The organism is Streptomyces sp. NPDC048473, from assembly GCF_043200155.1.
Taxonomy (GTDB): Bacteria; Actinomycetota; Actinomycetes; order Streptomycetales; family Streptomycetaceae; genus Streptomyces.
Genome location: NZ_JBICXE010000049.1, coordinates 1 through 43944 on the forward strand (window position 1 = coordinate 1; position 43944 = coordinate 43944).

Below are 43944 nucleotides of genomic sequence, written 5' to 3' on the forward strand. Positions count from 1 at the left end.
AAGCGGAAGTACAGCCACACACAGTGCGAGATCACCTCGACCGGGTACCGGTGCCCCCTGTACGACGGCGACGCACTCCCCACGGACGATCCCCCTCCAGCAGATCAACCCGAAGATCATCCCATCCGGTCAGCCAACGTGACAGCGCCCTTCAGTGTGCAGACGCTGCCGTCAGAGATTGCCGTCACCGCAGCTTGCAGAGGGCTTGCGGACCGGCAGGAGGCCAGGTCCAAGTGGTGCTGTCTCGCCGGAGGTTGGGTAGTGCGCGCTCGTGACGCTCTGCGCAAAGAGCTCCGGTGGATCTGTACGCGGGGCGATGCTCCATGACGTCAGGGCCACCATGCCCCGCCCATCTGGTCCGGCGCGCTCAGGTAATGCTTTCCGAGTGCCCGTCGGGGAAGGTGCACGTGGGGCCGCGGTAGGGGCCGCCCTGGTTGACCGTTCCGCCCTGGGCCGTGCACTCTTCGGCCGAGATCGCCGGATACGTCGTCGCTGCCCGAGCGGTGGCGGCGCCGACGGCACTCACGCCGGCGAGGGTTGCTGTGGCGAGGGCGAGGCCTAGGAGTCGTCGTATACGCATGACTTTCTCCCCTCTAGTGTTCCTGGTTCGGCGCTTCGGGATGACCGCGCTTATGTGATGACCGCGCTTATGTCAGGGGCGCCCTATTACTCAGAATGGGTGACGGCGAGCGGACCCGCGAGTCGTGGCAGGCAGACGCCGCAACCCCTCCGACGCTGGACGGGGCGAAGACAGAGGTACCGGCTGGCTGCGCCACGCTGCTGACGGCGGCCGGTGTCGCGCCGAGGGCCATCATGGAGACCCTCGGACACAGTCAGATCAGCATCACGATGGACCTCTATACGCACGTCGTCCACGACACCCAGCGGGAGGCGATCAGCCACATGGACCGCCTGCTCAAGCGTCGCCTTCCGGGCGCCTGGGAGGCGACTGCCGTCAAACGGTGCCGTCAAAAGGGCCCAAACCATGATCGGTCCGGGCCTTTTTGCCTGGTGCCCCCGGCAGGATTCGAACCTGCGACACCCGCTTTAGGGCCTGTCCGACGGGTCGCGTCACCGACCCCGCACCCGACAGTACTGTCACCCGAATGGCGCAACATGACGTGCCACCCGCACGGGTGAAGATCAAGCTGAATAGTGCCCCAACCGGGGCAATCCGTGAAAGGGGAACCGAATGCGCATTCGACGAATCCTCGCCGCCGTCATCGCCACGGCAGCCCTCGCCGGACTCGGCCTCACAGGCGCCGCCACCGCCACCGCCGCCACCGCACAGGGTGCCCCATCCTACGTCACCCCTTCTGAGTGCAAGCAGGGCGGCGGAACGCCCGCGATCAATGAGGCGGGCAACTACTGCAAGGGCGGTACGCACGACGGGGAGCAGATCGACTAAATCCCACAAGGCGCCCCGCAGCCACGCGCCGCGGGGCGCTCCCGCGCGAGCGTAGCCGGGAGAGTCGCAGGGACTGTGCCGACCCGCCGGGCACGCTAGGGCGTGTCTGATGGGTTGGTGGTGACCGCCCAGGTCGTAGGTCGTTCTCAGCCGCGTGGGGCGGGGTGACTTGAGTGAGGCGGAGTGGGCTCGGTTGGAACCGCACCAGCCGAAGAATTCCGGACGGGGCGGGCGGTGGAAGTGTCACCGCAGAGTGATCAACGGGATTCTGTTCCGGCTGCGCGCGGGAATTCCTCAGCCGGGCGTCTCCGAGGACCTGGCCATGGGCACTCCGGTTGCGCTGACGGGCCTGGTCGCCTCGGCGTGGGAGAACGAGTTCAACGGGCAAAAGCGGCACAAAACTGGCCGGCCCATCTCCCACCAGTCCGGTGCCGGCGCCGTCAGCTGGTACGACTTCGCGATTCAGTTCACAGACGCTCAACGGCGACGGACGTCCGCAACAACCGTAAGAACGTGGCCAAGGCGCTCATGACAACAACGATCGCACTGTTGCGCGCCCCGAGCCGGTTCGCGGCGATCGATGTCCGGACCCCCTGCGGGAGTTCGCCTTCAATACCAATCGCCGCAAGGAGGCCCCGCCCGAGGTGTCCACGATCCTGCGGTGGGTGGAGCGCAACACCGAATCCACGGCGGCCTGGGAGGACGCACAGAAGGTGGACGACGTGCTGCACGCGCTTGCCACCAAGCTCGATGGCTCGACCGCGGCGGCCTCCTCGATCAAGCGCAATCGCAGGATCTTGAACGTTGCCATGGAACACGCCGTGAAACACGGCACCTTGCGCTCGAACCCCCTGCCCAAAGGGCGAGGCACCACCCCCAAGACGTCGTCGGCGGCAGACAAACGGTCGCTGATCAACCCTGTCCACGCGGCAAACCTCCTGGGGTGGATCTGGCACCGTCCTCGCGGTGGTCGGCGATTGCACGCCTTCTTTGCGACGCTTTACTACACCGGGCCGCGTCCCGAGGAGGCCGTGGCCATGAGAGTTCTCGATGCACGGCTGCCTGCGGAGAACGAGGAGGACCAGTGGGGCGAGCTGGTGTTCCACACCGCACAGCCCAAGCCTGGTGATCTCCTCTTCCCGGGGGAGAACGGCGACACCTCTCCGGCTCGGTATTCCGGCGAGCTTGGCGTACGGCGGGGCCTGGAGATCCTGCCCCCGGAGGAATTCGCCTCGCCGCTCGGCAAGCGCGTGTACGACCTTCGGCACACCTGCCTCACGACGTGGCTAAACGCGGGCGTCCCGCCGGCACGAGTCGCTGAGTGGGCGGGCAACAGCGTTTTCGTCCTCCTCGCCACCTACGCCCGCTGCATTTCCGGTCAGCTCAAGGATCACCAGAAGCGGATTGAGGCTGGGGGAGATCTCCCCGGCATGGCGGCGAGCTCTGAGCCATGCGCGAAACTTCAAAGGGGGCTCAGCCCTGGTGAGGCGATCGGCCCGCCCCGCGGCTGATTGACCACGAAGATCCGCCTCCCCTGCGACGTACGCCGGCAGGGAGGCGGTCACGACGGCGGGTTGGCTGCCATCCGGCAGGCACCGTTCGCGGCGCCGCCCGGCACGCCGGCCCCGGTCAGGGCACTCACGCAACCTTGCAGGTCGGCGTGCACACCTTGGGTGCACGCCGTTCTGACGGTGTCCGAGACTTCGACGCCCGTCTGCTGGACCATGTTCGTGCAGGCTGGGATGTCCGCGTGGGCGGCGGGGGCGGCAAAAACGCCGCCCAGTGCGAGGGCCAGACCGGTGAGGACTCCGGCTGTACGGGCCGACGTGCGCATGGGAGCCACCTGCTCTCCAGGGTTGGTCGGGGATTTGCGGATTCAAGGCGCCGAGCAGTGGATGCGGCCGGTGTACGTGTGGTCCTGGGCCCCCGCTCCCGTCGGCTCGGCAGGACCGCCCCTTCTCCGTTCGACGCTAGAACAGTCCTCCACCGTGCGCACTCCGGCCCGGTGGCGGGACACCTCGACCCTGAGCCCACCGGGAAAACTTCGACACGTATTCGACAGAGCCACCCGCAGAAACCCGGTGCCAGCCGGACAGCGCCGGACCGTCCCTGCCGTGACCTGGGGTCGGTCCGGCGCTTACGCGTTCGTTACGTCGCCCTCGCTACCGTGCTGTGACCTGCAAAAAAGGCCCTCCCGAGGGAGGGCCTGATGTCGTGCGGACTGTGTGCCCCCGGCAGGACTCGAACCTGCGGCCAAGCGCTTAGAAGGCGCCTGCTCTATCCACTGAGCTACGGGGGCCGGGTGGTGGCCTCGGCCGTGACGGTCGAACTGGTGACACTCCACGCCGTGTTCCGCTCCTGAGCAGACACCTAGCGTCAGCTTGCCGTGCGGCCGATCAGGCGCTGGGCATGAGGGTTGCGGTGGGGCCGCCGGCCGTGAGTCGGCCGGTGTCCAGGAGGTGCACCGTGTCGGTGTAGGCGGCGATCAGGTGGAGTTCGTGGGAGACCATGACGATGGTCAGGCCGCGGTCGGTGCGCAGGCGGGCCAGGAGGTCCATGACGGTGGCCGCGGTCTCGGGGTCGAGGGCCGAGGTGATCTCGTCGCAGAGCAGGTACCCGGGATCGGTGGCGAGGGCTCGGGCGATGGAGACGCGCTGACGCTGGCCGCCCGAGAGCTCGCCGGGGTTCCGCACCCCACCCAATGAATGCCAAAGGCACGGATCTGATCGAGGACGGGAACCGGAGCGTCAGTTGCCGCGCCACTCATGTGCGCGCGTCTCGCCTCGCCGTCGCGATGGCGAACGGACCGCAGGAGGCCCTGTGCATCGTGGACACGCCGGCCGTCTCCGGGCGGCTGTTGGGTCGTACCTGCTCCCGACGGTGCGCGGCGAGCTGCTCGTCCGGCTCGGCCGAACCGCCGAGGCACGGGCCGAGCTGGAACTCACCGCCCGGCTGTGCCGCAACCTCCGCGAGCGGTCGGTCCTGCTGCGCAAGGCCGCCGGGCTGCCGGGCCGGCGTGACGGCCGGCGCTCACCGCTACCGCCCCGGCGTGCTGCCGCGCACGACCGGCTCCACGGGAAGCAGCAGCCCGCTCGCCGGGGCGGCGGGGTCCTCGACGGCGCTGATCAGCCGGTCGACGAGGACGTGGGCGATGGCGGCCAGGGGCAGGCGCACGCTGGTGAGGGCGGGCTGGAGCAGCGTGCAGAGCGGGATGTCGTTGAAGCCGGTGACGGCGACGTCGCCGCCGACGGTTAGGCCTGCGGCGCGTACGGCCTGGTAGGCGGTCAGGGCGAGCCAGTCGCTTGCGCAGACCAGGGCGGTCGGGCGGTCGGGGCCGGTGAGCAGGCGCTGGACGGCGTGGGAGAGCGCGGCCGGGTCGTCGTGAGGGACGCCGACCTCGAAGGCGCCGTCGGGGGCGGCGGCCGCGGCCTGCAGGAAGCCGGCCCTGCGGTCGGCGAGCCAGGGCAGGGACGCGGCGGAGTTGAGGTAGCAGATCCTGCGGTGGCCCTGGTCGAGCAGGAGTTTGACCAGTGCGGCAGTGACGGCGGTGGAGTCGATGTCCACCCAGTTCTGCGGGCGGCCGGGGGCGGTGCGGCCGAAGACGGCGAACGGGAAGCCGGCCTCGGTGAGCACGTCGACGCGGGGGTCGTCGTGGACGACGTCGGAGAGGACGAACCCGTCGACCTGGCGGGCCGCGATCACGCCGTTGAAGGACTTGGCGACCGCTCCGGCGCCCTGCTGGGGGTCGGAGCGGAACACCAGAATGCGGTGGCCGACGGCGTCGGCGGCGGTCACCAGTGCCTGGAGGAAGCCCCCCATCAGGGGGTTGGGGTCGGCGGGGTTGTCGGCGGGGGCGGGATAGCCGATGACCTTGCGGGTGCCGGTGCGCAGGCTGCGGGCGGACTGGTCGGGCTGGTAACCGAGTTCGCTGATGGCGGCGGTGACCCGGGCGAGGGTGGTGGCGCGCAGCCGGTGGGGTGCGTTGAGGGCGTTCGAGACGGTCTGGCGGGAGACTCCGGCCGCGCGTGCGACGTCCTCGATGGTCACCTGTCGGGCAGTCATCGTTCCTCTGTGGGCGGTGGTCGGTGGTCGGCGGGCGGTGGTCGGCGGGCTGGGGGGCGGCGGGTGGCTGCCCCCAACCCTGGTTGTCAGTGCTCCCGGGTCAGGGTGAGCAGGCCACCGGTCGGCACGGTCACCGGGTTCACCCCGGCGAGGAGGTCGAGCACGGTATCGGACAGGATCTCACCACGGCAGTCCTGGACGCGGGCGAGGGCCTGTTCAGGTCGGGTGGCGGTCAGGAGCACCACGGGGTCGCCGTCCGCGTTGGCGACGAGCATGGTCTGTGGGCCGTCCGCGGCGTGCCGGTCCGGGAGGGCGACGGGCAGCGGCGCGTAGCGTGCGACCACGGTGGTGTGGTGGTCGCGGGCGCGGACCATGGGGTAGCCGAGGTCCGGTCGCACGGGTTCCAGGACGCCGAGTTGGAGGACGTCGGCGTACCGGCGGAAGACGCCGAGCCAGAAGCGCAGGGTGGCGAGCTGGCCGGGGCTCTGGGCGGCGAGGTCGACGGAGATTTGCGGCACCGAGAACAGAGCGTTGACGAGGTGGACGGCGACGGACTCGGGCGTCTCGGCGGAGTTCCACATGATCATGTCGGCATGGACGGCGAGCGGGCCCGCGGTGAGCCGGCAGTCGACGGTGCGCTGGCGGTTCTCGGCGGGGCTGAGCGGGCAGTCGGTGGCGCGGACCATGGTGGCGTACGGCCACAGCCCGGGGCTGACGTACGGCTGGCGGAGCTCGACGATCACGTTCGGCCGGGTGCGGCGCAGGCGGGCGTCGAGGTCGGCGAGCAGCTGGAGCACGCCCTCGTGGACGGCGGTGCGGTCGGCGCCGGCCGGGGCGGGCGGGGGGTCGGTGACGGCGAAGCGGTCGATGAAGTCGAGCTTCAGACCGTCCATGTCCCACCGCTCGACGGCGTGGGAGACCTTCTCGACCAGGTAGGCGCGGACCTCGGGGTGGCGGGGGTCGAGCACAGCCGCGTCCAGGTGGGGCTCCTCGCGCAGGGTCATGCCCTTGAAGCGGTCCCAGGCGTCGTTGTGCCGGCCGATGAACGGCAGTGCGTACCACAGGAGGTAGGCGAGGCCGAGCCGGTGGACCTCGGCGACGTGGGCCTCAGGGTCGGGGAAGGCCGCCGGGTTGGGTTCCCAGTCGCCGCAGTGGCCGTAGCCGCGGGCGCGGTCGGTGGTCTGCCAGCCGTCGTCGACGATGATGCTCTCGCAGCCGACGGCCGCGGCCAGGGCAGCCTGGCGTTCGACGGCGTCGGTGTCGACGTTCTGGTGGAGGCTGTACCAGGTGGAGTAGGCGGGCATCCGGGCGGCGGGGGCGATGCCGGGGTGGTGCAGGCCCTCGCCCCACCAGGCGGTGACGGCTTGCAGGGTGGCGGCAAAGTGGCGGCCGCTGAGGTCGATCCGCAACCGCAGCGGCGGCCCGTCCGGGGTGAGGTCCTGTTCGACGGAGAAGGCGAACTCACCGCTCTCCTCCGCCACGCCGGCGCCGACGCGCACGGGTGCGGAGGTCTCGCCGGCGGCGGCGGTGCACAGGGCGCGGTCGTCGGTGCCGACCAGGCTGGCGACGGGGGCGCCCAGGGCGAGCGAGACGGTCCGGGGGGCAATCCAGGACGGCGGCAGCCAGCGGGAGGCGTTGGTGTCCGGGGTCCAGTAGGCGGTGGCCCCGACGCAGGGGACCCGCCATTCGGCGCGGACGGTGGCCGCGGCCGCCGCCGTGACCTCGATCAGGGCCACGCCGTCGCCGACCGGGCTGACGGCGGCCTCCAGCCGGTCGCAGCCGAGTCCGGTGAGGTGGACGGTGAACGGGGCGCCGGTGGAGTGGAGCAGGCCGGTGGCGAGCTGCCGGTGGCCGACGGCGTCGGGGGTGGCCCCGGCCGGCGGGTTCGGGCGCCGGGCCGGGGCGGGCAGCTGCGGGGCGGTGTCCGGCTCGGTTGGCGCCTGCGGGCTCTCGGCGCGCACGCCGACGGGACGTGGTTCGGTGGTCACGGTGGTCACTCCTTGGTGGCCCCGGCCAGCAGGCCGGAGATGAACTGGCGTTGCAGGACGAGGAAGAGGGCCATCACGGGGATGGCGGCGATGGCGCCGGCGAGAAGGACCTGCGCGTAGTCGGTGGTCGACAGCCCTTGCAGGGTGGCGGTGGCCACGGGCAGCGTGTACATCTCGGGGCTGCGCAGCGCGATCAGCGGCCAGACGAACTGGTTCCAGCCGCCGAGGAAGACGAACAGCGCGAGCGCCGCGATGACCGGCCGGTTGACCGGGATGACGATCCGCCACAGCACCCGCAGTTCGCCGGCGCCGTCGACACGGGCCGCGTCCAGGAGTTCGTCGGGCATGGAGCGCAGTGCCTGGCGCATCAGGAAGATGCCGAACGGGGTGACCAGGCCGGGCAGGATGACGGACTGGTAGGAGTCGATCAGGCCCAGTTCCATCATCATCTGGAAGATCGGGATCAGCATCACCGTGTCGGGGATGACCAGGGTGCTGAGCAGCAGGACGAAGAACAGGTTGCGCCCGCGGAAGTCGAACTTGGCGAAGGCGTAACCGGCCAGGACCGAGACGGCGACCGCGCCGACCGTCTGGACGCCCGCCACCAGCACGGTGTTGAGCAGGACGCGGGTGAGTCCGATGGACTCCTCGAGCCCGCGGAGGTTGTCCGTGAGGTGGCCGCCCGGCAGCAGCTTCGGCGGCCAGGAGAACACGTCCTTGTCGTCCTGGGTGGCGGCGATGGCGAGCCAGTAGAACGGGCCGACGCAGAGCCCGAAGGCGCCAGCGAGCAGCAGGGTGAGCAGGGGGCTGCGGGGCTTCACCGGCGCTCTCCCATCAGGCGGACCTGCAGGATGCCGAGCGCGGACACGATCAGCGCGAGCGCGTAGGCGATGGCCGAGGCGTAGCCGAAGTCGAAGTACTTGAAGCCGTTGTTGTAGAGGTACATGGTGACCGTCAAGGTGGCGTTGTCGGGGCCGCCGCCGGTGAGGACGTACGGCTCGTCGAAGAGCTGCAGGGTGCCGATGGTGGAGAGCACCACGGTGAGGAGCAGGATCGGCCGCAGCTGGGGAAGGGTGATGGAGGCGAAGCGGCGGATCGGGCCGGCGCCGTCGACCATCGCGGCCTCGTACAGCTCGGTGGGAATGCCCTGCAGGGCGGCGAGGTACATCACCGCGTTGTAGCCGGTGTAGTGCCAGGTGAGGACGAGGACGACGCCCACACGGGCCCAGAAGGGGCTGCCGAGCCAGTTCACCCGGTCGATGCCGAACAAGGAGAGGACCCAGTTCAGCAGTCCGGCGTCGCGGTTGAGGATCACGGAGAACATCACGCCGGCGGCGACCAGGCCGGTCAGCGAGGGGACGAAGACGCCGAGTCGCCAGAGCGGGCGCAGCCAGACCTTGGTGGAGTTGAGGCCGAGGGCGACGAGCAGGGCGAGGCCGAGCATCAGCGGTACCTGGACGACCAGGATCAGCGCGGTGTTCTTCAGCGCGGTCCAGAACAGCGGGTCGTCCAGCAGGCGCTGGTAGTTGGCGAGTCCGGTGAAGCGCCGGTCGTCGCCGTTGCCGGTGGTGAGGCTGATCCAGAGCGAGTCGGCGATGGGGTACGCCTTGAAGATCGCGAAGCCCAGGACGGCGGGCATGATCAGCAGGTAGGGGACGGAGTCGCGGGTCAGCAGCCGGCGTCGGCCCGGGCGGGTGAGACCGGTGCGCGTGGGGGTGCCGCGGCCGGCCGGGGTGGCGGTGGCGGGAGCGCGTTCGGGCGGGGCGAGGGACATGGTGGTCAGGCCGCCTGCTGCCGACCGGTCTGCTGGGCGAGCTGTTTGGCGGCGTCCTTGAGGGCGTCGGCCGGGTCGGCGTCCTTGAGCAGCACCTGGCTCTGGGCGTCGCTGGCGAGCTTGAGGGCGCGTGTGTAGTCGCCGGTGAAGTTGGTGGCGTCGGATCCGGAGCCGAGCGAGTCGACGAAGGACTTCAGCACACGCTGGCCGCCGTAGAAGGGGTGGGGTGCGCTGAACCTCGGATCGGTGTACGCCGCGCCGAGGGCGGGGAAGACGCCGCCGGAGGTGAACATCCTGTTGATCTCGGCGGGCCTGGTGAGCGCGTACTCGATGAATCGCCAGGCGGCCCGGCGGCGCTTGCTGGAGGCGGAGACGGCCAGGTAGGTGGAGTTGACGATGGTGCTGCGCCCGCCCCCGGGAACGGCGGCGGGCGGCTGCATGACGCGCCACTTGCCGCTCTGGCCGGGGAACTTGGTGGCCAGGTACTCGACTGCCCAGGCGGGGTACGGGACGGTGGCGAGCTTCCCCTCGCCGACCAGGCGCTTCCAGGTGCCCTGGCCGGCAGTGTCGGCGAGCAGGCCGCCGTCGTTGAGCCGCTTGATGACGGTGAGGGCCTGGACGGCGGCCGGGGAGGCGAGCGTGACCTTGCCATCGTGGTCGAAGTAGAAGGCGCCTTGGAGCTGCATCAGGTTCTGGAAGAAGTCCATGTCCTGGGTGGTGCCGGGCTTGTCGAGCCCGAGCAGTTGGGCGCCGGTCGCGGAGAGGATCTTCGGTCCGGCGGCGATCAGGTCGTCCCAGCTGCTGATGCCGGCGGGGTCGACACCGGCCTTCTCGAAGTAGTCCTGCCGGTAGAACAGCCCGAGCGGGTTGACCTCCCACGGGAGGGCGTGGGCGGCCTTGTCCTTGCCTATGACGGTCGGCCACAGGCCCTGGGCGAAGGCGTCCTTGTACTGGTCGGCGCCGAGCTTGGACAGGTCGGCGAGGCCGTAGGGGAACTTCTCCAGGTAGCCGGGCAGGTAGTCGACACCGATGTGCAGGACGTCGGCGAGGCCCTTGCCGCCCGAGGCGAGGCCGACGGTGATCTTGTCCCAGATGGCCGGGTTGCCAACGTCCTGGATGTCGACCTTGATGTCGGGGTTGTCCCGCTCGAAAGAGGGGACGACGCCGCGCAGGGCCTCGGCGGCGGTGGTCCAGCTCCAGACGGTGATCTGACCGCTGTCGCCGTCGCCCCCGGCGGCGACGCCGCCCGATCCGCTGCCGCCGCAGCCGGCCAGGCCGAGTCCGGCGGCGGAGGTGGTGACGAGCTGGAGCAGCCGGCGGCGGCTCAGTTGGTGGGACATGTCGACTCCTGGGGGTGGGGTGTGCGGTGAGTGAGGGTGTGTAGTGCCTCGGCGAGACGGTCCGCCGCGGCCCCCGGGGTGGAGGCGTGGGGCGACAGTCGGATCCACTCGTCGCGGCGGGTGGTGATCAGGCCGGCCGCTTCGAGGGTGCGGTGGACGGTGGCGGGGCTGTGCCCGGGCAGGCGGAAGGTGCCGATGCCGGCGCGCTCGTGGGGGCCGAGTCCGTCCAGCAGTACGTCGGCGCCGGCCCGCCGTGCGCGGTCGAGCAGGTCGGCGAGGGTGGCGCGGATACGGGCGCCGACGGCGGCTGGGCCGCCCTGGTCGAACAGATCGTCGATGGCTGCGCCGATGGCCGCGGCGGCCGGGAAGTCCGGGTTGGTGGCGAGGTGGGCAGCGGCCCCGGGCAGCGGCGGCGCCGGATGCCGCGGCGCGAAGGGCTCCGCGACGCCGGCCCAGCCGCCGAGCCCGGGAGTCAGGTGCTCGGCGCACCGGTCGCGGATCAGCAGCAGTGCGGCTCCCCAGCCGGCCCGTAGCCACTTCTGGCCGCCGCTGACGAGGATGTCGGCGGCGTCCGCTTCGAGTGGGACGGCGCCCAGGCCCTGGATGGCGTCGACGATCAACAGCCGGCCGGGCCCGAGGACCTCCTTGAGGGCGGCGAGCGGTGCCAGGTGGCCGGTGAGCGAGTCGACGGCGCTGACGGTGAGGGCGGTGACGTCGGGAGTGAGGTGACGGCGCAGGAGGTCGGGGGTGATGTGTCGCTGCCCGGCCGGGTCGACGAGGCGGACGGCGGGGCCGCCGCGGTCGGCGAAGCGGAGCCAGGGGTAGAGGTTGGCGGGGAACTCGCCGCAGGGCACCAGGACGGTACCGGGGCCGTGGAGTGCGGCGGCCACGGTAAACAGGCCATTACTGGTGGACGGGGCGAGGGCGATCTCGTGCGGACGGGCGTCGAGCAGCCGGGCCGCCGAGTTCCGGGCGGCGTCGCTGAGGGCGAACAGCCGGTCGAGATCGGCGGGGTCGACGCGAGTGGCGAGCGCGGTCGTGGCGGCGAGCGCGGCTGCGGCCGGGCGGGAGAGCGGGCCGACCCTGGCGTAGTCGAGGTAGCCCACCATCGGACCACGGGCGGGGGCCGGACCGGGGGCCGCGGGGGTGGCGGCTTCAGTTACCCGCGCACGAATTTGATCGTTCAAAATTTTCCCTAACGGAGCCAACTGTCATGCGTTTTCAGGGATTTGAAGGTTCACATTAGGGAGATCAGGCCGACCCGGCAAGAGGTTCGGCGTAACTGTTGTCCGGCGAGCCGGCTGGCTGGCCCCGGCGCGGGAGGGCGGCTCGCCGGCATGGGCTCCGCTTCGACGAGAGCCGAGCGCTGGCGTCCTGTGGCACTTCACTTCGAAGGCGCCGGGTCGTCAGCCCGGGCCGGAGAGAAGGCGTTTCGCCGTCCACACCGACATCGCGAGTTGCGGTTGGCGAGCCGGCCGACGGTCTGCGATCAGGAGGGAACCGCGTTGGCCGGTCAGCCAAGCGGGCTGGCCGCACCCTGCCGGGCTACGCGGACATCTGCCACCCTGCCTCAGCGCGAGCCAGTTCGGCGTCGTACGGGGCCACGTCGAAGTGAAACTCCGGCGGTCGGACCTCTGCGTTGCGGACCGGCCAGTGCGACCACTGCACCACGTCCCCGATCCGCTGCACGACCACCGACAGGAATCCGCAGTATCCGCCGGTGAAGCGCTCCGGGTCTGTTGGAGGGGCGAATCCCCGAGAGGATCGAGTCATGGCCCGTCCCCCCTACCCCGCCTGGCTTCGTGAGCGTGCGATGCGCATCGTCGCGGAGATCCGCCCCGACTACCCAACTGAGCGGGCCGCGTTGAAGGCGGTCGCCGAGAATCTGGGCATCGGCGCCGCCGAGACGATGCGGACGTGGGTCCGCAAGGCCCAGATCGACGCCGGCCGGCGGCGGGGCGTGGCCTCGGAGGAGGCCGCTGAGATCAAGCGGCTGAAGGCCGAGAACGCCGAGCTGCGACGGTCGGACGAGATCCTCAAGGCGACGTCGGCCTTCTTCGCGGCCGAGTTCGACCGGCCGTCGAAGCGCTCGTGGCATTCATCGACGAGCACCGGCAGGCGTTCGGAGTCGAGCCGATCTGCCGTGTCCTGACCAGTCACGGACTGAAGGTCGCGACGAGCACCTACTACGCCGCCGGGAAGCGGGGCCCCAAGCCTGCGGGCGGTCTGTGACGCGAAGCTGAAGACACAGATCAGCCGCGTCCACGCCGACACCTTCAGCGTCTACGAAAGTGCGGAAGGTCTGGCGGCAGCTGCACCGTGGGGCATACCGGTTGCCCGCTGCACCGTCGCCAGACTGATGCGAGCTCTCGGCCTCCAGGGCGCCCGACGCGGGAGGAAGATCCGCACCATGCGCGACGGCAATCATGAAAGGACTGCTGACCTGCTGCAACGCGACTTCACTACGTCCCGCCCGAACAAGCGATGGATGGCCGACTTCACCTACGTCGCCACCTGGTCCGGGATCGTCTGCATCGCGTTCGTCGTGGACGTGTTCTCCCGGACGATCGTCGGCTGGTCAGCAGCCACGAGCAAGCGGGCCGAGCTCGCCCTCGACGCCCTCGACATGGTCTTATGGCGCCGCGACCGCGCGGGCATCCTTCCCGGGACGGGGCTGGTGCATCACTCGGACGCGGGGGGTACACCCTTTCGCGTTCACCGCCCACCTCCTCGAGGCCGGCATCGACGCCTCGATCAGAACCGTCGGCGACGCCCCGGACAACGCACTCATGGAGTCCCGGATCGGCCTCTACGAAACGGAGTTGACCAAGCATCACCACCCTTGGTGCGGCCTCGCCGATGTCGAACCGGCGACCGCGGACTGGGTCGGCCGGTTCAACAACCAACGCCTCCATGCCGCGATCGGGGCCATCCTGCCCCACGAACACGAGGCCAGCTACTACGCTCAACACCAGCCCCAACCGGTGGCTGCAGCCACCGTATAGAGCCTCCACCGATCTCTGAGCGTTTCAGCGTCATCGTGTACGACTTCGGGGCCGGCCTGCATGCTGGGCAGCCCTTGATCTGTCTCGTCATGGTGCCCCTGGTGCAAGGCATCGATCCGGCAGCTTACGGACAGCGCCACCCCCTATCTGTTCCCTGTCCTCTGGAGGACACAGTGAGACGAACCCTGTTCTCGGCATTGCTGTCGGGGGCGTTGCTCCTCGGAGCGCTCGGAGCTGCAGCGGCGGCTGCTTCCACGGGCGCGCTGCCCACGACCCGGATACCGGCCGCGGACGACGCGGACAGCCCGGCCGATGCGTGGACCGCGCCCCTGAGCACCCGTGGCCGGTACGTCGTCGACGCCTCCGGCAACCGCTTCAAGCTCAAGTCCGCGAACTGGCATGGCGCACAAGGGTCCTGGAACGGGTCCGGAGACATCAACGACCCGGCGAATCATCATGACGGCGAGAAGGCCGACCAGATGCCGCTCGGACTGGATCGCGCGCCGATCCAGTCGATCCTCGCCGATTTCCGCGAGTTGGGCATCAACAGCATCCGTTTGCCGTTCTCGAACGAGATGCTGCACGATCAGAGGCCGGTCTCCGACGCCTCGGTCGCCGCCAATCCGCAGCTGCGGGGTAAGGCCCCGCTCCAGGTCTTCGACGCCGTCATCGCCGCCACGACGGCGGAGGGCTTCGCGGTGATCCTCAACAACCACACCAACACCTCGCGCTTCTGCTGCGGCCTGGACGGCAACGAGCGCTGGAACACGAGTCAGTCCACCGCGCAGTGGGAGAACGACTGGATCACCCTCGCCCGCCGCTACAAGGACAACAAGCGCGTCGTCGGAGCCGACCTCTACAACGAGGTCCGCCGTACCGTCACCGACGACGCCAACTGGAACTGGGGCGACGACCACGACTGGTGGACCGCTTCCCAACACCTCGGTGACCGGCTCCTGACCGAGGCCAACCCCGACCTTCTGGTGATCGTCGAAGGTATCAACTGGCAGGGCGTCCCCCTCGACGGGTTCTCTCATTGGCGCCCCACGCTGGAGCCGGTGCGTACCGTGTCGCACACCCTGGTGGCTTCGAACAAGCTGGTGTACTCGGCGCATTTCTACGGGTATACGGGTCCGAACCACACCGGCGCCACCGGGCTTGGCGAGACCCACGATCCGCGTTATCAGGAGTTGTCCCGCGAAGAACTGTTCGCGACGTTGGACCGCCAGGCGTTCTTCGTCGCCGGTGAGACCGGCCGTCACTTCACCGCGCCGGTGTGGATCAGCGAGTTCGGAATCGGCAGTGACGAGACGAATCCGCAGGCCCGCGCATGGTTCGGCAACTTCGTGGACTATTTGATCGACCGGGACGCCGACTTCGCCTACTGGCCACTGGTCGGATGGACCGGACACGGAACCTGGTCGATCCTGAACTACGACGCGCAGGGTCGCCGGTCGGGGATTCTCGACGGCAGTGACTGGCGCGCGGCCTACTGGAGCCGCCTCGTCGGCGCACCGCAGAAGAGCGGTCCGGTCGCGGTCGCTGATACGTGGGACATGCTCAACCTCGATCACGCAGACGCGGTCCAGTCACTCCGGACACGGGCCCGGGGAGACTGGGATGGGGGAGCCCGTAAGGGAGTGTGCCCCGACGGCCAGCGTCTCGCCGGTCTGGCCCACAGGGGTGGCCGGGGGCTGTGCACCGACGCCGGAGCTCCCCTGACCGTCCCTGCCGGGGCGCAGTCCACCGTGGTGCGCGACGAACGCAATGTCCAGCAGGGCGACTGGGCCGGCGGATACACCAAGTACCAGTGCGGAGCGGACCAGTTGATCTCCGGGTACAGCGTGCGGGGCCAGGAGGTGTCGGCGGTGCTATGCACTCCCGCAGGCCGCGCACTCGGGATGAGCGGTCGCACCGTCTGGTTCGACCGTGGAGACAACCGGCCTGCCGGGGAACCGGGCGGCGAATTCGCCCTGGGCAACTTCAAGGGCCAGTGTCGTACCGATGAGTATGTGGCGGGTATCGCCTTCACCGGCGCCGGGGCCAAGGGAAAGACCCCGGACGCCCTTCTCTGCCGGAACCTTGAGGGCTGACGTCCGCCAGGACTTGGGTGGCGCGTTCAGCTCCGGGTTTTCCGGTGAGTACCGGCTGCTGGACAAGGACCCCTACTGGGTGAGCTTCCCGCAGTTCGGGCACTGTGACGCCTCCAAGACGACGGTGGCCTGCACGGTCCCCAAGCCGTAAGGAGCCGGGTGGTCCGGCAGGACACTGCTCCTGCCGGACCACCCGGCGTTAACGAGGACCGTCCAGAAGGGTTCGGCCCTCGGGAGACCGAGGCTCCTCCCCAGGGGCCACCCACGTCAGCCCTCCGCACACGGTCAACGCGGGCCAGTTGTCCTCGTCGCGCCAGCCGTCGGGTTCGATGAGGCAGCGGCCCTGCTCCAGAGCGTCGGCGATCTCGGTGCGCCACGCCTGAAGCGGCCAGCCCGAGGTGGACTCCGGGATGAGATCCGGTTCGCGGTCGACCAGTGGCGCTCGACAGCGGCAGGCGGGCGGTGTAGACAAGGCCGTCAGGGCCCTCGACGGTGTGGTTGTTTTTCTTCACACCAAACTCAACTGCCGCCATGGGCACGCTGGTTACGCAGCTTTCGTGCCCATCTCGCGCGGCTACAGGCTGGCGGTGAACCTGCCGTCGGGTCGTTTGTGCAGCCAGCCGCGGTCGGCGAGTTTCGTCAACTTCGCGCGCAGCGGTTCCAGCTTGCCGCGCGCCGTCACCTCCAGGCCCAGCTCTTCGCCGACGCCCCTGGCCTGCCCCGGGCCGTCGGCAGCCCGGACGATCGCCAGGATCTTGCGGTAGTCGCCGGGCGGGGCGGCCTCGTCGGGAATCTTGCTGCGGTGCGGGATCAGCAGCACCGCCCGCCCCGCCACCCGGACGGGAGCCGGGGCGACGGCCGCGGCGGCCTCCGTCGCGGCCCGGTCCTGCTCAGCCAGCCGGTACAGGACCCGCTCGGCGATCACCAATTCCTCCCGCTCGGCCTGGACCTCCTGCAGCTGCTTGGCCACCTCCTCGGCGAACGCGTCCAGTTCACACCGGCGAGCCGTGATCCGCCCCAGCTCCTGCATCCCCGCATCCTCCCCGCGCTCTCCCGGCGTACCGGCCCGGTCACGGATCGCGAGAGCGGCACAACGGTCGGCGCAGCAGAACCCGACAACGGCTCCGGCCGACAGGTCGGACGATCTTCACCGTGGACACCGGCCGACAACCAGCGTGAGTATCCCGCCCGCCCCTCACACCAGACCCGCGACCTGCAAACTTCATGTTGCACAGTGCCCAGTGCGGCAGGATGGATGACCAACGAGGCCCCCGAGCAACGTGGTTGAGACGTCAGACATCTCGATCAACAGCCCGGGGGCCTCGCTCGTTGCGCTTTGTGGACCGTCCCCTGATCGGTGGCCAGCTCGAAGAAGCTCACTGAACCTTGATTGACGACCAAGGAGCTCGACGCCTCACCGCTAACCGTGCACGAGCTCGATAGGCCCCGTGCGGGCCGGATCACTATCTGCGTGACATCCCCACGAGCTGGAGGTGGACCCTGTTCAAGGTGTTCAAGCGGACCAAGGACGGCACCAAGACCCGACCGGCGGGGCGGCCGTCACGGCCTGTCCTCACGCATACGGCGCTCCAGATCCCGCAACGACGCGTCCGGGCTGTCCCCGAGCGCGTCGGCGAGGAGGCGTCTTGCGGCCGAGTACTGGTCGACTGCGTCGGCCTGCTGCTCGCTGCGGTGCAGGGCGAGCATGAGGAGCTTACGCCAGCGTCGGCGCTGTGGATCCTCGGCGGTCAGCTCGGTCAGTTCGGCGATGGCCTTCTCGGGCTCGCCCAGTTCGAGATCCAGCTCCAGGCGTGTTGCGAGGAGTTCCAGCCGCCATTCCCGGAGCTGTTCCCGTTCCTCCTCGGCGTCCGGGACTGGCAGTGCTTCCAGCGGGTCGCCGGTCCACAGGGCCAGTGCCTGGTTCAGGAACGCCCTTGCTTCTTCTGCCCGCCCGGCCGCGCGACTCTCCCCCGCTTGCTCTGCTAGCTCCCGCGCTCGATGGAGATCGAGAGACCCAGGCGCGAGGCGGAGCAGGTAACCCGGGGGTTTCCTGACCAGTACGTCAGGACCGAGTCGACGCCGGAGCCGCGCAACGTGGACGTGAAGAAGCGCGGTCGAAAGCGCCAGAGGACTGTCACCCCATACGGCGCGGATCAGCACGTCCGTGGGGACAACGCGCCCTTCGTGCAGCAACAACGTGGCAAGCAGGAGGCGTTCGCGCAGTGACCCGATAGTCACGGTCAGACCGTCGCGCCAAACGCCGACCGGACCGAGCACGCTGAAGGTCAGCGTCGAGACATCAACTGCCTCATCGGGCTGCGGTTGTGGCACCTGGGCCTCACGAGGGGCGGCCTCATCGGGCTGCGGTTGTGGCACCTGGGCCTCACGAGGGGCGGCCTCATCGGGCTGCGGTTGTGGCACCTGGGCCTCACGAGGGGCGGCCTCATCGGGCTGCGGTTGTGGCAGCTGGGCCTCACGAGGGGCGGCCTCATCGGGCTGCGGTTGTGGCAGCTGGGCCTCACGAGGGGCGGTGGGCCGGCGCAGCCCCCTGTTTTCGGCGGCGGCCCTGGAACGCTCCTGTGCCGTGTTCGTCAGGGCCTCTGCCCGCGAGAGACGCTGGCTGTCTCCCGAATCCAGGGCGACGAGGCCCTCTGCCGCGGCAAGACTCGACAATGCGGTCACCGTCAGCGGATGACGGCCTCCCGCGGACGCCGCTGCCTTCTGTGCCGCTATGAGCAGTACGTCGACGGCGCGTTCCGATCGGTCGCGATCCCCGGACGCCGTCGCGGACTCACACTCGGCAAGAGCCAGTGTCACCAGCGCGGACAGTGACTTCGGGTGCTCTCCGCCGAGCAGCCCCACCAGGCTGCGGGCGATCTCCGCGATCTCGTCGAGTCGGGCCTCCACAGCGGCATGCTTATTCCGAGCGCGCGCTGTCGTCGCCTTAAGCGAGGCTACGCGCAGCCGCAGTTCGAGTTGTGCTACGGGTCGGCCGTCCGACTGTGTAGAGGCGGGGGCCATGCGAATGAACTGCGCGGCCCGGTCAGCGGACCTGCCCGCTGCGTCGACGTCGTTCAGCCCGAGTTCGACCGCCGCGAGATTGGCGGAGGTGATAGCCAGGGCCGTGTAGTCGCTGTCAGACCGCCGCCACGGCGTTTTGATTGCCGCAGACAACACCTGTTCCGCGGCGGTCAGTTGGCCGCGGTTCGCGAGTGCGACGGCGATCCGGTTGAGGGACCTTTGGCGGGAGCGCACATCGGTCCCTTTCGCCGTCAGACGGGACACCACCTGCCGCAGCAGCGCCTGTGAGACCTCCGGTTCTTCAAGGTCGTCGAGGAGCCCGGTGAGACCGGTGACGGCCTGGCCGAGATCCCCGATCGACAGTAACTCCGGGTCGCGGGACAGTTGTTGGACCGCGTCCTTCACCTGATCACGCGCTGCTGTGTCGCCGGACTGTGCCCGCTGAGCCAGGGAGAGCGTGGTGAGCCATGCCTCGGGGACGCGCGGCTCCGGACCACCTGTCATGCGCCGCCCCCGCCCATTTCCCGTTCGATGAGCCGCTTGACGGTCAAGACCTTCAGCTCCGCGACCTGCGCCGGATCGATCAACTCGCGCTCGGCCCAGTCGTCGAGTTGGCGCAAAAGCTCCTCGGCGTCGGCGAACCGTACACGCGTCGCGGCCTGCTGCTGCCGGTGTCCCGACCGGGGCGGCCGGAGTACGTCGATGAGGTGCGCGACGTCGAGATGGTCGAAGCGGCGCATCGCCTCCCCGATAGTGGCGGCGATGAGCACGTTCGCGGCGCGGGAGGCGTCGGCGCGGTCCGGGGTCTGCTCAATGAGGATGCCCAGCACCGCAGGCTGCCGCTCCGTGCCCTCCTGGACGCCCTCGACGGGGCCGCCGGAGTAGCCGGAGTAGTCGCCGAGGTGTTGGTCCGTGGTCAACTGCAGGGCCTCGATGGTGGCGCCGCCGACGCAGTGGTGGCGGGCCGTACCACTGACGAGGCCGCTGAGGTGGATGTCGGCCGCAGCGGGGCGGTAGGGGCCGCGCCAGCGGTCACCGTCGCGGGCGCGGTCGGCCGCGGGGATCGGCAGGCTCACGCGATGGCTGGCGGCGATCTCAATGAGCGCCATATCCGCCTCTTTGTCCTGCCGGCAGACCCGGCCGTCGACCCGCTCGCCGTCGGCGAGTTCGATGTCGACCTGTTCCTCGAGAGCCAGGTCGCGCAGGCAGTGCAGCGCCGTGAGCACGAACCGGCGCGTGAGCAGGAAACCGCCGCCTAGCCGCTGCCCGGCCCGGTGAAGGTCGACCCAGTAGTCAGTTGCGGTCACGGTGTCCCCAGTGTTCGCTCCACGGTGAGGGTGACCTCGAACGAGGCCTCGGCCGACGCCTTGGACAAGATGACGCCGGCCTCGGCAGCCAGGGTCAACCCGAAGGTGACGTCCAGACTCTTGACCTGCCAGCCGGCGCGCTCGGGCACCTGGTCCAGCGACCGCTGAACGATGGCCGACGCCTGGACGATGGCCTCCTCGATCTCGGCAGCACGCTCGCCGAGCGCGGCGGTAGGGCGGGCCCTGCTCGCGATCTGTCGCATTCCCGCGGCGTCGAGCGCCACCGTCTCGACCCTGATGTTGGCCATGACCGTTCTTCCCCCCGTGTACGAGACGCCCTCGACGGGGCGAAACCTGATCTCAACGGAAGGATATCCGGGGAGAGTTGGCGCAGACGAGTGCTGCGGAGGCAAGTGAGCGCAGCGACGCCCCCCGGCCCGGGGCAGGAGAGGCGGCGGAGGTAGCCAGCCGAACACTACTCGGGCCCGATACAGCGCCTCCACCTCTTTGGCATAGGCGTTCTCGATCGCCTGGCGCTTCAACCTCTTTCGTCCCGGACTGCGCATCTCACCCTCCGGCACCAGCGGATCCCTTGCGGGCCGTAACCGTCGACGTCTCTCTGCGACTCTCACGCGCCGTCCGGCCATGACGCAACGATCCGTCAACGACGTAACCGGAGTTCCCGCATGCCCTCTCACCTCACCGAGGTGTGCCGGGCAGGTTCGGCCTGTCTGTCCACCCTGGCCCATTCCGCCGGCCCTGCCCCGTCCCGCACGGACGTCTACCGGCCCGAAGTCCCTGCCTCCGAGAACGGGTTCCTGGATGTCCTGTTCTCCGTCCAGACGCTCATCGCCATCGCCATCCTGGCCCTCGGGCTGTTCCTGGTGACGACCTGGTCGAACCGGCGCGAGGCCCGACACCGGAAGACTCAGGCCATGCGACCTCCGGTGCCTCCTGAGCACTGATCCGTTCGACTGCCGCCATCACATTGTGGCGGGGCCGGCCCCGCCACAATGTGACTTTGGGTGTCCGTCAGGATACTTTGTGTGCATGATCGGTGCGGCGTTGCTCTCCCCAGCGCATCTCCGCGTGCGGCACGGCAGCGTGCTCGTCATCCTGGTCTGGGTGGCCTTCCACCTGCTGGGCTGCGCGCACAGCCACGGGCCCGCGTTCGAGAGTCAGCACCGTCAGCTGAACGTGCTCTCCGTGGCTGCCGTGGCCGCGCCGAATGGTGAGACAGCCGGTGAGGCCACGGCCGCTTCCCCGGAGCGGGCACCGTGCTGCCCCGAGACCGGCGACCACACAGTGGACCGGGTCCGCAGCGACGCCCCGCCCCAGCCGGCACTCGGCGGCGCGATCCCGTCAGGCGCTCGGCCGGACGCGCCCGACTCCGGTCTGACCGGTGCCGGGGCCGCCCGAGCCCCGGACCAGGGTGCCGTGGGCGGACGCTGCATTCTCACGGCCCTGTGTGTGGCGCGGACCTGACCGGTCCCGCACAGCCGCCTTCCGCCGCTGTCCGGCGACGCCGGACGGGACCGGGCGGCTGTGTGTCCGCGCCCTGATCCGCCGATGCCCCGAGCCTGTCTTTCCGGCCGGGGCGAGGAGCCGTGACCCGTCGTGAACCCCCTTGCGTACACTCCTGCCCCCACGTCTGCCCGCGGCCCGTCCGGCCTGGTCGGCAACACCCCGGTCCTGCGGATCGGGGAACCCTTCGCCAGCGCCGGCCGCGGTTTCTGGGCCAAGCTCGAAGGCGCCAACCCCGGTGGCATCAAAGACCGACCCGGCCTGCACATGGTCGCCCGAGCTCGCGTCCGCGGCGACCTGGCCGACGGTGCACCGATCATCGAGTCCTCCAGCGGGACTTTGGGACTCGGGCTGGCCCTGGCCGGCATCACCTACGGACACCCGGTGACCGTCGTCACCGACCCCGGCCTCGAACCCGCGATCCGCCGGGCCCTGACCGCCTACGGCGCCCGCGTCGAACTCGTCACCACCGCCCACCGGGTAGGCGGCTGGCAGCAGGCCCGGCGCGAGAAGGTAGCCGAACTACTCGCCGAGCATCCGGGCGCCTGGTGCCCGGACCAGTACAACAACCCCGACAACACGGCCGCCTACAGTCCGCTGGCCGCCGAACTCATCGCCCAGCTGGGCCGCATCGACGTCCTGGTCGCCTCCGTCGGTACCGGCGGCCACTCCGCAGGAATCTCCGCCGCGCTACGCCAGACGTTCCCCGACCTCGCCCTGATCGGCGTCGACGCGACCGGCTCGACGATCTTCGGGCAGCCCGCCGGACAACGGCTGATGCGCGGGCTGGGCTCCAGCATCCACCCGGGCAATGTCGCCTACGAGGCGTTCACCGAGATCCACTGGGTCGCCCCCGCCGAAGCGGTGTGGGCCTGCCGCACCCTGGCCCGCTGCCACTACGCCTCGGGCGGCTGGAGCGTGGGAGCCGTGGCGCTGGTCGCCGGCTGGGCCGCCCGCACCTTGCCGGCCGGAACTCGCATCGCCGCGGTCTTCCCCGACGGACCCCACCGCTACCTCGACACCATCTACAACGACGGCTGGTGCCATGGCCACGACCTGCTCGACACACCAGCCCCCGTCGAACCGACGGAGATCAAGGAGCCCGACGAGCGGGCGGTGACGTCCTGGACGCGCTGCAGCACGGTCACTGACCCGGCCCCGGCCGCCGCCCGCGCTGTCCTGGCGGGTGCACGGTGAGGCGGCTGCGCGCCCAGATGCGCTCGTTCGACCCGAGCATCCAGTTGCTGATGGTCAACCAGTTCGGTATCAACCTCGGCTTCTACATGCTCATGCCCTATCTCGCCGACCATCTCGCCCACGGCCTCGGCCTCGCGGCCTGGGCGGTCGGCCTGGTGCTGGGCGTCCGCAACCTGTCCCAACAGGGAATGTTCTGGCTCGGCGGAACCCTCGCCGACCGGATCGGCTACAAGCCGATGATCCTTGCCGGATGCGCCCTGCGCACCGGCGCGTTCGCACTGCTGGCCTTCGCCGACACACTGGCCGCCCTGATCATTGCCTCAGCCGCCACCGGATTCGCCGGAGCACTCTTCAACCCCGCCGTGCGCGCCTACCTCGCCCAAGGGGCCGGGGAGCGCCGGGTGGAGGCGTTCGCCTGCTTCAACGTCTTCTACCAGGCAGGCATCCTGCTCGGCCCGCTCGCGGGGCTGTCCCTGCTCGCCCTGGACTTCCGCATCGTGTGCGCGGTCTCGGCCGCCGTCTTCGGAGTGCTGGCGCTCGTGCAGGCTCGCGCCCTGCCTGCGCGGCGTCCGGCACCGGACCCGCAGTGTACGAGCGGGTGGCGGGGGATCGTCGCGGACTGGCGGGCGATTCTCCGCAACCGGCCCTTCGTGCTGTTCTCCGCCGCGATGGCCGGCTCCTATCTGCTGGCCTTCCAGACCTATCTCGCCCTGCCCCTCCAGGCCCGCGCCCTCCTCGGCGACGGCAGCGGCACCGCGATGGGCGTGGTTTTCGCCGCCTCCGCCCTAGTCGCGGTCGCAGGCCAGCTACGTCTCACCGACTGGGCTCGCAAACGCCTGGATCCGTCGAAGGCCATCGCAATCGGCCTGGCAGTCATGGGTGCGGCGTTCCTGCCGCTGGTGCCCGGCCCGCATGCGTCCGCCCATGGCCTGGCCGCAGTGCTCGGGCTTGTGGGGCTGGTGGGGTGCGCGGCGTTGCTGGCCGCAGGCTCCGCACTGCTGTACCCGTTCGAGATGGACACCCTGGTCCGGCTCTCGGGTGAACGCCTGGTCGCCACGTACTACGGGGCCTACAGCACAGCCTCCGGCATCGCCGTCGCCGTCGGAAACCTCGCCGTGGGTGCCCTCTTCGACCTCGCCGCCCGCACGCATGCCCCCTGGCTGCCGTGGACGGTGCTGACCGCGCTCGGGCTCGGATGCGCCGCAGCACTGACCGGGCTTCGTCGCACCGGACACCTCCACCCCGCACCGGCCGCAGTTCCAGTCCCGGCCTGACACCTCACTGCCGGGTGCGCATGGTCTACGCACCCGGCGCTGTCGGAGGTCTCTGGCAGGCTGCCGGTCATGACCACGCACATCGACCTTGAGGTCTTGCAGTTCACGCACCCGGCAGAGATGACCGCCGAGCGGCAGCGGGAGCTGGTCTCCACCCGACCACGAAGGCCAACGGTGACCACGGCGGCCCGGAGCTGTCCTTCAACGCGGAACTGCCGACCTCCGGGAACTGGCGGCTGTTCCCCCGGTTCCAGACCGGCGGGAAGGTGCACACCGCAGCCCTGACCCTCAAGGTCGGCTGACACACCCGCAGGGGCGCCGCCCACCGGGTGGCGCCCCTGCGCCCAGCCTCTGTCACGTGGCACCGCCCAGGTGCGACGTGTCGGTGGGCCACATGTCGTGCTTCTGTCGGAAGGCTCCAGGGATGATCCACGCCGTACTGCACGCACTGTCGATCGCCGGTTCCATGACCTGGGAGATCACCTGGGCCCTGATCCTGGGCTTCGCCCTGTCCGCCGTCGTCCAGGCGGTCGTCCGCAAGTCCACCGTCGTCTCCCTGCTCGGCGACGACCGCCCTCGTACGCTCGCCATCGCCGCCGGCCTCGGCGCCGCCTCGTCCTCGTGCTCCTATGCCGCCGTGGCGCTGGCGCGCTCGCTGTTCCGCAAAGGCGCGAACTTCACCGCCGCGATGGCCTTCGAGATCGCCTCGACCAACCTGGTCGTCGAACTCGGTGTCATTCTGGCGCTGCTGATGGGCTGGCAGTTCACCGCGGCGGAGTTCGTCGGCGGCCCCATCATGATCGTCGTCCTGGCGGTGCTGTTCCGGCTGTTCCTGCGCGACAGACTCCTGCGCCAGGCCCGCGAGCAAGCCGAACGCGGACTCGCCGGGTCCATGGAGGGCCACGCGGCGATGGACATGTCCGTACAGCGGGAGGGCTCCTTCACCCGCCGGCTGCTGTCACGCGAGGGCTTCACCTCCACCGCCCACGTCTTCGTCATGGAGTGGGCGGCGATCCTGCGGGATCTGGTGATCGGCCTCCTCATCGCCGGGGCCATCGCCGCCTGGGTGCCGGACTCGTTCTGGCGCACGTTCTTCTTCGACGGCCACCCGCTGGCCTCCAAGCTGTGGGGGCCGATCATCGGACCTCTGGTCGCGATCGCCTCGTTCGTCTGCTCGATCGGCAACGTGCCCCTCGCGGTGGTGCTGTGGAAGGGCGGGATCAGTTTCGGCGGGGTCGTCGCGTTCATCTTCGCCGACCTGCTGATCCTGCCGATCCTCAACATTTACCGGAAGTATTACGGCGCGAAGACGGCTGTGTTCCTGCTCGGCACCTTCTACCTCGCCACGGTCGTGGCGGGCTACATCGTGGAGTTCGCCTTCGGTGGCGTCGGCCTCATCCCCGACCAGGCCGACGCGAAAATCCCGATGGGGGGCGTCACCTGGAACTACACCACCTTCCTCAACATCGCCTTCCTCATCCTGGCCGCAGCCCTCCTCATCCGGTTCCTCCGCACCGGCGGACGGGACATGCTCCGTATGATGGGCGGTTCTCCCGGCTCCGGGCATGACCACGACAGTGGTGGTGACGGACACCACGTTCAGCACCAAATCCACGAGGCTGACCGCGGTGAACACTTCGGTCACCCCTGACACGTCGCCACTTCCGCGCTGGTTGGCCGACATGCAGTTCGATACACCTGCCGACCGACCGCCGTTGAGCCTCCACCCAAGGATGGGCCCGGCTTTCCACCCCCAGGTCGATCCCTGAACCACCCACCTGCTGCTCAACTGGAGCTATGAGTTCTACGCTGCTGCGCGTCCTGCCCAGCCCGGACGGCAAACCTGTGCCACCGAAAGACACAGCAGACGCATCCGCGTCTTCGCCCAAGATCTGGCCACCGGCCGACGCCCCTGGACCACTGCGGAAGCAGACTTCCTTGCCGGACTGTTCGACCAACTCGGCCCCGAGTGGGACACCACCGAAGCCACCAGCCGTGACGACCCACTGCGTGACGCCATCACCCGCGGCGGCCCCCTGCCGTACGGCCCCTGCCTGGAAGCCGGCTCCGGAACGGGCCAGTTCACTCCGCTCCTCGCGTCCGCCTTCCCTGCTGTGATCAGCCTCGATCTGTCCGAGCAGATGCTCCGCCAAGCTGCCGGACGCTCTCCGTCACGTGTACGGGCCGACGCCAGTGCCCTGCCCCTTGCCGACCACTCCGTGGCAGCCGTCGCCGCCATCGACATGCTCTTGCTTCCCTGACGAGACAGCCCGGGTCCTTGCCGGGACCGTAAAACGAACGGCTCTGAGGGGCCCCGACGCGGTCCACCCATCGCCGGGAGGCAACCCGGTAAACCGTGCCGTCGTCCTCAACGACGGGTCGTCTCAAGGAGGTCATGCGGTGGGTCCGCACGCCGACATCGTCAAACCACTGCCGGAACTGCTCGGGTACCACGCCCGGCGCCTCGGGGACAAGGTCTGTTTCCAGGACCGGCTCAGGCGTGTGACCTACCGGGAGCTGGAAAGGAGGACCGCACGGTTGGCCGGTCACCTGGCAGGACTCGGCCTGGCGCGCGGTGACCGGGTGGCCGTACTGCTCGGCAACCGTGTCGAGGCGGTCGAGAGCCTGCTCGCCGTCACCCGGGCGAGCGGCGTGGGCGTACCTCTGGACCCGGGGAGCTCGGAGGAGGAGCTGACCCGCTTGCTGGACGACAGCGGGGCACGGGTGCTCATCACCGATGGCGCCTGCCCGGTGCGGCGGCGAACGCTGCCGTTGCGACCCGGGCTGATCGTGGTGGTGGCCGAAGGCGGCGCCGAGGAGGGGGACGGGAACTCGCCTTGGTGCGCGGACTTCGAGGAGCCGGCGGACGGGGCCGGCGGAACCGGGGGCCGGTCCGCCGCGGTCGCGGGTGGCGTTCTGCGGTACGAGGAGTTGGCGGGTACGGAGCCGCGGACGCCGGCCCGGGACGATCTCGCACTGGACGAAGTGGCCTGGCTGCTCTACACCTCGGGATCCTCCGGCGTGCCCAAGGGCGTCCTGTCCACCCAGCGCAACCGCCTCGCGCCGGTCGCGACGGGCCTCGTCGGCGTCCTGGGCCTGTCCGAACGGGACCGCGTGCTGTGGCCGTTGCCCCTCCATCACGCGATGAGCCAGGTGGTGTGCTTCCTCGGGGTGACCGCGGTGGGGGCGAGCGCGGTGCTGCTGCCCCGGTTCTCGGTGGCGGGAGTGCTCGGCGAACTGCGTCGTGGGGATGCCTCGTTCACCTTACTCGGCGGGGTCCCCACAACGTATTCGGCGTTGCTCGACGCGGTCCGGGGCGAGGAAAGCGGCAAGGACGGCGGCGGTCTCGGTGCCCCCGCGCTGCGGGGTTGCGTCAGCGGTGGCGCCGCGGCGGGGCCCGGGTTCCGCGAGTCCTTCGAAGCGATCTGCCGTGTCCCCTATCTGGAGCACTACGGCAGCACGGAGGCGGGCCCGGTCACCATGCCGGCGCCGGGCGAGGCGACGACGTCCGGGGCGTGCGGCCGGGTGCTGCCCGGCACCCGGGTCCGGGTCGGCGGGGGCCCCGACGGCCGGGACACGGGCGAGGGTGAGTTGTGGGTCAACGGGCCCGGGGTCATGGCCGGTTACCACGGCAGGCCGGAAGCCACCGCGGAGATACTGCGGGATGGCTGGTTCCGCACAGGTGACCTGGCCAGGATCGATGCCTTCGGTGGACTGGCGGTCACCGGCCGGGCGAGTGATCTGATCATTCGAGGCGGGGTGAACATCCATCCTTCGGAAGTGGAGGCGGTGCTGCGGCGGCTGCCGGGGGTGGCGGACGCCGCCGTGGCCGGACGCCCGCACCCTGTCTTCGGCGAGGTGCCGGTCGGCTATCTGGTCCCCGAGCCCGATGGCGGCGTGCTGGACAGGGGGCGCATCCTCGCCGCCTGCCGTGCGGAACTGTCCGGCTTCAAGGTACCCGTCGAGCTGTTCGAGGTGGAGGACATTCCCCGTACCACCTCCGGGAAGACCCTGCGGCGGGACCTCGCCGGCCGGCCGGCGAGGGCGCTGGGCGCGAAGGCCACCGGGAAGCCGTCGGAGAACCTGCTGACCCTGGTGCGGAACGAGGTGGCGGCCGTGCTCGGCTGCACAGCTCAGGCGGTGGAGCCGAGCACGGCACTGCGGGACCTGGGTATGGACTCCCTGACGGCGACGGTGCTGCGGGAGCGGTTGTCGGCGGTGACCGGCCTGCCGCTCTCCGAGGCCGTCGCCTTCGACTTTCCCACGGTCGCCGCGCTCGCCGCCCACCTCGGGGCACGGAGCGCCGCCGCGCCGGCCGGCGCCGGGCCCGTGAACCGGAGTGCGGCCCGGTCGGACGACGACCCCGTGGTGATCGTGGGGATGGCATGCCGCTATCCCGGAGACGTGACCTCTCCCGAGGGACTGTGGCGGCTGGTGGCCGACGGGAGGGACGCCATCGGTCCCTTCCCCACCGACCGGGGCTGGGACACCCGGGCGCTGTACGACCCGGATCCCGGACGGCCCGGACGGACGTATGTGCGCGAAGGCGGTTTCCTCTCCGGTGCGGACCGCTTCGACCCCGGCTTCTTCGGCATCTCTCCCCGCGAGGCGCTGGCCATGGACCCGCAGCACCGGCTGCTGCTCGAAGTGGCGTGGGAGGCCTTCGAGCACGCCGGTCTCGTCCCCGGCACCCTGCGCGGCTCGGCGACCGGCGTGTATGTCGGGCTGATGTACAGCGACTACGCCCGCCACCTGACAAGGACGCCCGAGCATGTCGAGGGGTACCTCGGCCTCGGCAACGCCGGAAGCGTCGCCTCGGGTCGTATCGCCTACACCTTCGGCCTCGAAGGCCCGGCCATCACCGTGGACACGGCGTGTTCCTCGTCCCTGGTGGCCCTGCACCTGGCGGCCCAGGCGCTGCGCCGGGGTGAGTGTGACTTCGCGTTGGCCGGAGGCGCCACGGTGATGTCGGGGCCCTCATCGTTCGTGGAGTTCAGTCGCCAGCGGGCGCTGGCTCCGGACGGCCGCTGCAAGGCGTTCGGCGCGTCCGCCGACGGCACGGGGTGGGCCGAGGGCGCTGGAATGCTGCTGCTGAGCCGGTTGTCCGAGGCGCGCCGTGCCGGACTTCCGGTACTGGCCGTGGTGCGCGGTTCGGCGGTGAACCAGGACGGGGCGAGCAACGGGCTGACCGCACCGCACGGACCGGCGCAGCAGCGGGTGATCCGGCAGGCACTCGTGGACGCGGGGCTGATTCCCGGGGACATCGACGCGGTGGAGGCGCACGGCACCGGCACCCGGCTGGGGGACGTCATCGAGGCGGAGGCCTTCTTCGCGACGTACGGGCGCCAGGCGCGGCAGCGTCCCCTCCGGTTGGGCTCGGTGAAGTCGAACATCGGTCACACCCAGGCCGCCGCCGGAGTGGCCGGCGTGATCAAAATGGTGCAGGCGATGCGGCACGGCGTGCTGCCGCGTACGCTGCACGCCGACGAGCCGACCCCCCGTGTCGACTGGTCGACGGGGCGGATCGCGCTGCTGACCCGGACGGTGGAGTGGCCTGCGACGGACCGTCAGCGACGGGCGGGGGTGTCCTCGTTCGGCATCAGCGGCACCAACGCCCATGTGGTGCTCGAAGAGGCCCCGGACGACGGGGAGGCCGCACCGCCGTGTGCCCTGGCGGACGGCGGGACCGCAAGCGGCCGCGTCGGGCCCGGGGCGGTGCTGGAAGGTGCGGCACGTCCGGGACCGGCCGCGGTGGCCTTTCCGGTGTCGGCCAGGAGCGTGCCGGGGCTGCGGGCCCAGGCGCGACGGCTGTACGACCATGTGGTCGCCGCCCCTGATGCGGCCCCGGTGGACATCGGCTACTCGCTCGCCACCACGCGTGCGGCCTTCGAGCACCGGGCCGTGGTGGTGGCCCGGGACCGTGCCGAGCTGCTCGGCTCCCTGCGGGCCGTGGCGGAGGGTGGCGACCGGCCCGGAGTGCACACCGGCACGTCCCGCCACCACGGCCCGCAGGCCCTGCTGTTCACCGGCCAGGGCAGCCAGCGCGTCGGCATGGGCCGTGAACTGTACGAGTCGCGGGATCTGCATCCGGCCTTCGCCAGTTCGTTGGACGATTGCTGTGCCCTGTTCGACACGCTGCTGCCGGTGCCCCTGCGAGACGTCATGTTCGCCGGGCCCGGTACGGAGACGGGCGCGCTGCTGCATACGACCCGGTTCGCGCAGCCGGCGCTCTTCGCCCTGGAGACGGCCTTGTTCCGGCAATTCGAGGCCTGGGGGGTACGCCCCGGCCTGGTGGCCGGGCACTCGGTGGGCGAGGTGACGGCGGCACATGTCGCCGGGGTGTTGTCCCTCGCGGATGCGTGCACACTGGTGGCGGCCCGGGGCCGGCTGATGGACGCGCTGCCTCCGGGCGGCGCGATGGTGGCTGTGGCCGCCGGGGCGGACGAGGTGGCCGCCCACCTCGCCGGGACCGGGGGTGCGGTGGAGATCGCCGCGGTCAACGGGCCCGCCTCGGTGGTCGTCTCGGGCGACGAGGCCGCGGTGCGGGAGGCCGCCGCGTACTTCCGGACGCGGGGCCGTTCGGTGACGCCGCTACGGGTCGGCCATGCCTTCCACTCCGCTCGGATGGAGCCCGTGCTGGCCGACTTCGCGGACGTGGTCCGGCGTCTGTCCTTCGCCGCGCCGCGGCTGCCTCTGATCACCGCCGTGCAGGGCCGGGCGGCCACCGACGAGGAGCTGTGCACACCGGAGTTCTGGGTGGACCATGTCCGCCGTCCGGTCCGCTTCGCCGATTCGGTGGCGCACCTGGGTGAGCGAGGCGCGGCCCACTACGTCGAACTGGGGCCGGATGGGGTGCTCACCGGCCTGGTACGAGATTGCCTCGCTTCGGTCGGACCGGCCCCGGCGGACCCGCACACGGGCGATGCGGGCGGCGGCAAGCGGGGCCCGGCACCGCTGGTCCTGCCGACACTGCGCGGGACGCGGCCGGAAGCGGACACCCTGCTCGACACGCTTGCCGCGCTGCACGCCCACGGCGTGCCCGTCGACTGGCGGGCCGTCTTCGCCGGGCGCGGCGGGCGGCGCGTCGCACTGCCCATGTATGCCTTCCAGCGCCGCCGGTACTGGCTGGAGCCCGCCCCGGGGCATCCGCCCGTGTCTCCGACGGCCGAGCCCACCCATCCGTTCCTGCGGTCGTATACCCGCACGGCCGACGACGACGGGTTGCTGCTGAGCGGGGTGCTCTCGGTGCGCGACCAGCCGTGGCTTGCCGATCATGTGGTGGCTGGGGAGATCTTGCTGCCGGCGACCGCCTTCGTCGAAATGGCCCTCCACGCTGGTGAGTTGGCGGGCGCGGCCGTCCTGGACGAGCTCGTTCTGACCGCGCCGCTGCCCTTGCCCTCGGACGGTGCCGTCGCCTTGCAGGTGAAGGTGGCGGGGGCGGACGACGCGGGACGGCGGACCGTGCTCTGCCACTCCCGGCCGCACAATCCGGCGGGTGACCAGCCCTGGCTCCGGAACGCCGTCGGCACTCTTTCGCGGGCGCAGCCGCCCGCGGACCGGAAAGCGGCCGCCGCCGAGACCGGCGGCGCGCCCCGCCCGCACGTGTCCTGGCCGCCGGAGGCGGCGATGCCGGTGCATGCCGACGGTCCGGGGACCGGACCGTACGAGCGGCTGGCCGCCGGCGGGCTGCGTTACGGCCCCGCCTTCCAGGGCATGCGCGCCGCCTGGAGGCACGGAAGGGAGCTGTACGCCGATGTCGCGCTGCCCGAAGCGGCCCGGGCCCCGCGCGCGGAGGCGGACGGCCCGGGGTTCGTCCTGCATCCCGCACTGCTCGACGCGGCGCTGCACGCCCTGGCCCTGGACAGCCTTGTCACGAACGGTTCCGGGACAGCCGGTCCGGCGGCCGACGGGTTGTCCCTGCCGTTCGCCTTCAGCGGAGTGCGCGTGCACACCGCCCGCGTACAGCGCTTGCGGGTACGGATGACCGCCGGGCCCGACGGGCAGGCCGGAGTGGAACTGACCGACGAGACGGGCTCACCGGTGGCGACGGTCCGTTCGCTGACGCTCCGGCCCCTTCCGCGTACCGGCTCGGCGACGGCGGACGCGGTCACCGGTGCTCTCCACCGGACGGACTGGGTGCCGCTGACCGAGCCGCCCGCACCCGTGGCGATGCCCCGCTGGGGGGTTCTGGGCACGGCGGGCACACGGCTGGTGGACGCCCTCGCGCCCCCGGGTTCCGGCGTCCCGGTCTACCCCGGCCCGGCGGCGTGCGACGCGTCGGCCGTCGTCGTGGCACCGTGCCCGCCGCCTGACACGACCGGCGGTGCGCAGGACCAAGCTGCCGGGTTGCTGCGGGCAGCGGACCGGGCGCTGAGGCTCGTGCAGGAGTGGCTCGCCGAACCGCATCTGTCCCGCTCCCGTCTCGTCCTCGTGACGTCCGACGCCGTCACTTCGGCCGACGACGGTTTCCCTGCGGACGGCGCCGATCGCGGGAATGACGGCCGATCCGGCGAAACAGCGTCCGTACCGTTGCACACACCGGTGTGGGGACTGGTTCGCTCGGCCCTGCGGGAGAACCCGGGCCGCTTCGCCCTGATCGACGTGGACGGACACCCCGACTCCTGGAGTGCCCTGCCCGCCCTGCTGGCCGCCTCGGTACCGGAGGCAGCCGTACGCCGAGGGACGGCGTACGTGCCGAAGCTGGTGCCACTGGCCAAGGCGGCACCGAAGCCGCGGAAGCGGCGGCCGCTCGACCCGGAGGGCACCGTCCTGGTCACCGGCGGCACCGGTTCCCTGGGCAAGCTGGTGGCGCGGCACCTGGTCACCGCCCACGGCGTCCGGCATCTACTGCTCGCCGGCCGACGCGGGCCGGACGCTCCAGGGGCCCGGGAACTCGTCGCGGAGCTGCATGAGGCGGGCGCCCAGGTATCCGTTCACGCCTGTGACGTCGCGGACCGGACCGCGCTCGCCGCCCTGCTCGACGCGGTACCGGCGGCCCACCCGCTGACCGGCGTGGTGCACACCGCGGGAGTGCTGGACGACGGCGTCGTCGCGGCGCTCACCACCGACCGTCTGAGGCGGGTGCTGCGCCCCAAGGCGGATGCCGCTCTCGCTCTGCACGAACTGACCCGGGGACACGACTTGGCCGTGTTCGCGCTGTTCTCCTCGGTGGCGGGCACCTTCGGCTCCGCCGGCCAGGCCAACTACGCCGCGGCCAACTGCGTGCTCGATGCCTTGGCACGACACCGGAGGCAGCTCGGACTGCCCGGTACGTCGATCGTCTGGGGCCCCTGGCGGCAGAACGACGGCATGATGGCGCACCTCGGCGACGCGGATCGGCAGCGGATGGCCCGCTCCGGGTTCGGCCCGCTCGGGCCGGAAGAGGGTCTGGTCCTCTTCGACGCCGCCGTGGCCGGTGACGAACCTGTGGTGGTGGCGGCCCGCCTCGCCCCGGCCGCTCTCCGCGGCGGCGACCCGGGGGCGAACCGGCTCCGAACGCCTGCTGCCGACGGGGGCGACGGGGGCGGGGACCGAATCGGCCGGGCGCTGGCGGCTGCTCCCCCCGGCGAGCGGGGCGGGGTGCTGCTCACCAAGGTCCGGACCCTGGCAGCCCGCGTCCTGGGCCACCGGGAGGAGGCGAGCGAGATCGACGAGGACACCCTGCTGGCGGACCTGGGGCTGGACTCCCTGGCCGCGGTCGATCTGCGCAATGAGCTCGCGGCGTGGACGGGGCTGGCACTGCCGTCCACGCTGCTGTTCGACTTCCCGACGCCGCGCGCGCTCGCCGCCGAGCTGACGCGGCGGTATGCCGCCGAGGCACCTCCTGTGGGCGCCGTGTCCGACGGCCGGGGAGGGCCCGAGGCCGCCGACCCTCCGGGCCGACCGGCGGACGACGGCGCGGGGGGCGGTCCGGAGGCGGGCGCTCCGCCGGACGCCCGGGTGCAGGCCGCCGACGCACCGCACGCCGGGGGAGCTCCGGATTCCCTGGGCGCGCTCTTTCGTACCGCATGCGCCCGGGGACAGAGCTGGGACGGCATGGTGCTCCTGACCGTCGCCGCGCGCCTGCGCCCGGTCTTCGACAGGGCGGGGGCGCCCGGTGCGACGCACGCACCCGTCGTGCTCGCGGCGGGCGGCACGGGGGCCCGGCTGGTGTGCGCCCCCGCGCTCAGCGCGCTGTCCGGACCGCAGGAGTACGCGCGCCTCGGTGCCGGGCTGCGGGGGCTGCGGCCGGTTTCCGCGGTGCGGTACCCGGGGTTCGAGCCCCGAGAGGCTCTGCCCGCCACACTGGACGCCCTCGTCACCGCCCAGGCCGCTGCCGTCCGCGCAGCCGCGGCCGAAGGCCCCCCGGTACTGCTGGGGCGGTCGGCCGGTGGCTGGGTGGCCCATGCCGTGGCCGAGCGTCTGGAGTCCGAGGGTGCCGCCCCGGCGGCCGTCGTCCTGGTGGACACCTATCCCCCCGGTCACGGCGACCGGGGTCAGGCGCTCTCCGCGATGACGTCGGACATGCTGCGCCGGGCGGCGGAATTCGCCTCTGCCGAGCCCGACCGGCTCACCGCCATGGCCGGATACTTCGAGCTCTTCAGTGACTGGAAGACCGCGCCGCTCGCCTGTCCCACCCTGTACGTACGAGCCCGGGACCTGCCGCCCGGCGCCGAACCCGCCCCGGACTGGAGCCTGCCGCACGCCGAGGTCACCGTGCCCGGGGACCACTTCACCATGCTGGAGGAACACGCCCGTACCACCGCACTCGCCGTCCACGAGTGGCTGGGCAGCCGGGTCTGAGGACATTCTGGGAGAGGCGCGGGTACGGGCGCGGGGGTGCGTGGAACGGCTCCGTCCCACGCACCCCCGCGCGCCCGCCGCCCCCTCGCGGCCAGTACCGACAGGTGGGCAGCGAGCCGGTTGCGGCTCGAACCTGCGGCCACGCGAGCTCTCCCTGAGCGTCGAGGGCGGCGGCCAGTGCGTGATCCAGCTGTGGATCGACCGCACGGTGCTCAAGGAGCCCGCGGGTGCGGTTGCCGTCGGTGGCCACGAGACCCCAGCCCCGGCTCCGGCAGAACTCCTCGACGGCTTGGTACTTCGCGACGTTGACGGCCATCGCCATCTCGTAGACCGGCTTTACTTCGATGATGATGCAACGATCATCCTCGGTCGCCGCCGGCACGTCCGGGTAGTAGGTGCGTTGTTGACCCGCGAATTGGTAACTGATGGCCAGGGGCTGCTCTTGGTAGTACGAGATCTGCGGGGCGAAGCTGGGCGTCCGCCTTTGTACTTCGGGTAGAGCGCCTCGAAGCCGTCGGTGTTGAAGTCATGGATCACATCGCGGACCCGGTCCGGGCTGGTGAACGTCACCTCGGCGATCTTCGCCACGAGCATGCCCTGGGCAGACAGCAGCACCATCTGCGCGCGCCGCCGCGTCACCACCGAGCCGGTGCCCCTGCGGATGATCCGCAGCAGCCGCCGGCCCTCGTCATCATCGATCTCACGAACCCGTACTCGATCTGCCACCCGCATAGCTTGACGGGCCAACACCGAACCGGCGATCACCAGGGCAACGCGTCACTGTGACTGAGCGCTTCGGTTGGCCACGCTGAGCACCCCCGTTGGCCGCCCCGGGCCAAGGGCTGAGTGGTTCGTTGAGCCGAGCCACGGTAGTTGGAACCTGGCCATGATTCTTGGAACCAGCTGATGCGTGCCCCGGGGAAGGCGTTGACCCGGGTCGCTCACTGACGACGGCCGTGAGAGCCGGTCAGGCGGTCGTGCGTGACAGGTGGTCGGGGAGTTCGGTGAGCCGTTCGATGCGGAGCACCGTCTCGTCTGCCGTCGGCGATGGTCCACCGGTGACGAAGTCGATGCCGCGGTCCAGCCAGATGCCGGTGAGCCCGGCGAGGGCGGCTGCGTTTACATCGCTTTCCAGCATGTCGCCCACGTTGACCGCCTGCGCGGGGTCCGTCCGCATCCGCCGGCAGGCGGTGGCGTAGGCGACGGGCTTGGCCGCACCGAGCTCGGTCGGGGTCAGGACGGCTTCGAAGTATTCGAGGAGGCCGAAGCGGGCGAGTTTGGCGCGCTGCTGCTCGGGGTCCCCGTTGGTGAGAACAGCCAGACGCGGTCCTCGGGGAAGCCGTTTCAGGGTCTCCAGGCATGGCTGGACATCGGGATAGCACCGCCAGGACTCCTCGAACACGGTGAGGTAGCGCTCGGCGATCCAGGCGTCCAGAAGGCCGGGACTTTCAGGAACCGGCTCGCCGAGCATCGGCAGGAAGGAACGGAGCCTGCGTCGGTGGTGCTCAGCGAAGGAGCACTGACCGGCCAGGTATTCCCGCATGTGGCGCGCCTCCAGCGTCCACCACAACGTCGCCAGCTCCTCCGGTGGAGCCGTCGCGTTCGGCGCGGCCTGGACGATCTGGCCGATCGTTTCCAAGACCGCGCTTCGATGATCGACCAGGGTGCCGTCCAGATCGAAGAAAATCACATCTGCCATAGGATGATCATCTCGTGGTGCCTGTCTCTGACGCCAGAAGGCAGGTATCGCGATCTTCCTTTCGGGATGGTTGTCCAGGCGGTCACAACAGGGCGAACGTCGTCTGATGCGGCACCAGTGGCTGTGGCACTAGCCGATTCGGACCCACGGGTCCGCTACACAGCAGTCCGTACAGCCTGGTCGTGTCTCGCGCCCGGCGAGGCCACGCCGATACTCAGCCTCGCTCTGTGCGACGAGCACGGAGCCATGCGGGCCCGCGCCACGTTCGCACTGGCGTTGGCTCCCATGCCACTGGACGTCGAGGCTGTTCTGCCCGCACCGGCCGACCCCGACTCCCGGGTGATCCGGGACGGCGAGGGGCACACGGTCACGGCAGACGCCGCGTACCTGAGCATCGGGAACGCGCCCACCGCTCCGCCCGGCGGCCTCATCCGCGGCGCGGACGGCTACTGCCCGCCGACCGGCCAGCGCTCACGCATCATCGTGGCCGGCGACCTGCGCTCCGCCCGCTTCCAGCGGATCATGACCGCTTTGGGTTCAGGCAGTGAGGCTGCGCTGCACGCCTACTACGCGGCGCGGGAGCTTCCCGTCAGGGACTGAGGCACACGTCGGCGCAGCCGGCGCCGAGCCTGACGCCGGATCAGGGTCCGATCCAGCATTGCGATGTGGTGCGGATGACCTTCAGGAAAGGAATCATGGTGACGATCGAGGCCCAGACGGCAGTCGCCGCTGCCGTCGTCGTTCAGGACGGGCGTGTACTGCTCGTGCGGCGACGCATCGCGGAAGGAGCCCTCTTGTGGCAGTTCCCAGCCGGGAAGATCGAGTCTGACGAAGCGCCTGAGGAAACCGCGGTGCGTGAGACTCAGGAGGAGACCGGGCTCCTGGTGGCCCCGAGCAGCGTGCTGGGACGGCGGGTTCACCCCATGACGGGCCGGGCGATCCACTACATCGCATGTAGGGCCCTCGGCGGCAAGGCGTTCGTCGCGAGCGCCGAAGAGCTGGCCGAACTTGCGTGGATCGCGCATGGCGAGATCCCGGAGTACGTGCCGTACGGGCTGTTCGAGCCGGTGCAGGAGTATCTCGACGTGGCTCTGCTCTTGTGAGCGCCCTCAAGCGCGCGGGAGTGCGTTGTCGTTGTCGGGGCCGGGGTGGCAGGAGTAACCACCGCCGTCGTTCTCTCCGAGGCCGGGGCATTCACTTCCCCGACGGGAAGAGTGAGCCTTGTCCGACCTGACTGTGCTGGCCTCATGTTGGACGGATCTGCGGAATGACGAAGCTCCTGGCAGACGGGTTCTCGACCAAGATCGCCCGTAGCCGCCAGGAGTTTCAATGACGAAGTCAAGCCACCTGTGCGAGCGGTGGAGCGGGGGTGAAGACCCGGTGGTCGCCGGACGAGACCAAGTCGGTCACCCTCGACTGGCCGGGCGCCGACACGCTGCCCGTCACGGACGGCGCCGGCTCCCCGGTGAAGGTCGGCCCGGTCGGAAACGCCGGTCAGGACGGCTGAGCCGCACGCCCTCGGCGGCGAGAGCGCCTGCTCGCTCGGGAGAGTGATGTCGCCGAGTTTTGGAGAGCGCGTTGGTGCTTGCTTCGGGACTCTGGTTGCGTTGTGCGCGTTTCGAGCTGTGCACGGACACCGACATCCAGCAGATCGGGCCGACGGGTCAGAAGCTGCTGCCGCTGTCGGTCGTCCGAGGCTCCTGCCCGGCGGGCGTGCGATAGGTTGCCCGCCATGACTGATCTTGGACCCGTCGCCTGGCCACCTGCCCCGATAAGGGCCGAACGGCTCGTGCTCCGCGAGTCCGAGGCCCGGGACCGTGCGGCGTTCGTCGAGCTGTTCGCCTCGCCAGAGGTGGGCACCTACATCGGTGGCCCTCGACCGCGTGATGAGCTCGAACGCGCGGTTCCTGAGGTGCCCGGGCGGCGCCCTGGCCTTTTCGTGATCGATCTCGACGGAGCGATGATCGGCATGGTCACGCTCGATCGGCGCGACGCGGAGCGTCCGGGTCACGTCCGTCCGAATGCAGGGGAGGCCGAGCTCGGCTACATGTTCCTGCCGGAGGCGTGGGGATGCGGGTACGCCGCCGAGGCGTGCGCAGCGGCACTCGACTGGTTCGCCGACGCGCTTCCCGGCGAGCCGGTGGTGCTCTGCACCCAGACCGCCAACGACCGCGCGATGCGCCTCGCGGCGAAGCTGGGGTTCACCGAGGTGGAGCGGTTCGAGGAGTACGGCGCCGAGCAGTGGTTCGGCGTGTGGTCCTCGGTCACGTCGTCCGGTTGAGCTCGTGCTCGACAGCGCGGATCCACGAGGCCACCGATCGGTCGTCGGCCTCGGCGCACCGCTTGACCTCGTGGAACACGTCGGAAAGGAAGTGTACGGGGATGGGCTCTGGCAGTGGCTGACCACGAGGAGCAGCGGCCGGCGGCCCGGGGTCACTGCCGGGCCGCCGGTCACCCAGGTGGGATTCCGGCGCCTGAGCGATGCCCGGGAACGCGCGCAGTCGTCACTGGGCGTCGGTGGGGTGGCGGCGTAGAACGCCCGTAGCGGTTCCTCGACCTCGTCGCGGTGCGCCCGGCCCCTTGACGACGAGCTCGACCTGCCCTGGGACCCACCTCGATCAGAGTCACCCGCCGAAGGATACGGACGCCAACAAGTTGACGTCATCACCATTCCGAGGCGCCAGAACCGCTGCTACTTCTCACCAACATTCCGGGCTTCTGCACCTGGCCGGTGCTGTCGACTCTCAGTGACAAATGCTCGTCGTTCTCAGGCTCCGGCCCACTTGTCGTGGTCGCGTACTCAGCGTGACCGTCAATTCTTGAAGGGGGGCGCGGTCGCGGCAGACGATCTCAATGCCGGGCCGCTCGGCGAGCCAGGCCGCCGGCGTGTCCGCCTCCCGGTCAGGCAGGAGGTCGATCGGACGAGGTGTCTCGACGTCGACGAGCACAGTTCCGTAGATCCGACCCTTGCGCTGGGCGTATTCGTCCACGCCGACCGCGCGGGGCGCGGCGGTGGACGGGGCCGGCAGCGAAGTGATCAGCCTCAGCAAGGTGTTCCGGCTGACCGGCGCCCCGAAGACGTCCGTCATCCGGGCGCCGGCCCGGCCCGCGAGCGCGAGACCGACCGAGACCAACGCCGATCGCGGCCGCTCGGTCCGCCGGCCGAACCGGCGGGTGAGCCCAGACACCTGCTCGGCGAAGGTCTTGCGCGGACAGGAGTCCTCCACGCAGACGAAACGACGAACCCGCAACGACACCACGACGAACTTGCCGGCCGCTGGCAGATCACGGGGAAACCACCGGTAGGAGCCGTGAATTCGGCCTGGCCAGCACCCGCATCCTGGGCAGGACGCCCGCCTGGCAGTCGTCCGAGCCCCGATGCGGACGACTGTGTCGGTCACCTGGACCGACTCCATAAACACGCCATCGACCGAGGAGAACGGCAGCTCATCCAGCTGCGGCAGTACTGCGTTCATGGCGCAGCACTGCCGACCACGCCGCATTCCAGCCGGGCGATTTTCGGGTGACCTCAACCGCCACCACACGAAGATCAACAGTCACCCTGCGTACGCGTCCACAAGAAGTGGGCCGGAGCCCGTTCTCACCTACGCAGCCAGAGCACTGACGATCAGCGTCGGCAGGCCTCACCGTCGAGTCCTCCGCCCGCTGCCCACGTAGCCCCGGACAGAACCGGGCCCCCGGAAAGCGGCGGGGCCGGACAGGGCCTATAACGCCGTCCCCGACGCGCAGCCACGCGGTCAGTTCGCCGCCAGGACCCGTTCGAGCGTGGCGTAGCCTGCCGGTTCCCAGGTCGGTTTGCCCCCGGGCAGACCGAGCCTGCCGTTTCGTCCGATCCCGATCAGGCCCAGGGCGCGCAGGACAGCCCAGCCGCGGGCCCGGGAGATGGTGGCTTCGTCGGCGTGCTCATAGGCATCGAAGAACCGACTCGCCGCGCCGGCAGGCAACAGGATCCAGGCGGCTGAAAGATCGGTCGCGGGATCGCCTGCGCACATCTCGCCGAAGTCGATCACCCCAGCGAGCATTCCGTCCCGGACGACCACGTTTGCCGGATGCAAGTCACCATGCAGCCAGAGCGGCGCACCCTGCCAGGGGGGCGCTGCGACGGCCTTCTCCCAGACTTCCCGTGCCGCGTCAGCGGTCGCATAGTCGTTGATGACCTCGAACCAGTTGTCGCGCTCCACCTGCAATCCGGCCAGAGGGATGCCGCGCGTAGGGTTGGCCGGGGCGTCGGCGGGCGCCTTGTGATGCAGCACGCCAAGGAACTCCGCGAGGATTTCGGCCGCATCGAGGCGGGTGATCGGCGCGTGATCAGCCGGCTCACCCTCGACCCAGCGCGCGATCGTCCAAGTGTGCTCGAACAGGCTCGAAGGCTTGCCGATACGCACCGGAGTGGGCGTCGGCAGCGGCAGGAGCTTCGCCAAGACCGGCAGCCACGTCTGCTCAGTGTGCAGCAGGGCCGGCGCGCGCTCGGTACGCGGCAAGCGCACGGCCAACTCCTCCCCGAGGCGCCATTGCTGGTTATCCCAGCCTCCGTTGACGTCTCGGAGCTCAAGACCTGCGAGATCCGGATGCTGATCCCGTAACAACGCCCGCACCAGGTCCTGCTCGAACTTGAACTCGTCCATCAATGAGCCTCCGATCACTAGCATGCGCAGGCACGCTAGCACCGGCCGAACGCGGCAGACGGAAGTTGCCCCCCTGCACCGCAGCCTTCCGGGTCACGCCTGCTCAACACGCTGAACTTGACAGAGAAGCCCTCGACGACCAGCTGGCTGAGTTCGTCCTCGCTCGTGCCTCTGCCGGAGTCCTCGATGACATCATCCGCGGCGACGTCGGCCCCGCTCGGATAGCCGCCTCTTGCGGCTGGTGACGCGATTCTTACCGGCACCCGAAGTGCTGCGGGGGAGGGCCCCGGAAACCTCGTGACGGCTCTCCCTTGCCCGCCCCACATCAGCGCGCTGCGAGCAGTGCCCCGGATCCGGGCGACCCTCGAATCCCACCCGAACGCACCTCGGGCGCCTCTCTTGGGGAGGGGTGGAGGGGCCGGATGCTGTGCTCGGTCCCGTATGGCTGTCATGTGTAGATGTAGGCGCCGGGGAGGGTGACGGTGCCTGCAGTGGTGGTGATGGTGACGTCGGCGGGGCCGGGGGCGGGGCTGGTGGGTACGACGGCGGACAGGATGACGTTGGATCCGATGCTGAATTGGGCGATGATGCCTTTGATGGTGACCAAGGTGGTGGTGGACAGGTTCTGGCCGGTGATGGTGATGACGTTCCCGCCGAAGACTGTGCCGGTGGTGGGTTTGAGGGCGATGGGGTTCGGGGGGTCGACGTACCGGTAGGAGAGCGTTCCGGTGGTGATGCCACCGGCGGTGGTGACGGTCAGGGGGACGGATCCGGGGGCCAGGCCGGGTGGGACGGGTATCTCGAGTTGGCTGTCGGAGACCACGATGGGGATGGTCGGCAGTGGGCCGAACAGCACCTGGGAGGCCGTGGCGAGTTGGTCGCCTTTGATGGTGATCACGTTCCTGCCGGCTGTCGGGCCGGCGGCGGGGGCCAGGGAGTGGGCGTCGCCCCGGGGGTAGTAGACGAACGGCTTCGAGTTGCTGGTGCCGTTGGGGGTGGTGACGGTGACCTGGGCGACGCCGACACCGGGCGGGGTGACGACGACGATCTGGTTGGCCGTGCCGGCCATGATGGCGGCGGGTGTGGTGTCGAATCTGACCGCGGTGGCTCCGGCAAGGCTGGTGCCGGTGAGTGTCAGGATGGTGCCGCCGGCCTGGGGGCCGAGGGTGGGCGACATGGCGTTGAGGGTCTGGATGACGCTGATCGTGTTGGAGCCCCTGTTGGCCACGTAGACCGACAGGCCGTTGGGGGTGATGGCGACCCCGGTGGGCTGGTTCCCGACCGGGACGGTCTCGATGACGGTGTTGGTGCTGGTGTCGATGACGCTGACGCTGTTGGACCCGTTGTTGGCCACATGGACCTGGCGGCCGTCGGGGGTGACGGCTAGCCCCCATGGGGTGGTGCCGACCGGTACGGTGGCGATGATGGCGCGGGTGGCGGTGTCGATGATGCTGACGGTGTTCGCGGTGCTGTTGGCGATGTAGAGGCGGGTGTTGTTGGGGGAGATGGCCGCTCCGAGCGGTGCGGACAGGTCGGTGATGGTGGCCACTACGGCCTGGGTGACGGTGCTGATCACGCTGACGGTGTTGTCACCCTTGTTGGACACGTACACTTCCAGCCCCGTGGGGGCCACCGCGACGCCTGTCGGCTGGTGCCCGACGGGGATGGTCACGATGACGCTGTCGGTGAGCGTGTTGACCACGCTGAGGGTGTCCGAGCCCTGGTTGGCGACGTAGAGGCGCAGTCCGCTGGGGTCGACTTTGATCCCGGAGGGGGTGTTGCCGACGGGGACCGTGCCGACGACGGTGTAGAGGTCGCGTTGGGCGACGGTGACGGCGTTGGTGGCGATGTCGGCCACGTAGAGATGGGCGTTGTCCGGGGCGACCGCCACTTCGGCGGGGCCGGGCAGCGGTGCCAGCGCGGTGGCGACCGTGAAGGTTCCGCCGTGACACTGACCGACCCCGAGCCGTTGTTGGCCACGTAGGCGTTCAGCCCTACCGGGCTCACCGCCAGGCCCAGCGGGCTGGCGCCCACCGGGAGGGTCAGCACCACCATGGGAAGGGCCAGAGCCAGCGAGGGCGGACCGAGACTCGGCCGTGCGAGGGGGGAGACTTTGGATGTACTGCTCATCATGCACCTGTCATATGAGGTCTTGAGGGGGCCATTGGGATGCCGCCCTCCAGCGGAAGGCGGCGAACACAGGAATGGGGAGCGGGGCTGCCGCGCACGGGCGCGCGCCGGACGCTTCGAACTTGAGCCGGTCAAGGTTGTCGCCCGCGGTGATGAGGAGTTGGGCAGGGGTCTCGGTGCCGATGCAGGGCGGTACCACACCAGCTCGGGAACCGCTTGGGCGACGAGCGGTTTCAGCTCGGTGTCGGCATTGATGACCTCCTCGGCGAGGGCCTGGTAGCCGGTGGGCGATCCGGACCGCGCAGGCTGGGTCGCTGATGGTCGTGCCGAGTCGGGAGCGGACCGGATGCCTGATGCCGTCGGCAGCGGCCGGCTCGCGTAGCCGCTCGCGGGCCTCGCTCGGTGCTGTGACGATCAGGGTGCGGATCTGGTTGATGGTTTGAGTGCGGGACTTGATGGTCGAGCGGCGAACCACCACACAGGGCGCGGACAGTCTCCGCGCCGTCCGGCGGCACCGCCCGGAAGGCCGATGCTTCAGCCAAAGGGCGGCCGGAGCGTCGGATGTCAAGCGGTGCCGTGTGCATCCTCACTGTCAGGTGTAGGTGAAGGGGATGTGGTTGCTGGTGCCGCTGGGGGTGGTGACGGTGATGGGTACGGTTCCCCTTCCGGGTGGGGCGACGGCGAGGATGACGTT

The 43944-nt window shown here is 70.2% G+C and carries 34 protein-coding genes, 1 tRNA gene and 7 pseudogenes; 20 read left to right on the forward strand and 22 right to left on the reverse strand.

Annotated elements, in window-relative coordinates; genetic code table 11:
• A pseudogene (locus tag ACGFU7_RS40430) lies at positions 1-83 on the reverse strand (IS6 family transposase); the annotation flags it as partial.
• 284 nt (positions 84-367) lie between these two features.
• Positions 368-580, reverse strand: a complete 213-nt coding sequence (locus ACGFU7_RS40435) for a hypothetical protein (protein ID WP_393702997.1) — start codon at positions 578-580, stop codon at positions 368-370.
• A 185-nt stretch (positions 581-765) separates the two neighbouring features.
• Here ACGFU7_RS40435 and ACGFU7_RS40440 point away from each other — a divergent pair.
• The 4 genes and pseudogenes from ACGFU7_RS40440 to ACGFU7_RS40455 all read left to right on the forward strand — a co-directional run.
• A pseudogene (locus ACGFU7_RS40440) lies at positions 766-933 on the forward strand (site-specific integrase); the annotation flags it as partial.
• Positions 934-1192: 259 nt separating this feature from the next.
• Positions 1193-1408, forward strand: coding sequence for a hypothetical protein (locus ACGFU7_RS40445; protein WP_393702998.1), 216 nt, complete (start codon positions 1193-1195; stop codon positions 1406-1408).
• A 154-nt stretch (positions 1409-1562) separates the two neighbouring features.
• Positions 1563-1703, forward strand: a pseudogene (locus ACGFU7_RS40450) (transposase); the annotation flags it as partial.
• Positions 1704-2052: 349 nt separating this feature from the next.
• The gene (locus ACGFU7_RS40455; protein WP_393703000.1) at positions 2053-2919 is read left to right on the forward strand and encodes a hypothetical protein; all 867 of its coding nucleotides are present in this window, start codon (positions 2053-2055) and stop codon (positions 2917-2919) included.
• A gap of 50 nt (positions 2920-2969) precedes the next feature.
• Here ACGFU7_RS40455 and ACGFU7_RS40460 read toward each other — a convergent pair whose 3' ends face one another.
• The 10 genes from ACGFU7_RS40460 to ACGFU7_RS40505 all read right to left on the reverse strand — a co-directional run bounded on the left by ACGFU7_RS40460 (position 2970) and on the right by ACGFU7_RS40505 (position 12345).
• On the reverse strand, positions 2970-3242 hold the full coding sequence (locus ACGFU7_RS40460) for a hypothetical protein (protein WP_351268575.1): 273 nt from the start codon (positions 3240-3242) through the stop codon (positions 2970-2972).
• Between the two features lie 392 nt (positions 3243-3634).
• Positions 3635-3707 (reverse strand) — tRNA-Arg (locus tag ACGFU7_RS40465).
• 97 nt (positions 3708-3804) lie between these two features.
• The gene (locus tag ACGFU7_RS40470; RefSeq protein ID WP_393703001.1) at positions 3805-4101 is read right to left on the reverse strand and encodes an ATP-binding cassette domain-containing protein; all 297 of its coding nucleotides are present in this window, start codon (positions 4099-4101) and stop codon (positions 3805-3807) included.
• Between the two features lie 343 nt (positions 4102-4444).
• Entirely contained in the window at positions 4445-5470 is a 1026-nt protein-coding gene (locus ACGFU7_RS40475) for a LacI family DNA-binding transcriptional regulator (protein ID WP_393703003.1), read from the reverse strand.
• Between the two features lie 86 nt (positions 5471-5556).
• A complete protein-coding gene (locus tag ACGFU7_RS40480) occupies positions 5557-7458 on the reverse strand; it encodes a glycoside hydrolase family 36 protein (RefSeq protein ID WP_393703005.1) in 1902 nt (633 codons plus the stop codon).
• 5 nt (positions 7459-7463) lie between these two features.
• Entirely contained in the window at positions 7464-8279 is an 816-nt protein-coding gene (locus tag ACGFU7_RS40485; protein WP_393703007.1) for a carbohydrate ABC transporter permease, read from the reverse strand.
• Positions 8276-9232 carry a carbohydrate ABC transporter permease gene (locus tag ACGFU7_RS40490; protein WP_393703009.1) on the reverse strand — a complete coding sequence of 319 codons (957 nt, stop codon included), beginning with the start codon at positions 9230-9232 and terminating at the stop codon, positions 8276-8278. Before ACGFU7_RS40490 ends, ACGFU7_RS40485 begins: the two co-directional genes overlap by 4 nt.
• Positions 9233-9237: 5 nt before the next feature.
• Positions 9238-10572 carry an ABC transporter substrate-binding protein gene (locus ACGFU7_RS40495; RefSeq protein ID WP_393703011.1) on the reverse strand — a complete coding sequence of 445 codons (1335 nt, stop codon included), beginning with the start codon at positions 10570-10572 and terminating at the stop codon, positions 9238-9240.
• Positions 10557-11681, reverse strand: coding sequence for an aminotransferase class V-fold PLP-dependent enzyme (locus ACGFU7_RS40500; RefSeq protein ID WP_393703013.1), 1125 nt, complete (start codon positions 11679-11681; stop codon positions 10557-10559). The genes ACGFU7_RS40495 and ACGFU7_RS40500 overlap by 16 nt, the downstream gene beginning before the upstream one ends.
• A 436-nt stretch (positions 11682-12117) precedes the next feature.
• The gene (locus tag ACGFU7_RS40505) at positions 12118-12345 is read right to left on the reverse strand and encodes a hypothetical protein (protein ID WP_393703014.1); all 228 of its coding nucleotides are present in this window, start codon (positions 12343-12345) and stop codon (positions 12118-12120) included.
• On the opposite strand from ACGFU7_RS40505, the gene ACGFU7_RS40510 reads away from it, so the two are divergent.
• The 5 genes and pseudogenes from ACGFU7_RS40510 (at position 12344) to ACGFU7_RS40530 (ending at position 15821) form a co-directional block, all read left to right on the forward strand.
• Positions 12344-12724: a hypothetical protein gene (locus ACGFU7_RS40510; RefSeq protein WP_393703016.1), complete on the forward strand. Its 381-nt coding sequence runs from the start codon at positions 12344-12346 to the stop codon at positions 12722-12724. The two genes, ACGFU7_RS40505 and ACGFU7_RS40510, sit on opposite strands and share 2 nt — an antisense overlap.
• A 258-nt stretch (positions 12725-12982) precedes the next feature.
• Positions 12983-13261 (forward strand): annotated as a pseudogene (locus ACGFU7_RS40515) (DDE-type integrase/transposase/recombinase); the annotation flags it as partial.
• A gap of 52 nt (positions 13262-13313) precedes the next feature.
• The gene (locus tag ACGFU7_RS40520) at positions 13314-13577 is read left to right on the forward strand and encodes an integrase core domain-containing protein (protein ID WP_393703052.1); all 264 of its coding nucleotides are present in this window, start codon (positions 13314-13316) and stop codon (positions 13575-13577) included.
• A 173-nt stretch (positions 13578-13750) separates the two neighbouring features.
• The gene (locus ACGFU7_RS40525; RefSeq protein WP_393703054.1) at positions 13751-15670 is read left to right on the forward strand and encodes a glycoside hydrolase family 5 protein; all 1920 of its coding nucleotides are present in this window, start codon (positions 13751-13753) and stop codon (positions 15668-15670) included.
• Positions 15660-15821 (forward strand): hypothetical protein, encoded by a 162-nt coding sequence (locus tag ACGFU7_RS40530; RefSeq protein ID WP_393703017.1) that lies wholly within the window; start codon positions 15660-15662, stop codon positions 15819-15821. Before ACGFU7_RS40525 ends, ACGFU7_RS40530 begins: the two co-directional genes overlap by 11 nt.
• Before the next feature lie 423 nt (positions 15822-16244).
• On the opposite strand, the gene ACGFU7_RS40535 is transcribed toward ACGFU7_RS40530, so the two are convergent.
• From ACGFU7_RS40535 to ACGFU7_RS40550, 4 genes are all read right to left on the reverse strand, one after another.
• Positions 16245-16700, reverse strand: coding sequence for a hypothetical protein (locus ACGFU7_RS40535; protein WP_393703019.1), 456 nt, complete (start codon positions 16698-16700; stop codon positions 16245-16247).
• A 530-nt stretch (positions 16701-17230) separates the two neighbouring features.
• Positions 17231-19195: a BTAD domain-containing putative transcriptional regulator gene (locus ACGFU7_RS40540; RefSeq protein ID WP_393703021.1), complete on the reverse strand. Its 1965-nt coding sequence runs from the start codon at positions 19193-19195 to the stop codon at positions 17231-17233.
• Positions 19192-19998, reverse strand: a complete 807-nt coding sequence (locus ACGFU7_RS40545) for a serine protease (protein WP_393703023.1) — start codon at positions 19996-19998, stop codon at positions 19192-19194. The genes ACGFU7_RS40540 and ACGFU7_RS40545 overlap by 4 nt, the downstream gene beginning before the upstream one ends.
• Positions 19995-20306: a CU044_2847 family protein gene (locus ACGFU7_RS40550; RefSeq protein WP_393703025.1), complete on the reverse strand. Its 312-nt coding sequence runs from the start codon at positions 20304-20306 to the stop codon at positions 19995-19997. The genes ACGFU7_RS40545 and ACGFU7_RS40550 overlap by 4 nt, the downstream gene beginning before the upstream one ends.
• 378 nt (positions 20307-20684) lie before the next feature.
• On the opposite strand from ACGFU7_RS40550, the gene ACGFU7_RS40555 reads away from it, so the two are divergent.
• The 7 genes from ACGFU7_RS40555 to ACGFU7_RS40585 all read left to right on the forward strand — a co-directional run bounded on the left by ACGFU7_RS40555 (position 20685) and on the right by ACGFU7_RS40585 (position 34775).
• Positions 20685-20963, forward strand: coding sequence for a hypothetical protein (locus ACGFU7_RS40555; RefSeq protein ID WP_393703027.1), 279 nt, complete (start codon positions 20685-20687; stop codon positions 20961-20963).
• Between the two features lie 85 nt (positions 20964-21048).
• A complete protein-coding gene (locus ACGFU7_RS40560; RefSeq protein WP_393703029.1) occupies positions 21049-21483 on the forward strand; it encodes a hypothetical protein in 435 nt (144 codons plus the stop codon).
• A gap of 132 nt (positions 21484-21615) precedes the next feature.
• Positions 21616-22719, forward strand: coding sequence for a PLP-dependent cysteine synthase family protein (locus ACGFU7_RS40565; RefSeq protein ID WP_393703031.1), 1104 nt, complete (start codon positions 21616-21618; stop codon positions 22717-22719).
• On the forward strand, positions 22716-23993 hold the full coding sequence (locus ACGFU7_RS40570) for an MDR family MFS transporter (RefSeq protein WP_393703033.1): 1278 nt from the start codon (positions 22716-22718) through the stop codon (positions 23991-23993). Before ACGFU7_RS40565 ends, ACGFU7_RS40570 begins: the two co-directional genes overlap by 4 nt.
• A gap of 427 nt (positions 23994-24420) precedes the next feature.
• Positions 24421-25644, forward strand: a complete 1224-nt coding sequence (locus tag ACGFU7_RS40575) for a permease (RefSeq protein WP_393703056.1) — start codon at positions 24421-24423, stop codon at positions 25642-25644.
• Between the two features lie 403 nt (positions 25645-26047).
• Positions 26048-26254, forward strand: a complete 207-nt coding sequence (locus ACGFU7_RS40580) for a methyltransferase domain-containing protein (RefSeq protein ID WP_393703058.1) — start codon at positions 26048-26050, stop codon at positions 26252-26254.
• A gap of 139 nt (positions 26255-26393) precedes the next feature.
• Positions 26394-34775, forward strand: coding sequence for a type I polyketide synthase (locus ACGFU7_RS40585; protein WP_393703034.1), 8382 nt, complete (start codon positions 26394-26396; stop codon positions 34773-34775).
• Here the strand turns inward: ACGFU7_RS40585 and ACGFU7_RS40590 are convergent.
• From ACGFU7_RS40590 to ACGFU7_RS40600, 3 genes and pseudogenes are all read right to left on the reverse strand, one after another.
• Positions 34705-35232 (reverse strand): Tn7 transposase TnsA N-terminal domain-containing protein, encoded by a 528-nt coding sequence (locus tag ACGFU7_RS40590; protein WP_393703060.1) that lies wholly within the window; start codon positions 35230-35232, stop codon positions 34705-34707. The genes ACGFU7_RS40585 and ACGFU7_RS40590 overlap by 71 nt on opposite strands.
• Positions 35211-35501: pseudogene (locus ACGFU7_RS40595) on the reverse strand (helix-turn-helix domain-containing protein); the annotation flags it as partial. The pseudogene ACGFU7_RS40595 and the gene ACGFU7_RS40590, both read right to left, overlap by 22 nt.
• 241 nt (positions 35502-35742) lie before the next feature.
• Positions 35743-36474 (reverse strand): HAD family hydrolase, encoded by a 732-nt coding sequence (locus tag ACGFU7_RS40600; RefSeq protein ID WP_393703035.1) that lies wholly within the window; start codon positions 36472-36474, stop codon positions 35743-35745.
• A gap of 345 nt (positions 36475-36819) precedes the next feature.
• Between ACGFU7_RS40600 and ACGFU7_RS40605 the strand changes: the two are divergent.
• The 4 genes and pseudogenes from ACGFU7_RS40605 to ACGFU7_RS40620 all read left to right on the forward strand — a co-directional run.
• Positions 36820-37074, forward strand: a pseudogene (locus ACGFU7_RS40605) (pyridine nucleotide-disulfide oxidoreductase); the annotation flags it as partial.
• A gap of 95 nt (positions 37075-37169) precedes the next feature.
• On the forward strand, positions 37170-37577 hold the full coding sequence (locus ACGFU7_RS40610) for an NUDIX hydrolase (RefSeq protein WP_393703037.1): 408 nt from the start codon (positions 37170-37172) through the stop codon (positions 37575-37577).
• Between the two features lie 251 nt (positions 37578-37828).
• Positions 37829-37981: pseudogene (locus ACGFU7_RS40615) on the forward strand (DUF4232 domain-containing protein); the annotation flags it as partial.
• 225 nt (positions 37982-38206) lie between these two features.
• Positions 38207-38755, forward strand: a complete 549-nt coding sequence (locus ACGFU7_RS40620) for a GNAT family N-acetyltransferase (protein ID WP_393703039.1) — start codon at positions 38207-38209, stop codon at positions 38753-38755.
• A gap of 463 nt (positions 38756-39218) precedes the next feature.
• On the opposite strand, the gene ACGFU7_RS40625 is transcribed toward ACGFU7_RS40620, so the two are convergent.
• From ACGFU7_RS40625 to ACGFU7_RS40635, 3 genes are all read right to left on the reverse strand, one after another.
• A complete protein-coding gene (locus ACGFU7_RS40625; RefSeq protein ID WP_393703041.1) occupies positions 39219-39950 on the reverse strand; it encodes a transposase family protein in 732 nt (243 codons plus the stop codon).
• Positions 39951-40232: 282 nt separating this feature from the next.
• Positions 40233-41120 carry an aminoglycoside phosphotransferase family protein gene (locus ACGFU7_RS40630; protein ID WP_393703043.1) on the reverse strand — a complete coding sequence of 296 codons (888 nt, stop codon included), beginning with the start codon at positions 41118-41120 and terminating at the stop codon, positions 40233-40235.
• Positions 41121-41568: 448 nt separating this feature from the next.
• The gene (locus tag ACGFU7_RS40635; RefSeq protein ID WP_393703045.1) at positions 41569-43011 is read right to left on the reverse strand and encodes an IPT/TIG domain-containing protein; all 1443 of its coding nucleotides are present in this window, start codon (positions 43009-43011) and stop codon (positions 41569-41571) included.
• Between the last annotated feature and the right edge of the window lie 933 nt (positions 43012-43944).

Coding starts and splice junctions, on each gene's coding strand:
- ACGFU7_RS40435 (WP_393702997.1), bottom strand. CDS start 580: ATGCGTATACGACGACTCCTAGGCCTCGCCCTCGCCACAGCAACCCTC.
- ACGFU7_RS40445 (WP_393702998.1), top strand. CDS start 1,193: ATGCGCATTCGACGAATCCTCGCCGCCGTCATCGCCACGGCAGCCCTC.
- ACGFU7_RS40460 (WP_351268575.1), bottom strand. CDS start 3,242: ATGCGCACGTCGGCCCGTACAGCCGGAGTCCTCACCGGTCTGGCCCTC.
- ACGFU7_RS40475 (WP_393703003.1), bottom strand. CDS start 5,470: ATGACTGCCCGACAGGTGACCATCGAGGACGTCGCACGCGCGGCCGGA.
- ACGFU7_RS40490 (WP_393703009.1), bottom strand. CDS start 9,232: ATGTCCCTCGCCCCGCCCGAACGCGCTCCCGCCACCGCCACCCCGGCC.
- ACGFU7_RS40495 (WP_393703011.1), bottom strand. CDS start 10,572: ATGTCCCACCAACTGAGCCGCCGCCGGCTGCTCCAGCTCGTCACCACC.
- ACGFU7_RS40500 (WP_393703013.1), bottom strand. CDS start 11,681: ATGGTGGGCTACCTCGACTACGCCAGGGTCGGCCCGCTCTCCCGCCCG.
- ACGFU7_RS40510 (WP_393703016.1), top strand. CDS start 12,344: ATGGCCCGTCCCCCCTACCCCGCCTGGCTTCGTGAGCGTGCGATGCGC.
- ACGFU7_RS40505 (WP_393703014.1), bottom strand. CDS start 12,345: ATGACTCGATCCTCTCGGGGATTCGCCCCTCCAACAGACCCGGAGCGC.
- ACGFU7_RS40535 (WP_393703019.1), bottom strand. CDS start 16,700: ATGCAGGAGCTGGGGCGGATCACGGCTCGCCGGTGTGAACTGGACGCG.
- ACGFU7_RS40540 (WP_393703021.1), bottom strand. CDS start 19,195: ATGACAGGTGGTCCGGAGCCGCGCGTCCCCGAGGCATGGCTCACCACG.
- ACGFU7_RS40550 (WP_393703025.1), bottom strand. CDS start 20,306: ATGGCCAACATCAGGGTCGAGACGGTGGCGCTCGACGCCGCGGGAATG.
- ACGFU7_RS40555 (WP_393703027.1), top strand. CDS start 20,685: ATGCCCTCTCACCTCACCGAGGTGTGCCGGGCAGGTTCGGCCTGTCTG.
- ACGFU7_RS40560 (WP_393703029.1), top strand. CDS start 21,049: ATGATCGGTGCGGCGTTGCTCTCCCCAGCGCATCTCCGCGTGCGGCAC.
- ACGFU7_RS40600 (WP_393703035.1), bottom strand. CDS start 36,474: ATGGCAGATGTGATTTTCTTCGATCTGGACGGCACCCTGGTCGATCAT.
- ACGFU7_RS40610 (WP_393703037.1), top strand. CDS start 37,170: ATGGTGACGATCGAGGCCCAGACGGCAGTCGCCGCTGCCGTCGTCGTT.
- ACGFU7_RS40620 (WP_393703039.1), top strand. CDS start 38,207: ATGACTGATCTTGGACCCGTCGCCTGGCCACCTGCCCCGATAAGGGCC.
- ACGFU7_RS40625 (WP_393703041.1), bottom strand. CDS start 39,950: ATGAACGCAGTACTGCCGCAGCTGGATGAGCTGCCGTTCTCCTCGGTC.
- ACGFU7_RS40630 (WP_393703043.1), bottom strand. CDS start 41,120: ATGGACGAGTTCAAGTTCGAGCAGGACCTGGTGCGGGCGTTGTTACGG.